We start from the raw sequence: 57,671 nt of genomic DNA, 5'->3' as shown, positions 1-57,671 counted from the left end.
GCTTAGCTGGGGTTGCCCCTTAATCTCTGGAGTATAACGATGATAAAACCGACGTTTTTACGCCGGGTGGCTATTGCTGCTCTGCTCACAGGAAGTTGTTTTAGTGCTGTCGCCGCGCCACCTGCGCCACCGCCAGTCTCGTATGGCGTGGAGGAGGATGTCTTCCATCCGGTACGCGCGAAGCAGGGGATGGTAGCATCTGTGGACGCCACTGCCACTCAGGTGGGGGTAGATATCCTTAAGCAGGGCGGGAATGCCGTTGATGCTGCCGTGGCAGTGGGCTACGCGCTGGCGGTAACGCATCCGCAGGCAGGGAATCTGGGCGGCGGCGGTTTTATGCTGATCCGCACTAAAGATGGCAATACCACCGCCATCGATTTCCGCGAAATGGCACCCGCCAAAGCGACCCGCGATATGTTCCTTGATGATCAGGGCAACCCGGACAGCAAAAAATCTCTCACTTCGCATCTTGCTTCTGGCACACCCGGTACGGTAGCGGGCTTCTCGTTGGCGCTGGAGAAATACGGCACCATGCCGCTGAACAAAGTTGTGCAGCCTGCGTTTAAACTGGCACGCGATGGTTTTATCGTTAACGATGCGCTGGCAGACGATCTCAAAACCTACGGCAGTGAAGTGCTACCAAATCACGAAAACAGCAAAGCTATCTTCTGGAAAGAGGGCGAACCGCTGAAAAAGGGCGACAAGCTGGTACAGACGAATCTGGCAAAGAGCCTGGAGATGATTGCCGAAAACGGCCCGGATGAATTCTACAAAGGCACGATAGCGGAACAGATCGCCCTGGAGATGCAGAAAAACGGTGGCTTGATCACTAAAGAAGATTTAGCGGCCTATAAAGCGGTCGAACGTACACCAATAAGTGGCGATTATCGCGGGTATCAGGTTTACTCCATGCCACCGCCATCCTCCGGCGGGATCCATATCGTACAGATCCTCAATATTCTGGAAAACTTCGATATGCAGAAATACGGCTTTGGCAGCGCCGACGCGATGCAAATCATGGCAGAAGCGGAGAAACATGCCTACGCCGATCGCTCGGAATATCTTGGCGACCCGGATTTTGTCAAAGTACCGTGGCAGGCGCTGACCAATAAAGCCTATGCCAAATCTATTGCCGATCAAATCGATATCAATAAAGCGAAGCCATCCAGCGAAATTCGTCCTGGCAAGCTTGCGCCTTATGAGAGTAATCAAACTACCCATTACTCAGTGGTGGATAAAGACGGTAACGCCGTGGCGGTGACCTATACGCTGAACACCACCTTCGGTACGGGTATTGTCGCGGGTGAGAGCGGTATTCTGCTTAATAATCAGATGGATGATTTCTCCGCCAAACCGGGCGTACCGAACGTTTACGGGCTGGTGGGCGGCGATGCTAACGCTGTCGGGCCGAATAAACGTCCGCTGTCATCAATGTCACCAACCATTGTGGTGAAAGACGGAAAAACCTGGCTGGTGACCGGTAGTCCTGGCGGAAGCCGAATTATCACCACTGTGCTGCAAATGGTGGTGAACAGCATCGATTATGGCATGAATGTCGCCGAAGCGACCAATGCGCCGCGTTTCCACCATCAGTGGTTGCCGGACGAGCTGCGTGTTGAGAAAGGATTTAGTCCGGATACGCTCAAGCTGCTGGAAGCAAAAGGTCAGAAAGTGGCGCTAAAAGAGGCGATGGGCAGTACACAAAGCATTATGGTTGGGCCGGACGGCGAATTGTATGGCGCTTCCGACCCACGTTCGGTAGATGATTTAACGGCGGGGTATTAATATCTTAAGCCCTCTCCAGGTAGGTGAGGGCTTTTAGATTACAAATTCTCTATTTCACCCGCGCCATATAATACGCATCGACATATTCGCCATTACGAAAAGCGTAATTTTTGCCGGTACCTTCTATGAGAAATCCGAATTTTTTATAGACTGCGATTGCTGGGGCGTTATCCGCAAACACCGTCAACTCAATACGATCTATCCGTAACCAGTTGTCGCACATTTCAATCAATTCGCGGATCAGGGCGCTGGCGATGCCACGGTTGTGCCAGCGGGAGTCAACACAGATACCAAAAGTTGCAACATGACTGCGACGTGGGCCTTGATAAGCTTCCACGAAAAGATGACCCACCACGATACTATCAATGCAGGCAACCAGTTGTTTAAATCCCTGGCGATCTTTCAATCTTTCTGGCCACCAGCCTTCCGAAGGATGAGGTAGTTGTAGCGTGTTGTAATACACCTCCGGCTGGGCGTGAATCTGCCTGATGGCCTCGTAATCCCGTGTTTCTGCGTGGCGTATTACTATCTCACTCATTCCTTTGTCCTCTTTGGGGTAAATGTCCCTTTCAACATCATTGACTTTCAAATGCGAGTCAAATGCATTTTTTTGCAAAAAGTGTTGGACAAGTGCGAATGAGAATGATTATTATTGTCTCGCGATCAGGAAGACCCTCGCGGAGAACCTGAAAGCACGACATTGCTCACATTGCTTCCAGTATTACTTAGCCAGCCGGGTGCTGGCTTTTTTTTTTGACCTTTCGTTCTCAATTTATCCACGGGAAGTGCTTGTGTTTGTTATGCGCACTCCTGTAGGAACCGCGTCCGCTTTGCGCTAAGGTGTAAATAACCACCTTAAAAAGGACGAAATCATGGTCATCAACTGCGCCTTTATTGGCTTCGGCAAAAGCACCACCCGTTACCATCTGCCGTATGTACTTAACCGCAAGGATAGCTGGCATGTCGCGCATATTTTTCGCCGCCATGCGAAGCCGGAAGAACAGGCTCCCATTTATTCCCATATTCATTTCACCAGCGATCTCGACGAAGTGCTAAACGATCCCGACGTTAAGTTGATTGTCGTCTGCACTCATGCGGACAGCCACTTCGAGTACGCGAAACGCGCGCTGGAAGCCGGGAAAAATGTGCTGGTCGAAAAACCGTTCACCCCGACACTTGCGCAGGCGAAAGAGCTGTTTGCGCTGGCGAAAAGCAAAGGGCTGACCGTTACGCCGTATCAGAATCGTCGCTTTGACTCCTGTTTTCTGATGGCGAAAAAAGCGATTGAAAGCGGCAAGCTGGGAGAGATTGTCGAAGTGGAAAGCCATTTTGACTATTACCGCCCGGTGGCAGAAACCAAACCCGGGCTGCCGCAGGATGGCGCGTTCTATGGCCTTGGTGTGCATACGATGGACCAGATTATCTCGCTGTTCGGTCGCCCGGATCACGTCGCTTATGACATCCGCAGCCTGCGTAATAAAGCCAATCCTGACGACACCTTCGAAGTGCAGCTGTTTTATGGCGATCTAAAAGCCATCGTCAAAACCAGCCATCTGGTGAAAATCGATTATCCGAAATTTATCGTTCACGGTAAGAAAGGTTCGTTTATTAAATACGGTATCGACCAGCAGGAAACCAGCCTGAAGGCTAATATTATGCCGGGCGAGCCGGGATTCGCAGCGGATGATTCGGTCGGTGTGCTGGAGTATGTCAATGACGAGGGCGTTACGGTCAGAGAAGAGATGAAGCCAGAGATGGGCGATTATGGGCGCGTTTATGATGCGTTGTATCAAACCATCACCAACGGTGCACCAAATTACGTCAAGGAATCTGAAGTTCTTACCAATCTGGAAATCCTTGAACGCGGTTTTGAGCAAGCCTCTCCCTCCACAGTGACTCTTGCGAAGTAAGTTTGATGGACCTCTCGAATAGTTCAATTTTTTTGAACAGAGGGGTCAATTTTCACCCTCTATCATCCCAGGCGGATCGGGTCCACACTAAGCCCATCGAAATCATTCAGGGGGCGAATACAAATGATCTACTTACGCAAAGCAAATGAACGTGGTTATGCAAATCATGGCTGGCTGGACTCCTGGCATACTTTCTCTTTTGCCAACTATTACGACCCGAACTTTATGGGCTTCTCCGCGCTGCGCGTGATTAACGACGACGTGATTGAAGCAGGGCAGGGCTTCGGCACTCACCCGCATAAAGATATGGAAATTTTGACCTACGTGCTGGAAGGTACTGTTGAGCACCAGGACAGCATGGGCAATAAAGAGCAGGTTCCGGCGGGCGAGTTCCAGATTATGAGTGCGGGTACGGGTATTCGTCACTCAGAGTACAACCCAAGCAGCACCGAGCGTCTGCACCTGTATCAGATCTGGATCATGCCAGAAGAAAACGGTATTACGCCGCGTTATGAACAGCGTCGCTTTGATGCCGTACAGGGCAAACAACTGGTGCTCTCGCCGGATGCGCGTGATGGTTCATTGAAAGTGTATCAGGATATGGAACTGTACCGCTGGGCGCTGGTAAAAGATGAGCAGTCGATTCATCAGATTGCCGCTGAACGCCGCGTCTGGATTCAGGTAGTGAAAGGCAATGTTACCATTAACGGCGTGAAAGCCTCGACCAGCGATGGTCTGGCAATCTGGGATGAGCAGGCAATCTCCATCCACGCTGACAGCGACAGCGAAGCGTTACTGTTCGATCTGCCGCCGGTTTAAAACTTAACGGCATTTTTGAAGCCTGCCTTTTTGTGGGCTTCATCGCTCGCCCCGGTCGCGTGCTAATGTACGCGACCGGGGTTTCGTCGCGTCTTTAGCACAATGCGATGCAATTGATTTAGTGTATATCTAATTATTGTAAACAAGCACTGTTTTCTCCGGGAAGGTTCTGATGCGTCCGTGTTAAACTAAGAGAATCTATCTCTTTTGTACCTTCAGGACGATGAAAAAGAAAAGACCCGTACTTCAGGATGTGGCTGACCGTGTTGGCGTGACCAAAATGACGGTCAGCCGTTTTTTACGCAACCCGGAGCAGGTTTCCGTCGCTCTACGTGGCAAGATTGCCGCCGCTCTTGATGAACTGGGTTATATTCCCAATCGCGCGCCCGATATCCTCTCTAATGCCACCAGCCGGGCGATTGGCGTCCTGTTACCTTCACTCACCAACCAGGTTTTCGCTGAAGTATTACGCGGTATCGAAAGCGTCACGGACGCACACGGTTATCAGACGATGCTGGCGCACTACGGTTATAAACCGGAAATGGAGCAAGAACGCCTCGAATCAATGCTTTCCTGGAATATCGACGGACTTATTCTCACCGAACGTACCCACACGCCCCGCACCTTAAAGATGATTGAAGTAGCGGGTATTCCGGTGGTGGAGCTGATGGACAGTAAGTCGCCGTGCCTCGATATCGCCGTCGGTTTTGATAACTTTGAAGCGGCACGCCAGATGACCACCGCCATTATTGCTCGCGGGCATCGTCACATTGCCTATCTCGGCGCACGCCTCGACGAACGTACTATCATCAAACAGAAGGGATATGAGCAGGCGATGCTGGATGCAGGCCTGGTGCCGTATAGCGTGATGGTCGAGCAATCTTCTTCTTACTCTTCCGGTATTGAACTGATTCGCCAGGCGCGGCGGGAATATCCGCAGTTGGATGGCGTATTTTGTACTAATGATGACCTGGCGGTCGGCGCGGCGTTTGAATGTCAGCGTCTGGGGCTGAAAGTTCCTGACGATATGGCGATTGCCGGTTTCCACGGTCATGACATTGGTCAGGTGATGGAGCCACGGCTGGCGAGCGTGCTGACGCCGCGTGAGCGGATGGGCAGCATTGGCGCTGAGCGCCTGCTGGCGCGTATTCGTGGCGAATCTGTGACACCGAAAATGTTAGATTTAGGTTTCACCTTGTCACCAGGCGGATCTATTTAAGCTCACAAATTTGAAGTAGCTCACACTTATACACTTAAGGCACGGATGGATATTGCTTCTGTTTTTGTCCGGCTGGACAATGTTACCGATAACAGTTACCCGTAACATTTTCTGATTCTTGTATTGTGGGGGCACCACTTTGAGCACGACTAACCATGATCACCACATTTACGTCTTGATGGGCGTATCGGGCAGCGGCAAATCTGCAGTCGCCAGTGAAGTGGCGCATCAACTTCATGCCGCGTTTCTTGATGGCGATTTCCTCCATCCGCGCTGCAATATCGAAAAAATGGCGTCTGGCGAACCGCTGAATGACGACGATCGCAAACCGTGGTTACAGGCGCTTAACGACGCCGCGTTTGCCATGCAGCGCACCAATAAAGTGTCGCTGATCGTCTGTTCTGCACTGAAAAAGCACTATCGCGACCTGCTGCGTGAAGGTAATCCGAATCTCTCTTTCATCTACCTGAAAGGCGATTTTGATGTAATTGAAAGCCGTCTGAAAGCGCGCAAAGGCCATTTCTTTAAAACCCAAATGCTGGTGACGCAGTTTGAAACGCTGCAGGAGCCGGGTGCGGACGAAACCGATGTACTGGTGGTGGATATCGATCAACCGCTGGAAGGTGTTGTGGCAAGCACCATTGAGGTTATTAAAAAAGGCAAATAAGTAGTGACTACATTAACGCTTGTTTTAACAGCAGTAGGGTCTGTTTTACTGCTGCTGTTTTTAGTCATGAAGGCGCGTATGCACGCTTTCCTGGCTTTGATGGTGGTGTCTATGGGGGCTGGCCTTTTTTCCGGTATGCCGCTCGATAAAATCGCAGCGACGATGGAAAAAGGGATGGGAGGCACCCTCGGCTTCCTGGCGGTAGTTGTCGCTCTGGGAGCCATGTTTGGCAAGATCTTACATGAAACCGGCGCAGTCGATCAGATTGCCGTCAAAATGCTCAAATCCTTCGGTCACAGTCGTGCGCATTATGCCATTGGCCTTGCGGGTCTGGTCTGTGCGCTACCGCTGTTCTTTGAAGTGGCGATTGTTCTGCTGATTAGCGTTGCTTTCTCAATGGCGCGCCATACTGGCACGAACCTGGTGAAGCTGGTTATCCCGTTATTCGCGGGCGTGGCGGCAGCAGCGGCGTTCTTACTACCGGGGCCAGCGCCAATGCTGCTGGCATCGCAGATGAATGCTGACTTTGGCTGGATGATCCTGATTGGTCTGTGTGCGGCAATCCCGGGAATGATTATTGCCGGGCCGCTGTGGGGTAATTTCATCAGCCGCTACGTGGAGCTGCATATTCCTGACGATATCAGCGAACCGCATCTCGGCGAAGGCAAAATGCCGTCCTTCGGATTCAGCCTGTCGCTGATCCTGCTGCCGCTGGTGCTGGTGGGGCTGAAAACCATTGCCGCGCGTTTTGTGCCGGAAGGCTCTACCGCTTACGAATGGTTCGAGTTTATCGGTCATCCGTTTACCGCAATTCTGGTTGCTTGTCTGGTAGCAATTTATGGCCTGGCAATGCGTCAGGGTATGCCAAAAGACAAAGTGATGGAGATTTGTGGTCACGCGCTGCAACCGGCGGGGATCATTCTGCTGGTGATTGGTGCAGGCGGCGTGTTCAAACAGGTGCTGGTTGACTCTGGCGTAGGTCCGGCACTGGGCGAAGCGTTAACCGGCATGGGCCTGCCGATTGCCATCACCTGCTTTGTGCTGGCTGCGGCGGTGCGTATCATTCAGGGTTCTGCCACCGTTGCCTGTTTAACGGCGGTGGGACTGGTGATGCCGGTTATTGAACAACTGAACTACTCCGGTGCGCAAATGGCGGCGCTGTCGATTTGTATCGCCGGTGGTTCGATTGTTGTCAGCCACGTTAACGACGCCGGTTTCTGGTTGTTCGGTAAATTTACCGGCGCGACCGAAGCCGAAACGCTGAAAACCTGGACCATGATGGAAACCATCCTCGGCACCGTTGGTGCCATCGTCGGGATGATTGCGTTCCAGCTGTTGAGTTAAGTTTGTTCGCCCGGTAGTTGTGACGCTACCGGGCTCTTTTAGAAAAACTCTCCTCGTTACCCCTTCATCCACATTCGAATGCCGTCAAGGAACATCTGAGTTGCCATCATCACCAGAATCAATCCCATCAGGCGTTCAAGTGCATTCACCCCTTTCTCGCCCAGCAGACGTAAAAATAGCGAAGACTGTAGCAGGATAACAAAGGTGCCGCCCCAGGCCAGTAGCAGAGCAATTACCAGATGTCCCATCTGATTCGGGTACTGATGAGACAACAACATCAGCGTGGCGAGAATAGTCGGCCCGGCGACTAACGGAATTGCCAACGGCACGATAAACGGCTCTTCACCTGCCGGAAGCCCGCTGCTATTTCCTGAAGCACTGGGGAAAATCATCTTAATGGCGATCAGAAACAGAATGATGCCGCCAGAAATGGAGACGGTTTCTGCCCGCAGGCTAAGAAATGCCAGAATTTTCTCACCCGCAAACAGGAACACCAGCATCACCAGGAGAGCAATAAGCAACTCTCGCACCATGATTGCCCGCCGTCTTTTCGGTTCAGTATGTTTCAGTACGGACATGAAAATAGGTAGGTTTCCGAGCGGATCCATAATCAGGATCAATAAAACTGCTGCAGAAATGATTTCATTCATAACTCAAATTCCCTGATAATTGCCGCGGACTTTCTGCGTGCTAACAAAGCAGGATAAGTCGCATTACTGATGGCTTCGCTATCATTGATTAATTTCACTTGCGACTTTGGCTGCTTTTTGTATGGTGAAAGATGTGCCAAGAGGAGACCGGCACATTTATACAGCACACATCTTTGCAGGAAAAAACGCTTATGAAAAATGTTGGTTTTATCGGCTGGCGCGGTATGGTCGGCTCCGTTCTCATGCAACGCATGGTTGAAGAGCGCGACTTCGACGCCATTCGCCCTGTCTTCTTTTCTACTTCTCAGCTTGGTCAGGCTGCGCCGTCTTTTGGCGGAACCACTGACACACTTCAGGATGCCTTTGATCTGGAGGCGCTAAAGGCCCTCGATATCATTGTGACCTGTCAGGGCGGCGATTATACCAACGAAATCTATCCAAAGCTTCGTGAAAGCGGATGGCAAGGTTACTGGATTGACGCAGCATCATCTCTGCGCATGAAAGATGACGCCATCATCATTCTTGACCCCGTCAATCAGGACGTCATTACCGACGGATTAAATAATGGCATCAGGACTTTTGTTGGCGGTAACTGTACCGTAAGCCTGATGTTGATGTCGTTGGGTGGTTTATTCGCCAATGATCTTGTTGATTGGGTGTCCGTTGCAACCTACCAGGCCGCTTCCGGCGGTGGTGCGCGACATATGCGTGAGTTATTAACCCAGATGGGCCATCTGTATGGCCATGTGGCAGATGAACTCGCGACCCCGTCCTCTGCTATTCTCGATATCGAACGCAAAGTCACAACCTTAACCCGTAGCGGTGAGCTGCCGGTGGATAACTTTGGCGTGCCGCTGGCGGGTAGCCTGATTCCGTGGATCGACAAACAGCTCGATAACGGTCAGAGCCGCGAAGAGTGGAAAGGGCAGGCGGAAACCAACAAGATCCTCAACACATCTTCCGTAATTCCGGTAGATGGTTTATGTGTGCGTGTCGGGGCATTGCGCTGCCACAGCCAGGCATTCACTATTAAATTGAAAAAAGATGTGTCTATTCCGACCGTGGAAGAACTGCTGGCTGCGCACAATCCGTGGGCGAAAGTCGTTCCGAACGATCGGGAAAGCACTATGCGTGAGCTAACCCCAGCTGCCGTTACCGGCACGCTGACCACGCCGGTAGGCCGTTTGCGTAAGCTGAATATGGGACCGGAGTTCCTGTCAGCCTTTACCGTGGGCGACCAGCTGCTGTGGGGGGCCGCGGAGCCGCTGCGTCGGATGCTTCGTCAACTGGCGTAATCTTTATTCATTAAATCTGGGGCGCGATGCCGCCCCTGTTAGTGCGTAATACAGGAGTAAGCGCAGATGTTTCATGATTTACCGGGAGTTAAATAGAGCATTGGCTATTCTTTAAGGGTGGCTGAATACATGAGTATTCACAGCCTTACCTGAAGTGAGGACGACGCAGAGAGGATGCACAGAGTGCTGCGCCGTTCAGGTCAAAAAAATGTCACAACCAGAAGTCAAAAATTCAGTTGGATGGGGTGACACAATAAAACAGGAAGACAAGCATGTCCGATCGTATCGATAGAGACGTGATTAACGCGCTAATTGCAGGCCATTTTGCGGATCCTTTTTCCGTACTGGGGATGCATAAAACCACCGCGGGACTGGAAGTCCGTGCCCTTTTACCCGACGCTACCGATGTGTGGGTGATTGAACCGAAAACCGGGCGCAAACTCGCAAAACTGGAGTGTCTCGACTCACGTGGATTCTTTAGCGGCGTCATTCCGCGGCGTAAGAATTTTTTCCGCTATCAGTTGGCTGTTGTCTGGCATGGTCAGCAAAACCTGATTGATGATCCTTACCGTTTTGGTCCGCTAATCCAGGAAATGGATGCCTGGCTATTATCTGAAGGTACTCACCTGCGCCCGTATGAAACTTTAGGCGCGCATGCAGATACTATGGATGGCGTCACGGGTACGCGTTTTTCTGTCTGGGCTCCAAACGCCCGTCGGGTCTCGGTAGTCGGTCAATTCAACTACTGGGACGGTCGCCGTCACCCGATGCGCCTGCGTAAAGAGAGCGGCATCTGGGAACTGTTTATCCCTGGGGCGCATAACGGTCAGCTCTATAAATACGAGATGATTGATGCCAATGGCAACTTGCGTCTGAAGTCCGACCCTTATGCCTTCGAAGCGCAAATGCGCCCGGAAACCGCGTCTCTTATTTGCGGGCTGCCGGAAAAGGTTGTGCAGACTGAAGAGCGCAAAAAGGCGAATCAGTTTGATGCGCCAATCTCTATTTATGAAGTTCACCTGGGCTCCTGGCGTCGCCACACCGACAACAATTTCTGGTTGAGCTACCGCGAGCTGGCCGATCAACTGGTGCCTTATGCTAAATGGATGGGCTTTACCCACCTCGAACTGCTGCCCATTAACGAGCATCCGTTCGATGGCAGTTGGGGTTATCAGCCAACCGGCCTGTATGCACCGACCCGCCGTTTTGGTACCCGCGACGACTTCCGTTATTTCATTGATGCCGCACACGCAGCTGGTCTGAACGTGATTCTCGACTGGGTACCAGGCCACTTCCCGACCGATGACTTTGCGCTTGCCGAATTTGATGGCACGAACTTGTATGAACACAGCGATCCGCGCGAAGGCTACCATCAGGACTGGAATACGCTGATCTACAACTATGGTCGCCGTGAAGTCAGTAACTTCCTTGTCGGTAATGCGCTTTACTGGATCGAACGTTTTGGTATTGATGCGCTGCGCGTCGATGCTGTGGCATCAATGATTTATCGCGACTACAGCCGCAAAGAGGGGGAGTGGATCCCGAACGAATTTGGCGGGCGCGAGAATCTTGAAGCGATTGAATTCTTGCGTAATACCAACCGTATTCTTGGTGAGCAGGTTTCCGGTGCGGTGACAATGGCGGAGGAGTCTACCGATTTCCCTGGCGTTTCTCGTCCGCAGGACATGGGCGGTCTGGGCTTCTGGTACAAGTGGAATCTCGGCTGGATGCATGACACCCTGGACTATATGAAGCTCGACCCGATTTATCGTCAGTATCATCACGGTAAGCTCACCTTCGGGATGCTCTACAACTACACTGAAAATTTCGTCCTGCCGTTGTCGCATGATGAAGTGGTCCACGGTAAAAAATCGATTCTCGACCGGATGCCAGGCGACGCATGGCAGAAATTCGCTAACCTGCGCGCGTACTATGGCTGGATGTGGGCATTCCCGGGCAAGAAACTGCTGTTCATGGGGAACGAATTTGCCCAGGGCCGCGAGTGGAACCATGACGCCAGCCTCGACTGGCATCTGCTGGAAGGCGGCGATAACTGGCACCACGGTGTCCAGCGTCTGGTGCGCGATCTGAACCTCACCTACCGCCACCATAAAGCGATGCATGAACTGGATTTTGACCCGTACGGTTTTGAATGGCTGGTGGTGGATGACAAAGAACGCTCGGTGCTGATCTTTGTGCGTCGCGATAAAGAGGGTAACGAAATCATCGTTGCCAGTAACTTTACTCCGGTGCCGCGTCATAATTATCGCTTCGGCATTAACCAGCCGGGTAAATGGCGTGAGATCCTCAATACCGATTCCATGCACTATCACGGCAGTAATGCAGGTAATGGCGGCACGGTACACAGCGATGAGATTGCCAGCCACGGTCGTCAGCATTCACTGAGCCTGACGCTACCACCGCTGGCCACTATCTGGCTGGTTCGGGAGGCAGAATGACACAACTCGCCATTGGCAAACCCGCACCCCTCGGCGCGCATTACGACGGTCAGGGCGTCAACTTCACACTTTTCTCCGCTCATGCCGAGCGGGTAGAACTGTGTATCTTTGACGCCAATGGCCAGGAACATCGCTATGACTTGCCAGGGCACAGTGGCGACATTTGGCACGGTTATCTGCCGGATGCGCGTCCGGGTTTGCGTTATGGTTATCGCGTTCATGGCCCCTGGCGACCCGCTGAGGGACATCGCTTTAACCCGGCGAAGTTGTTGATTGATCCTTGCGCGCGGCAAATTGACGGGGAGTTTAAAGATAACCCGCTGCTGCACGCAGGTCATAATGAACCTGACTATCGCGACAACGCCGCCATTGCGCCGAAATGTGTAGTGGTGGTTGATCACTATGACTGGGAGGATGATGCCCCGCCGCGCACGCCGTGGGGCAGCACTATCATTTATGAAGCCCATGTCAAAGGATTAACGTATCTGCACCCGGAGATCCCCGTCGATATCCGCGGCACTTATAAAGCCCTGGGGCATCCGGTGATGATCAACTATTTGAAACAGTTGGGCATTACCGCGCTGGAGTTGCTGCCGGTGGCACAATTTGCCAGCGAACCACGCCTGCAACGCATGGGGTTAAGTAACTACTGGGGCTATAACCCGGTAGCGATGTTTGCGCTGCATCCGGCGTATGCCTGCTCGCCAGAAACGGCGCTGAATGAGTTTCGCGATGCAATCAAAGCACTGCATAAAGCTGGTATCGAAGTCATTCTTGATATTGTGCTTAACCATAGTGCGGAACTGGACCTCGACGGTCCGTTATTCTCTCTGCGTGGGATCGACAACCGTAGCTATTATTGGATAAGAGAAGACGGTGATTATCACAATTGGACAGGCTGTGGCAACACGCTCAATTTGAGTCATCCGGCGGTGGTGGATTATGCCAGCGCCTGCCTGCGTTATTGGGTAGAAACCTGCCACGTCGATGGTTTCCGTTTTGATCTGGCGGCAGTCATGGGCCGTACGCCTGAGTTCCGTCAGGATGCTCCGTTGTTTACCGCAATTCAGAACTGCCCGGTGCTCTCGCAGGTGAAGTTAATTGCCGAACCGTGGGATATTGCGCCTGGTGGTTATCAGGTGGGAAATTTCCCGCCACTGTTTGCTGAGTGGAACGATCATTTCCGTGATGCTGCCCGTCGTTTCTGGCTGCATTATGATTTGCCTCTGGGGGCGTTTGCCGGGCGTTTTGCTGCCTCCAGCGATGTTTTTAAACGTAATGGTCGTCTGCCGAGTGCCGCGATTAATCTCGTCACCGCGCATGACGGTTTTACGCTTCGCGACTGCGTTTGCTTCAACCATAAACACAATGAAGCAAACGGAGAAGAAAATCGCGACGGGACCAACAACAATTACAGTAACAATCATGGTAAAGAAGGATTAGGCGGTACTCTTGACCTGGTTGAACGGCGGCGCGACAGCATTCACGCCCTGTTAACAACGTTGTTGCTCTCCCAGGGTACGCCGATGTTACTGGCCGGTGACGAACATGGTCATAGCCAGCATGGCAATAACAATGCCTACTGTCAGGATAATCAATTAACCTGGTTGGACTGGTCGCAGGCAAGCAGTGGTTTAACCGCATTTACCGCCGCGTTAATCCATCTGCGCAAGCGCATTCCCGCTTTGGTGGAGAATCGCTGGTGGGAAGAAGGCGACGGCAATGTCCGTTGGCTAAATCGATATGCTCAACCTTTAAGCACGGATGAGTGGCAAAACGGGCCGAAACAGCTGCAAATTCTGCTCTCGGATCGCTTTTTGATCGCAATTAACGCCACGCTTGAGGTAACAGAGATTGTTTTACCTGCTGGGGAGTGGCACGCCATTCCCCCATTCGCTGGAGAGGATAACCCAGTGATTACGGCTGTCTGGCAGGGACCTGCACACGGATTGTGTGTGTTCCAGAGATGATAAAAAAGGAGTTAGTCATGGTTAGTTTAGAGAAGAACGATCACTTAATGTTGGCGCGCCAGCTGCCATTGAAATCTGTTGCCCTGATACTGGCGGGAGGACGTGGTACCCGCCTGAAGGATTTAACCAATAAGCGAGCAAAACCGGCCGTACACTTCGGCGGTAAGTTTCGCATTATCGACTTTGCACTGTCTAACTGCATCAACTCCGGGATCCGTCGTATGGGCGTGATCACCCAGTACCAGTCCCATACTCTGGTGCAGCACATTCAGCGCGGCTGGTCATTCTTCAATGAAGAAATGAACGAGTTTGTCGATCTGTTGCCAGCGCAGCAGAGAATGAAAGGGGAAAACTGGTATCGCGGCACCGCAGATGCGGTCACGCAAAACCTCGACATTATTCGCCGTTACAAAGCGGAATATGTGGTGATCCTGGCGGGCGACCATATCTACAAGCAAGACTACTCGCGTATGCTTATCGACCACGTTGAAAAAGGCGCACGTTGCACCGTCGCTTGTATGCCTGTACCGATTGAAGAAGCCTCCGCATTTGGCGTTATGGCGGTTGATGAGAACGATAAAATTATCGAATTCGTTGAAAAACCCGCTAACCCGCCGTCAATGCCGAACGACCCGAGCAAATCTCTGGCGAGCATGGGTATCTACGTCTTTGACGCCGACTATCTGTATGAACTGCTGGAAGAAGACGATCGCGATGAGAACTCCAGCCACGACTTTGGTAAAGATTTGATTCCCAAAATCACCGAAGCCGGTCTGGCCTATGCGCACCCGTTCCCGCTCTCTTGCGTACAATCCGACCCGGATGCCGAGCCGTACTGGCGCGATGTGGGTACGCTTGAAGCTTACTGGAAAGCGAACCTCGATCTGGCATCAGTGGTGCCGGAACTGGATATGTACGATCGCAATTGGCCAATTCGCACCTACAATGAATCATTACCGCCAGCGAAATTCGTGCAAGATCGCTCCGGTAGCCACGGGATGACCCTTAACTCACTGGTTTCCGGCGGTTGTGTGATCTCCGGTTCGGTGGTGGTGCAGTCCGTTCTGTTCTCGCGCGTTCGCGTGAATTCATTCTGCAACATTGATTCCGCCGTATTGTTACCGGAAGTATGGGTAGGTCGCTCGTGCCGTCTGCGCCGCTGCGTCATTGATCGTGCTTGTGTTATTCCGGAAGGCATGGTGATTGGTGAAAACGCAGAGGAAGATGCACGTCGTTTCTATCGTTCAGAAGAAGGCATCGTGCTGGTAACGCGCGAAATGCTACGGAAGTTAGGGCATAAACAGGAGCGATAATGCAGGTTTTACATGTATGTTCAGAGATGTTCCCGCTGCTTAAAACCGGCGGTCTGGCTGATGTTATTGGGGCATTACCCGCAGCACAAATCGCAGACGGCGTTGACGCTCGCGTACTGTTGCCTGCATTTCCCGATATTCGCCGTGGCGTAACCGATGCGCAGGTGGTATCTCGCCGTGATACCTTCGCTGGGCATATCACGCTGTTGTTCGGCCATTACAACGGGGTTGGCATTTACCTGATTGACGCGCCGCATCTCTATGATCGTCCGGGAAGCCCGTATCACGATACCAACTTATTTGCCTACACTGACAACGTATTGCGTTTTGCGCTGTTGGGGTGGGTTGGGGCAGAAATGGCCAGCGGGCTTGACCCATTCTGGCGCCCTGATGTGGTGCATGCGCACGACTGGCATGCGGGCCTTGCGCCTGCGTATCTGGCGGCGCGCGGGCGTCCGGCGAAGTCGGTGTTTACTGTGCACAACCTGGCCTATCAAGGCATGTTTTATGCACATCACATGAATGACATCCAATTGCCATGGTCATTCTTTAATATTCATGGGCTGGAATTCAACGGACAAATCTCTTTCCTGAAGGCTGGTCTGTACTATGCCGATCATATTACGGCGGTCAGCCCGACCTACGCTCGCGAGATCACCGAACCGCAGTTTGCCTACGGTATGGAAGGTCTGTTGCAGCAGCGTCACCGTGAAGGGCGTCTTTCCGGCGTACTAAACGGCGTGGATGAAAAAATCTGGAGTCCAGAGACGGACTTACTGTTGGCCTCGCGTTACACCCGCGATACGTTGGAAGATAAAGCGGAGAATAAGCGCCAGTTACAAATCGCAATGGGGCTTAAGGTTGACGATAAAGTGCCGCTTTTTGCAGTGGTGAGCCGTCTGACCAGCCAGAAAGGTCTCGACCTGGTGCTGGAAGCCTTACCAGGCCTTCTGGAGCAGGGCGGACAGCTGGCGCTACTCGGCGCGGGTGATCCGGTGTTGCAGGAAGGTTTCCTTGCCGCGGCCGCAGAATATCCCGGACAAGTGGGCGTTCAGATTGGCTATCACGAAGCATTTTCGCATCGCATTATGGGCGGCGCGGACGTCATTCTGGTGCCCAGCCGTTTTGAACCGTGCGGCTTAACGCAACTTTATGGATTGAAGTACGGTACGCTGCCGTTAGTGCGGCGCACCGGTGGGCTTGCTGATACGGTTTCTGACTGTTCTCTTGAGAACCTTGCAGATGGCGTCGCCAGTGGGTTTGTCTTTGAAGATAGTAATGCCTGGTCGCTGTTACGGGCTATTCGACGTGCTTTTGTACTGTGGTCCCGTCCTTCACTGTGGCGGTTTGTGCAACGTCAGGCTATGGCAATGGATTTTAGCTGGCAGGTCGCGGCGAAGTCGTACCGTGAGCTTTACTATCGCTTGAAATAGTTTTCAGGAAACGCCTATATGAATGCTCCGTTTACATATTCATCGCCCACGCTTAGCGTAGAAGCTCTTAAGCATTCTATCGCTTACAAGCTGATGTTTACGATTGGCAAGGACCCGGTCGTCGCCAATAAACATGAATGGCTGAACGCAACATTATTTGCTGTGCGCGATCGTCTCGTGGAGCGCTGGTTACGTTCAAACCGTGCCCAGTTGTCGCAAGAAACGCGTCAGGTTTACTACCTGTCGATGGAATTTTTGATTGGCCGTACGCTTTCCAACGCCATGTTGTCGCTAGGAATTTACGAAGATGTACAGGGCGCACTGGAAGCGATGGGATTAAATCTCGAAGAGCTGATTGATGAAGAAAATGACCCGGGCCTCGGTAACGGTGGTCTGGGACGTCTGGCGGCTTGCTTCCTCGATTCTCTGGCGACGTTAGGGTTGCCGGGGCGTGGTTACGGTATCCGTTATGATTACGGTATGTTTAAGCAGAACATCGTTAACGGTAGCCAGAAAGAGTCGCCAGACTACTGGCTGGAATACGGTAACCCGTGGGAATTCAAACGCCACAACACGCGCTATAAAGTCCGTTTTGGTGGTCGCATTCAGCAGGAAGGTAAAAAAACGCGCTGGATCGAAACCGAAGAGATTCTGGGAGTGGCTTACGATCAGATTATCCCAGGTTACGACACCGACGCGACCAACACGCTGCGTTTGTGGAGTGCGCAAGCCAGTAGCGAAATTAACCTCGGTAAATTCAACCAGGGTGACTACTTCGCGGCAGTGGAAGATAAAAACCACTCCGAAAACGTATCCCGCGTACTGTATCCGGACGACTCCACCTACTCCGGGCGTGAACTGCGTCTGCGTCAGGAATATTTCCTGGTTTCTTCGACCATCCAGGACATTTTAAGTCGCCATTATCAGTTGCATAAAACCTACGATAACCTGGCGGATAAAATCGCGATTCACCTCAACGACACCCACCCGGTGTTGTCGATTCCTGAGATGATGCGTCTGCTGATTGATGAGCATCAATTTAGCTGGGACGACGCATTTGAAGTGTGTTGTCAGGTCTTCTCCTACACCAACCACACGCTAATGAGCGAGGCGCTGGAAACCTGGCCGGTTGATATGCTGGGTAAAATTCTGCCGCGTCACCTGCAGATCATCTTTGAAATTAACGACTATTTCCTGAAAACCTTGCAGGAACAGTATCCGAACGATACCGACCTGCTGGGACGGGCGTCGATCATTGATGAATCCAACGGTCGTCGCGTGCGTATGGCCTGGCTGGCGGTTGTGGTGAGCCACAAGGTTAACGGTGTATCAGAATTACACTCTAACCTGATGGTGCAGTCGCTATTTGCTGATTTTGCGAAAATCTTCCCTGGACGTTTTACCAATGTCACCAATGGTGTGACCCCGCGTCGCTGGTTAGCGGTAGCGAACCCATCGCTTTCAGCTGTGCTGGACGAACACCTGGGCCGTAACTGGCGCACCGACCTTAGCCTGCTTAATGAGCTGCAACAACACTGTGATTTCCCAATGGTTAATCACGCGGTGCATCAGGCGAAGCTGGAGAACAAAAAGCGTCTGGCGGAGTATATCGCCCAGCAGCTGAATGTGGTGGTAAATCCGAAAGCGCTGTTCGATGTGCAAATCAAACGTATTCACGAATACAAACGTCAATTGATGAATGTGTTGCACGTGATCACCCGCTATAACCGCATCAAGGCCGACCCGGATGCGAAGTGGGTACCGCGCGTGAATATTTTTGGCGGTAAGGCGGCTTCGGCCTATTACATGGCGAAGCACATTATCCATTTGATCAATGATGTAGCGAAAGTGATCAACAACGATCCGCAGATTGGCGACAAGCTGAAAGTGGTGTTCATCCCGAACTACAGCGTTAGCCTGGCACAGTTGATCATTCCGGCGGCCGATCTATCTGAACAGATTTCTCTGGCAGGGACGGAAGCTTCCGGCACCAGTAATATGAAGTTTGCACTTAACGGTGCGCTGACTATCGGTACGCTGGACGGTGCGAACGTCGAGATGCTGGATCATGTCGGTGCTGACAATATCTTTATCTTTGGTAACACGGCGGAAGAAGTTGAAGAACTGCGTCGTCAGGGCTACAAACCGCGTGAATACTACGAGAAAGATGAGGAACTGCATCAGGTGCTGACGCAAATCGGCAGCGGTGTATTCAGTCCGGAAGATCCGGGTCGCTATCGTGATCTGGTTGATTCGCTGATCAACTTCGGCGATCACTACCAGGTACTGGCGGATTATCGCAGCTATGTCGATTGTCAGGATAAAGTCGACGAACTTTACGAGCTTCAGGAAGAGTGGACCGCAAAAGCGATGCTGAACATTGCCAATATGGGCTACTTCTCTTCTGACCGTACAATCAAAGAGTACGCTGATCATATCTGGCATATTGATCCAGTGAGATTGTAAGTTCACTAAAAAATAGAACGGGGCCAAATCGGTCCCGTTTTTTTTCGCCTTTATTTCGGAGAAGTGTCCAGAGAGGCAAGGGGATTCGGGGGAGTATAATTTCGCCATTCAGAAAGAATGGAAAGAATAATGCAAAACAGAAAATGGATTTTGACCTCGCTGATAATGACTTTTTTCGGCATCCCCATACTGGCGCAATTTTTGGCAGCGGTTATTGCCATGCTGGGGGCCGGGCTTGCCGCTATTCTTGAGGCTTGCAATTTACTCTTTACGCCAACAATTTATCTTCTACTCAACGTCTTTATGCTGACGCTGGGGGCGATAATCCTATTTTTCTCTGGTCGCGTGTGGGCCGGTGATAGCGCACCAGAAAACAGAGAAATAGCCGTCTGGCGGCAATGCTTTTTTCTTTTACCTGCACTGTTAACTCTGGTTGGCTGGATAATCACGCTACATCTGGCAGATTATCAACTTCGCCAGCTGGGAGCGGGTTGGTTGGCAGATCTTATTCTCCCCTGGCTGGGCGTATTGTTAGTCTCATTAGTCGGTGGTGAGTACTGGTGGATAGTCATTATTCCCGTTGGCGCGCATATCAGTTTTTCGCTGGGGTACGGCTGGCCAACCAGACATCCTTTAACCGGCACGTCCGGACTGCGTTGCCGTAATTCCCTCCTGTTTATCCTTCTTATGCTTGGTTTTATCGCTGGCTATCAGGCTTATTTATATAAACAGCTTAATCCTGGTGTTGGTGTACGCGAAAATATTGATATCTGGGCCTGGCGACCCGATAAACTCAATAATCAACTGACGCCACTGCGTGGTAAACCGCAAATTCAGTTTACACAAAACTGGCCGCGACTCGATGGTGCTACAGCGGCGTACCCAATTTATGCTTCTGCCTTTTATGCGTTGAGCGTTATACCGGAAGATTTCCACACCTGGGAATATCTGGAGAACTCTCGTACCCCCGATGCATATAACAGGATTGTTAAAGGTGATGCCGATATTATTTTTGTGGCGCAACCTTCCGGTGGGCAGAAAAAACGCGCAGAGGAATCGGGCGTCACTTTGAACTACACTCCTTTCGCCCGTGAAGCATTCGTTTTCATCGTCAATGCGGATAACCCGGTTAATTCCCTGACTGACCAACAGGTGCGTGACATCTTCAGTGGCGCAATTATCAACTGGCGTACTGTTGGCGGTAACGATCAGGAGATCCAGACCTGGCAACGCCCGGAAGACTCTGGCAGCCAGACAGTGATGCAATCGCAGGTCATGAAAAATGTCCGCATGATCTCGCCGCAGGAAACCGAAGTGGCAAGCATGATGGAGGGAATGATTAAAGTTGTTGCCGAATACCGTAATACAAACAACTCAATAGGCTACACCTTCCGCTATTACGCAACACAAATGAACGCCGATAAAAATATAAAACTGCTAGCTATTAACGGTATTGCACCGACTGCGGAAAATATTCGTAACGGCAAATATCCGTATATCGTCGATGCCTTTATGGTAACGCGGGAAAATACTACGTCAGAAACACAAAAACTGGTCGAATGGTTTTTAACGCCGCAGGGGCAGAGTCTGGTGGAAGATGTGGGCTATGTGCCGCTGTATCCAACAATGAAATAACGCTCGAGAGAAAGGAATCAGCGCAATGAATAAATTCTCCGGTGTTTTACTATTAGGTACGGCGTTACTGGCGGGATGTGTCGACCGGGAAGGGTACTATAACAGCGTCAGGGAAGAAGAGAGTCATGGACTGACGTCTCTGCGGGGGCAACCTGAATTACGTTACAACGATGATTGGTCAAGATGGCCGAGAGTGTACGGCGCTACAGCCTTATACTCGCTGTATGCCTCCGCGTATTATGAATTAGTACCCGAGCCAAAAGATAAGGATCGAACCTCGCTGGCCTGGCAGGCGTATGGTTTGCAACAAACCCGAACAGCTGAAGCCTACGATAGTCTGATCAAGGGTACCGCGACGGTTATTTTTGTTGCACAACCGTCGGAAGGACAGAAAAAACGTGCAGAAGAAGCAGGCGTTAAACTGAAATATACCGCGTTTGCCCGCGAAGCCTTTGTCTTTATCGTTGATATCAAAAACCCGGTTAATTCACTTAGTGAACAGCAGGTCAAAGACATTTTTAGCGGTAAAGTGAGTCGCTGGAATAAAGTGGGCGGCGGTGACGAAAGTATAAAAGTCTGGCAGCGGCCAGAAGATTCTGGAAGCCAAACGGTTATGAAGGGACTGGTTATGCAAGATACTCCAATGCTGCCAGCCAAAAAATCCACTGTTATCGATCTTATGGGCGGTTTAATTACCGAAGTCGCCGACTACCAAAACACAACATCTTCCATTGGATACACCTTCCACTATTACGTCACACGTATGAATGACAATATGCTCAAAATGCGCAAACAGATCAAACTGCTAGCTATAAATGGCATTGCGCCTACAGAGGAAAATATCCGTAACGGCACTTATCCGTACATAATTGATGCTTATATGGTGACGCACGAACCCCCTACGCTGGAAACGCAGAAATTCGTCGACTGGTTTTTAAGCCCGCAGGGACAGCAATTGGTAGAGGATGTGGGGTATGTGCCGATTCATGACGCATCATACGAATCATCAGTGCAATAATGATGAATAAAATCAGACTTTATATTCCTCCGTTAATTCTTGGTTTTTTTATTGTGCCGTTGTTGGTGTGGCCGACGGTGGTTGCGCTGGCTGCTTCTGTTATCACGCTGAGTTTTCTGGGAGAGATACTGTTCTCTATCCCGCTCATGATCAGGCGTATTTCACTTCTGCAATTACAACTATGGTTATCGGCTGAATATGCGCTTTTCTTCTGTGCAATGGTGGGCGTTGGTTGGCAATTTGCGCGCAGAACGCCACCTGAATTGAAAAGCAGACTGCATTGTTGGCTGGTATTTGCACCAGTTTATTTCTGGTTGCTCCTGTGGAATATCATTTTCTATGTCGCGCCAGCGAATATTGCGTTGCTGGAGAATATGCGCAGTTTCTTTCTGACAGTTGTCTGGCTCCCACTGAATTTTTCGCCATTTTGGTCTCAACCGTGGATTGACTTTGTCGGTCCAATAAGCGCACAGCTTGGTTTTGCGTTGGGATATTACTGCCAGTGGTGTAGCAAAAATAGAAGCCAGAGGCAGAAATGGGGCGAGTGGGGAACGTGCTTAAGTTTGGCGATTTTAGCTCAGGGGCCGTTATTCATATTGTTACAGGGAATACTTTAAGGAATCAGTACGTTATGGCGAAGGCAAAAAAGAAAAAATTACCCAAAGATTTTGATGAAATTCTCCAGACTGGGGATTTCGAAGCATTTAAAGCGGTCTTTGAGAGTTGCGACGTTAACGCGTATGGCGGTTACGGTAAAGAACCCGCACTGGCAAAATGCTGGCAATGCCCGGAGAGTTGGGCGCAATGGCTGGTAGAACAGGGGGCAGATCTTACTGCAACAGATGAATACGGTGCAACGCCGCTGCATAATTGGGCGCACTGTTGGACGCAGAATGTCGACGTTTTGCTTAAGTTAGGCGCTGATGTAAACGCCGTTTCCCGTCATCGAGGAACGGCCTTGCATAGCGCGGCGAAATCACATAAACCGGAAAACGTCAGGAAACTTATTCAGTGGGGGGCACAGATCGATGTCTTGAATGCTGAACGGCATACGCCGCTGGAGGCAGCGCTATGTGTCTGTCGGACTATTAATATTGAAGAAATGGTGCAACTGGCAGAAATTTTGCTGGCCGCTGGGGCGGAAAGAACGCCACGTATGCGTGAGTTTGTTACCCGCATTGGTGAGAAATTTGAATTTTTACGTGCAGATTACAATCCGGAAAGTGTAGATAAAGTCAGCGCCGCGCTGGATCGACTGTACCAGATTTTTGATGTTGAACCTGTACCGCGTCGATATGTTCATGACGGTGTTTCACCCATTGTAATTAATGCACAAGAAGAGAATATTTTTGCCGCATTATGGCAGCAACTCGTGCCGGGTATTGGCGCAGCCAATTCATTGCAGGGAGAAGTTATTCGTATTGCTGGAAAAATAATTTATGAACTTGACGGTAATGGCGGTATTAACTGGGATGCCGATTATAAAAAAATGGCAGATGCCTTTCTGGAATATGTCAGCCAGGGAAATGCGCTCCCGGAACAGTTGTTGGAAGAAACTCGCTTGCTTATTGCACTACTCAAGAAAAAGAAAGGCGAGCCGCACCGTCTGGTTGAGTTAAGCGTTATTTGGGTAACCGCGAATTTACAGCCCATCAGGTTGGATAATGTAAAATATAAGCGCTAACAAAATTGCGGATTGAAGGGATTGACAACAATGACGACTTTATCCGCTTTAAACGCATTTCATGAGGAAAACTATGATGTGGTTTGCCCAAAATGCGCAGCAAAAGCGACGGGAAAAACCATAGTAAATGGGACTAAAGGCACCTATCGCTGGCCGTTAATAAGGTTTGCCATCTCGCAAATTACCTGTATGCACTGTGGTTTTAATCGCCAGCTGACGCCAATGCAATCACGTCAACCGGATGCCTGGACGTTCTGGTATGTCTGTGGATTTAAAGGTAAGCGGATATGGGCGATAAATTATCACCATCTTCAGTTTATGATTGCCGTGCTTGCAGAAGAGATTACCGAATCCAATATGTCGTTATATCAACTTGCACTCTATGAAGCATGGCCTGACACACTGAAATTAAAAAAGAACAGGCAAGAGTTGCTTCGGTTATTCAAGCAACTGGCAACCCGATAGCCCGGTTGCACTTTACAACCGGGCATTATCCTTACGACGCCAGAGACAACCTCTGCTGCGTATACTCCCCCAGCCACTGACTCACACGAGATTGTTGATCCGCATTCAGCCACATGCCTTGTTTTGTGCGACGCCACAGGGCATCGTCGGCGCGGCGGACCCATTCGTGGTCGACCAGATATTTCAGCTCTGCTTCGTAAAACTCATGCCCGAAATCCTCCCCAAGATCGCTTACCGCCCCCGCATTGCCGAGCAGCAGCTCGCTATTGCTGCCGTAAGTGCGCGCGTAGTGACGTGCCAGCGATTCAGTCAGGAACGGGTAACGGCGGCGCAGGCGGGCGGCGTAATCGTCGCGGTCGCCTTCAATGGCTCCGCCCGGCAGCACGCTCTCTTTCGTCCACGCTGGGCCAATGCCCTGATAATATGGCGTCAGTTTTTCCAGCGCGTGTTCCGCCAGTTTGCGGTAGGTGGTCAGCTTACCGCCGAATACCGATAACAGCGGAGCTTTGCCGTTTTCATCATGGATATCAAGGGTGTAATCACGGGTAATGGCCTGCGGCGAATCAGATTCATCATCACACAGTGGACGCACGCCGGAGTAGGTCCAGACGATATCGTCCCGGCTTAACTGCTTTTTAAAGTGCGTGTTATACACTTTCAGCAGGTACTTGATTTCACTCTCTTCAATCTTCACTGCTTTTGGATCACCTTTGTATTCCACATCGGTGGTGCCGATGATGGAAAACTCGTCCATCCACGGGATCACGAAGACAATACGTTTATCTTCGTTTTGCAGAATGTAGGCTTGCTTCTGGGTATGCACACGCGGCACGACAATATGGCTGCCTTTGATCAGGCGAATGCCATAAGGTGAGGGTAGATGCATCCCGTCGTCGAAGAACTGCTTCACCCACGGGCCGGTGGCGTTCACGAGGCCGCGCGCTTGCCAGCTGTATTTTTTGCCGGTATCGATATCTTCCGCTTCCACAATCCACAGGCCGTTTTCGCGGCGAGCAGAAGTGGCACGAGTACGGGTAAGCACTTCACCGCCTTTACGCACCACCATCTGGGCGTTGGCGAGTACCAGACGGGCGTCGTCTACCCAACAGTCGGAATATTCGAATCCGCGCTTAATTTCCGGTTTTAACACTGAATTTGCGCCAAAACGCAAACCGGTTGATCCCGGCAGGCTGGTGCGTTTACCCAGATGATCGTACATAAACAGACCAATACGGATCATCCACGCCGGACGCAGATGCGGGCGATGCGGCAGGCGAAAACGCATCGGGAAAGCGATATGGGGAGCCATTTTCAGCAACACTTCACGTTCAGCCAGCGCCTCGCTGACCAGGCGGAATTCATAGTGCTCAAGGTAGCGCAGGCCACCATGAATGAGTTTTGAACTGGCGGAAGAGGTCGCACAAGCGAGATCCTGCGCCTCCAGCATCAGCACGGATAAACCGCGTCCAGCGGCGTCTGCCGCGATACCAGCACCATTGATGCCGCCACCTATCACAATCAGATCTTTGGTTTCCATGCTGCCCTCATTCACTTTCGTTAAAGCTCATAAATGTTCGTTATCGAACATATTAGCAAAGAATCGCGCTTTGGGTAACATTGAAAAAACATTTTAGAGTGATATGTATAACATTATGGCGTTTATCTGCCGCTTCGACGTAAACTGTGCGGTAAATTTGCCCACTTGTTTGTAAAGAAAGAGAGACGCATGGATCAGTTCGAATGTATTAACGTTGCCGACGCGCATCAGAAGTTGCAGGAAAAAGAGGCGGTGCTGGTCGATATTCGCGATCCACAGAGTTTCGCAATGGGGCATGCGGTGCAGGCTTTCCATTTAACCAACGACACATTGGGCGCGTTTATGCGTGATAACGACTTCGATACGCCAGTCATGGTGATGTGTTACCACGGTAATAGCAGCAAAGGCGCGGCGCAGTATCTGCTGCAACAGGGCTACGATGTGGTCTATAGCATTGATGGCGGCTTTGAAGCCTGGCAGCGTCAGTTTCCTGCAGAGGTGGCGTACGGCGCGTAACGCTTTATACTGTCCCCTTTTGTGTGGAATAAGCGACAGCAACGATGTTGATGATTACCTCTTTTGCTAACCCCCGCGTGGCGCAGGCGTTTGTTGATTACATGGCGACGCAGGGTGTTATCCTCACGATTCAACAACATAACCAAAGCGATGTCTGGCTGGCGGATGAGTCCCAGGCCGAACGCGTGCGGGCGGAGCTGGCGCGTTTTCTCGAAAACCCGGCAGATCCGCGTTATCTGGCGGCCAGCTGGCAGGCGGGCCATACCGGCAGCGGCCTGCATTATCGCCGTTATCCCTTCTTTGCTGCCTTGCGTGAACGCGCAGGTCCGGTGACCTGGGTGATGATGATCGCCTGCGTGGTGGTGTTTATCGCCATGCAAATTCTCGGTGATCAGGAAGTGATGTTATGGCTGGCCTGGCCATTCGATCCGACATTGAAATTTGAGTTCTGGCGTTACTTCACTCATGCATTAATGCACTTCTCGCTGATGCATATCCTTTTTAACCTGCTCTGGTGGTGGTATCTCGGCGGCGCGGTGGAAAAACGCCTCGGCAGCGGTAAGCTAATTGTCATTACTCTCATTAGCGCCCTGTTAAGCGGCTATGTGCAGCAAAAATTCAGCGGGCCGTGGTTTGGCGGGCTTTCTGGCGTGGTGTATGCACTGATGGGTTACGTCTGGCTACGCGGCGAACGCGATCCGCAAAGTGGCATTTACCTGCAACGTGGGTTAATCATCTTTGCACTGATCTGGATTGTCGCCGGATGGTTTGATTTGTTTGGGATGTCGATGGCGAACGGAGCACACATCGCCGGGTTAGCCGTGGGTTTAGCGATGGCTTTTGTTGATTCGCTTAATGCGCGAAAACGAAAATAATTCCAGGGACTTATAAATGAAACAAACACAACGTCACAACGGTATTATCGAACTGGTTAAACAGCAGGGTTATGTCAGCACAGAAGAACTGGTGGAGCACTTCTCCGTCAGCCCGCAGACTATTCGTCGCGACCTCAATGAGCTGGCGGAGCAAAACCTGATCCTGCGCCATCATGGCGGCGCGGCACTGCCTTCCAGTTCGGTTAACACGCCGTGGCACGATCGTAAGGCCACCCAGACCGAAGAAAAAGAGCGTATTGCCCGCAAAGTGGCGGAGCAAATTCCTAACGGCTCGACGCTATTTATTGATATCGGCACCACGCCGGAAGCGGTGGCGCACGCGCTGCTTAATCACAGCAATTTGCGCATTGTGACCAACAATCTCAACGTCGCTAACACGCTGATGGTAAAAGAAGATTTTCGCATCATTCTTGCAGGTGGCGAATTACGCAGCCGCGATGGTGGGATCATTGGCGAAGCGACGCTCGATTTTATCTCCCAGTTCCGCCTTGATTTCGGGATTCTGGGGATCAGCGGCATCGATAGCGACGGCTCGCTGCTGGAGTTCGATTACCACGAAGTTCGCACCAAACGCGCTATTATTGAGAACTCGCGCCACGTTATGCTGGTTGTCGATCACTCGAAATTTGGCCGTAATGCGATGGTCAATATGGGCAGCATCAGCATGGTCGATGCCGTCTACACCGACGCCCCGCCACCAGCGAGCGTGATGCAGGTGCTGACAGACCATCATATTCAGCTGGAGCTGTGCTGATCCTGCACGGCTTCCCACGTCAGACCAAAACGCGCCAGGTATTTGCGTAGCCGATCCGCGTCGTTGACGCTGGCTTTGCCCTGGCGCGAAACATCAAAGAGTTCACGCCCGGCAGCGGAAAGCGATTTTGCCTGACGGCAGATAGCGATAACGTGTTCCAGTTGCAGCCGATCAAAGAGGTCGATGTTTTCCGCTTCAGCGCCCAGTAGCTGCTTAAGCGCAGAAGAGCGGCTATCCTGCCAGTTGTAGCGTAGACGGTTTATCTCATCTTCTACGGTTTCAAGGGTGATACGCCCACTATCGGCAAACGTCGCCATGCGTGTGACGCTGGCAGAAAGCTCGCGAAAGTTACCGCGCCATGTTGCCTGGGGAGATGTCGCAAAGGCCAGCCAGGCGCGCCTCGCTTCGGTGTTAAAACGCACGCTGTCGCCGGTGAGTGAGGCGTGGCGCTCCACTTCATAATCCAGGTTCGGTTCAATATCTTCCTGGCGCTGGCGTAGACCCGGCAGGGTGAAGGTCCAGAGATTGATCCGCGCGTACAGGTCTTCGCGAAATTTGCCTTCGGCAACCAGCTGACGCAAATCGCGCACCGTTCCGGCGATCAGCTGAAAATCACTGCTCACCTGGCGATCGCTACCAAACGGGTAAAAGGTTTTCTCTTCAATGGCTTTTAGCAACATTGCCTGTTCGTCTGCGCCCAGTTCGCCAATCTCATCAAGAAACAACATGCCGCCGTTGGCGCTGCGTAATAATCCTTCACGAGATTCCCGCGCCCCGGTAAACGCGCCTTTCACATGACCAAACAGCGCCGACATGGCGGTATCGCCGCGCAGAGTGGCACAGTTCACCTCCACAAACGCGCCGCTAAACTGATGCCGCGCCTGTTTTAACTCGAAGATGCGTCGTGCCAGAAACGACTTACCCGCACCGGTCGGGCCGTTAAGCAGGATCGGTGCGCGAGATTTGATCGCCACTTTTTCGATCTGCTCAATCATGCGGTTGAAGTGGGCGTTACGCGTGGCAATGCCGGATTTGAGGAAATCGAGGGTTTGCTGGCGTTCCTCGGCAAAGCGGCTGGCGATGGCGTTATAACGGCTTAAATCGAGATCGATAATCGTCACTTCACCTGCACCGCGCGGCTGTTCTTTTTTACGCGGTGGCGAAGATTGTATTAACCTGGCGGGCAGGTAACGTGCTTCCGCCAGCAGAAACCAGCAAATCTGCGCGACGTGGGTACCGGTGGTGATGTGAATTAAATAGTCTTCTTTATCAGGTTCGAACGCGTAACCACGGGCGAAATCATGCAGGCAGGCGTAAACCTCCTCGAAATCCCACGGGTTATGCAGTTCAATCTCAACGCTCACCACTTCTGTTTCTGGCGAAACATTGGCGATATCGCGTTTAAGCGTTTCAAACAGCGAGCGTGAGCGGGCGTCGTGCAACAATTCCAGTCGATCGATGACTAACGATTCTTGCTGGCATAGACAGAGTGACGGACGCCATTTCGACCATCGCTGACTGCCGCGCCCGGCATAATCCAGTACGGTGCCGACAAAGCCAAAAGCCACTGTTTTACGCATCTTAGATATCCTTATAAAAGACGATATTTCATTATCGGCGAATTGGCTTTGCGGGAAATCTCCGTTTACGGACGTAAAGATTTAATCTATTAAAAACAATTAGTTAAGAAATTAATCTACTCATTTAATTTTCTGGCACGACGGTTGCAATTATCAGGACAGCAAACAACGAAAAGAGAAAAACAAAATGAATTACGAATTACTGACCACTGAAAATGTCCCGGTAAAAATGTGGACCAAAGGCGTACCGGTAGAAGACGATGCGCGTCAGCAACTGATAAATACGGCGAAGATGCCGTTTATTTTCAAACATATTGCGGTAATGCCTGATGTACATCTGGGTAAAGGTTCCACCATTGGTAGCGTGATCCCGACCAAAGGGGCGATTATTCCGGCGGCGGTGGGGGTAGATATCGGTTGTGGAATGAACGCACTGCGAACTGCGTTAACGGCGGCAGATCTGCCTGAAAACCTGGCGGAGCTGCGTCAGGCGATTGAAACTGCCGTGCCGCACGGACGTTCCAATAATCGTAGCCGTCGTGATAAAGGCGCATGGGAGAATCCGCCTGTTAACGTCGATGCGAAATGGGCTGAGCTTGAAGCCGGTTATCAGTGGTTAACGCAAAAATATCCGCGTTTCCTTAATACCAATAACTATAAACACCTGGGAACGCTGGGAACGGGAAACCACTTTATTGAAATCTGTCTTGATGAGTCGGACCAGGTGTGGATTATGCTGCACTCCGGTTCACGCGGAATTGGTAATGCAATCGGGACTTACTTTATCGATCTGGCGCAAAAAGAGATGCAGGAAACGCTTGAAACGTTGCCATCGCGTGACCTGGCGTACTTTCTGGAAGGTACGGAATACTTTGATGATTACCTGAAAGCGGTGGCCTGGGCGCAGCTTTTTGCCAGCCTTAACCGCGATGCGATGATGGAAAACGTGGTAACGGCGTTGCAGAGCGTTACGCAGAAAACGGTAAGACAGCCACAAACACTGGCGATGGAAGAGATCAACTGTCACCACAACTATGTGCAAAAAGAACAGCACTTTGGCGAAGAGATCTATGTGACGCGTAAAGGCGCGGTGTCTGCGTGTGCTGGTCAATATGGAATTATTCCCGGTTCGATGGGGGCGAAAAGCTTTATTGTCCGTGGGCTGGGAAATGAAGAGTCGTTCTGTTCGTGCAGCCACGGTGCCGGGCGGGTAATGAGCCGTACTAAAGCGAAAAAACTGTTCAGCGTGGAAGATCAAATTCGTGCCACCGCGCATGTGGAATGCCGTAAAGATGCCGAAGTGATCGACGAAATCCCGATGGCGTATAAAGATATCGACGCGGTGATGGCGGCACAAAGCGATCTGGTGGAAGTTATCTACACCCTGCGTCAGGTGGTGTGTGTAAAAGGATAAATGATGAAAAGGATGATTGCGCTGGATGGCGCACAGGGCGAAGGCGGCGGGCAGATCCTGCGCTCGGCGCTGAGTCTGTCGATGATAACCGGCCAGCCATTTACCATCACCGGCATTCGCGCCGGGCGGGCGAAACCGGGGCTGTTGCGCCAGCATCTGACGGCTGTAAAGGCGGCGACGGAAATTTGCGGAGCAACGGTGGAGGGCGCGGAGCTGGGGTCGCAGCGTCTGGTCTTCCGGCCCGGTACCGTGCGCGGTGGCGACTACCGCTTTGCTATTGGTAGCGCCGGAAGTTGCACGCTGGTACTACAAACGGTACTGCCCGCGCTGTAGTTTGCCGATGGTCCTTCTCGTGTTGAAGTGAGCGGAGGTACCGATAACCCGTCGGCCCCGCCTGCAGATTTTATCCGCCGGGTGCTGGAGCCGCTGCTGGCGAAAATGGGAATTCATCAGCAAACCACATTATTACGCCACGGTTTTTATCCTGCCGGAGGCGGCGTGGTGGCGACGGAAGTCTCGCCCGTGGCATCGTTTAACACCTTGCAACTTGGCGAGCGCGGGAACATTGTGCAGATGCGTGGAGAGGTGCTGTTAGCTGGCGTGCCGAGGCATGTCGCTGAGCGTGAAATCGCTACGTTGGCGGGTAGTTTTTCCCTGCATGAGCAGAATATTCATAACCTGCCGCGCGACCAGGGGCCGGGTAATACCGTCTCGCTTGAAGTCGAAAGTGAAAATATCACTGAACGCTTTTTTGTCGTCGGTGAAAAGCGCGTCAGTGCCGAAGTGGTGGCTGCGCAGTTAGTGCAAGAGGTGAAACGTTACCTGGCGAGCCCGGCGGCGGTGGGGGAATATCTCGCCGACCAGTTGGTGCTACCAATGGCGCTGGCGGGGGCGGGAGAATTTACGGTCGCCCATCCCTCATGCCATCTGCTGACCAATATCGCGGTGGTGGAGCGTTTCTTGCCAGTGCGGTTTAGTCTGGTGGAGGCGGATGGCGTAACGCGGGTGAGCATTGAATGATATAAAGATGTAAGCCGGATCCGACGTATTATCCGGCTAAACTCACACCCCATATCCCATCATCTTCAGCAGTTTCTGCGCGTGTTGTACCGCGGCCTGACGGTGGGCGACACCGAGTTTTTGGTACAGATTGCGGATATGCGTTTTGATGGTGGTTGCCGCCACTTCCAGCTCGCCTGCAATTTGTTCATTGCTGTAACCGGAGTAAATCAGCCCCAATACCTGCCATTCGCGTTGGGTCAGCGGGCTGGTACGGATCAATTCTGGTACTTCCGGATGATTTAGCAGACGTTCAACGAAATTCTCATCAAAATGGGCGAATTTATGCCGATGATGTTGATTTATTTCCCGCAGAATACGCTGTGCGCGATGCTGTTCCAGCTCAGGCAACGTATTGAGTTGAATCAGTTGGCGTAACTGTTGCGCCATCGCTTCGCCTTCGATGACAAAGTGACTGATAAATCCGGTACGATTCGCCAGTTTTAATGCCTCCAGCAACACACGCTGGGCATCATTTTTGCGACCGGCCTGCCAGTACAGTTGATTAAGCAGCAACAGGTTACGGTTGAGATCGCTCATTAACCGCAGACTGCGGGCGTTTTCATTGAGTTCTTCAAGAACAATTTCTGCCGGTTCAAACTCGCCCAGCAATATTTGTGCACGGGCGATGTTGCGCCATTGACCTTGCAGGAAGTGGTTATTCGCAAACTCCGGTTTGGCTGTGTGACGCAACCAGTTGGCGGCGGCAGCTTTGTCGCCGGTCATTTGCCAGTAAATGACCCGGACTTTGTTGGCGTTAGAGATCCAGTCGCTGTGATATTTGCCATTTCCCAGCAGATTTTCCAGACGATTCAGTTGGCTACGGGCGTTATCCAAATCACCTCGGGCCAGCGAGCATTGAATCAACATTGCCAGGCACTGGAGCTGTTGCTGTGGTTGATAAGATGACAAAACTTCAATCCCGCTGCGTGCCGATGCTTCGGCTTCGTCCAGCCGTGCCCAGGCCCATAACAGTTGAGCTCGGATACGTACCAGAAATTCATGCATTGGCAGCTGTTCCAGATGCTGCTCGTTGATCAGCTGGAACGCTTTTTCCTGCGTTTCCCACGCGGTTTGCAGAAAACCCTGAGCAAACAGAATTTCGCTTTGCTGGATTAAACTCCACAAAGCGTAGTGCCAGACATCGTGCTGGCGTGCCATCTGTTCGGTTTGCTGCATTAACGCCAGTGAGCGGGTCAGTTCCCCTTTGCAGTGCAATACTTCACCCAACACCGAAGTTGCTACAATGCGGCTGTAGAACCAGCCGGGAGGCAGTTCTTCCAGTGCCAGTTTTGCCAGCCGTTCAGCTTCATCCGGGTTACCATCGTTAATTGCCACCTGGGCGCGCAGAGCATTAAATTCTGCGTGCATGGTGCCTTCTCTGATGTCTTTGATTTCATGTTCAGCACGAGCCAGCAGGGTGTTTACTTCGCCGTAGCGATGCTGGCTTTGCATCAGCCACGCTTGTAATAACACCAACTGCGGATTTTCCAGCAAACTCTCCCACGGCAGGGCTTTAAGTGACTCTTCAAGTAGCGAAAGTTCGCTGTGGTTGAACAAACTCCAGGCGTGATTAAGCAGAATATCGCGCAGCATCAGCGCATCGCCTGCCGCCAGCGCATGATGAATCGCTTCGCTGGGGAATCCCTGGGCCATCCAGCTTTCTGCGGCGGCACTGTGGATTTTCGGCAGCTCCGCCGCCAGTTCCCACTGGCAGCGCTGGCGCAGGAAGTTGCCAAACAGCGGGTGATAGCAGAACCACTCGCCGCTATCATCCATCCGCTGTAAAAACAGCCCCTGACGCTCAATCTCTTCGAGGCGCATTTGCCCGTTTTCTTCGCCGGTCACACGAGTGATGAGTGCATCGTTCATTGAGCGCAAAATGGCGCTTTTCAACAGAAAATGGCGCGTTGCGAGATCGACGTTGTCCAAAACCTCATCGACCAGATAATCCGAAAGATGACTGGCATTGATTCCCGCCAGGCGGCGTGCCGACTTATGGGCTGAGTGGGTATTCTGCCGGGCGGAGAGGGCAATTAACTGTAGCGCAGTCGCCCAACCGGAAACGTCATCGCAAATCCGACTGCTTTCTGCGGCTTCAATCGGCGATGACAGGCGGCAATCAAAAAACTGCTTCGCTTCCTGGTGGGTAAACGCCAGTTGCTGACTGCCAATTTCCAGCAGTTGGTCGCGAACACGCAGATTGGCAATGCCCAGTTGCGGAAGATTGCGTGACAGCACCACCAGGGTGAGATTTTCTGGTTGATGGCGAATAAAGAAGCGCATTGACTCGTGGATCACCGGATTAGTGATCAGATGATAGTCATCGATGACCAGATAAAGTGGGCTATGCCATTCCGCCAGCTCAATGAAAAGCTGGGCGAAGAGTGACGTCAGGCTGGCATATTGCCGTTTTTGCGCCATCGTCTCACAAATCGCACAGTGACCGTTGGTTGCCTGTTGCACGGCGGCAATGAAATAGCTGGCGAAACGCTCTTGCTGGTTATCGCCCTCATCCAGCGAGTACCAGCCCAAATCGTTTTTGCCTGCCGCCCATTGAGAAATGAGTGTGGTTTTTCCGTAGCCCGCAGGACTCGTGATCAGCGCCAGCCGGAAGTTGTTCGCGCCGGAAAGTTTAGCCAGCAGGCGCTCACGAACCACGGTATGGTCGAGTCGAACCGGACGACTTAATTTTGACAGAATCAGCATAGTTAATCACTTCACTGTGGAAAATGAGGAAATATTATTTTTTTTGCGCTTCGTAATTAATGGTTATAAGGTCGGCCAGAAACCCTTCTAATGCAAGCGATGACGTTTTTTTATGTGTCTGAATTTGCACTGTGTCACAATTCCAAATGTTTATTAACAACTCACCTAATAACGACGCTGATGCAGCGTGAATACTGGGTTTTACGGTATTTTCCTCATGTTCATCAGTTTCATTTAAGCAAGGGAGTCTTCTCAATTCCTGATGAAAGAGCCATCTAAAAAGAGGATCTTAATAAACCTATTAAGAATGAGATGGAGCAAACTGGATGTTTTACTTATGAAACTGTTTCACTCCTTTACTTAATTTATAGAGTTACCTTCCGCCTTTTGAAAATACACAACGGCCATTTTTTGCACTTAGATACAGATTTTCTGCGCTGTATGGCATTGATTTGCTGCTAATCCTGTGGATTGCACTAGGTTTAAGTGGTCGAGATCACATTTCCTTGCTCATCCCCGCAACTCCTCCCTGCCTAATCCCCCGCAGGATGAGGAAGGTCAACATCGAGCCTGGCAAACTAGCGATAACGTTGTGTTGAAAATCTAAGAAAAGTGGAACTCCTATGTCACAACCTATTTTTAACGATAAGCAATTTCAGGAAGCGCTTTCACGTCAGTGGCAGCGTTATGGCTTAAATTCTGCGGCTGAAATGACCCCTCGCCAGTGGTGGCTGGCAGTGAGTGAAGCCCTGGCGGAAATGCTACGTGCCCAGCCATTCGCTAAACCGGTGGCCAATCAGCGACATGTTAACTATATCTCAATGGAGTTTTTGATTGGACGCCTGACGGGTAACAACCTGTTGAATCTTGGCTGGTATCAGGATGTACAGGATTCGTTGAAGGCTTATGACATCAACCTGACTGACCTGCTGGAAGAAGAGATCGACCCGGCGCTGGGTAACGGTGGTCTGGGACGTCTGGCTGCGTGCTTCCTCGACTCAATGGCAACTGTCGGTCAGTCTGCGACGGGTTATGGTCTTAACTATCAATATGGCTTGTTCCGCCAGTCTTTTGTCGATGGCAAACAGGTTGAAGCGCCGGATGACTGGCATCGCGGTAACTACCCGTGGTTCCGCCATAACGAAGCACTGGATGTGCAGGTAGGAATTGGCGGTAAAGTGACGAAAGACGGACGCTGGGAGCCGGAATTTACCATTACCGGTCAAGCGTGGGATCTTCCCGTTGTCGGTTATCGTAATGGCGTGGCGCAGCCGCTGCGTCTGTGGCAGGCGACGCATGCGCATCCGTTTGATCTGACAAAATTTAACGACGGTGATTTCCTGCGTGCCGAACAACAGGGCATCAACGCGGAAAAACTGACCAAAGTTCTCTATCCAAACGACAACCATACTGCCGGTAAAAAGCTGCGCCTGATGCAGCAATACTTCCAGTGTGCTTGTTCGGTAGCGGATATTCTGCGTCGCCATCATTTGGCGGGGCGTAAACTGCACGAGCTGGCAGATTACGAAGTTATTCAACTGAACGATACCCACCCGACTATTGCCATTCCAGAGCTGCTGCGCGTGCTGATTGATGAGCATCAGATGAGCTGGGATGACGCCTGGGCCATCACCAGCAAAACTTTTGCTTACACCAACCATACCCTGATGCCAGAAGCGCTGGAACGCTGGGATGTGAAGCTAGTGAAAGGCTTACTGCCGCGCCACATGCAGATTATTAACGAAATCAATACTCGCTTTAAAACGCTGGTGGAGAAAACCTGGCCGGGCGATGACAAAGTGTGGGCCAAACTGGCGGTGGTGCACGACAAACAGGTGCATATGGCGAACCTGTGTGTAGTTGGCGGTTTCGCGGTGAACGGTGTAGCGGCGCTGCATTCAGATCTGGTGGTGAAAGATCTGTTCCCGGAATATCACCAGCTGTGGCCGAACAAATTCCATAACGTCACCAATGGTATTACCCCTCGTCGCTGGATCAAACAATGCAACCCGGCACTGGCGGCTCTGTTGGATAAATCACTGAAAAAAGAGTGGGCTAACGATCTCGATCAACTGATCAATCTGGAAAAATTCGCTGATGATGCGAAATTCCGCCAGCAATATCGCGAGATCAAGCAGGCGAATAAAGTCCGTCTGGCGGAGTTTGTGAAAGTTCGTACCGGTATTGAAATCAATCCTCAGGCGATTTTCGATATTCAGATCAAACGCTTGCATGAGTACAAACGTCAGCACCTGAATCTGCTGCATATTCTGGCGTTGTACAAAGAGATTCGTGAAAACCCGCAGGCTGACCGCGTACCGCGCGTTTTCCTCTTCGGCGCGAAAGCCGCACCGGGCTACTACCTGGCGAAGAATATTATCTTTGCGATCAACAAAGTGGCTGATGTGATCAACAACGATCCACAGGTTGGCGATAAGTTGAAGGTGGTGTTCCTGCCGGATTATTGCGTTTCGGCGGCGGAAAAACTGATCCCGGCGGCGGATATCTCCGAACAAATTTCGACTGCAGGTAAAGAAGCTTCCGGTACCGGCAATATGAAACTGGCGCTCAATGGTGCGCTTACTGTCGGTACGCTGGATGGTGCTAACGTCGAAATCGCCGAAAAAGTTGGTGAAGAAAATATCTTTATTTTTGGTCATACCGTGGAACAAGTGAAGGCAATTCTGGCCAAAGGCTACGACCCGGTGAAATGGCGGAAGAAAGATAAGGTGCTGGATGCAGTATTGAAAGAGCTGGAAAGCGGTAAATACAGCGACGGCGATAAGCATGCCTTCGACCAGATGCTGCACAGTATCGGCAAACAGGGCGGCGATCCGTATCTGGTAATGGCGGATTTCGCAGCCTATGTAGAGGCACAAAAGCAGGTGGATGTGCTGTACTGCGACCAGGAGGCCTGGACTCGCGCGGCGATCCTCAATACCGCCCGCTGCGGTATGTTTAGCTCGGATCGCTCTATTCGCGATTATCAGGCTCGTATCTGGCAGGCAAAACGCTAAGGAAGCTCGATGGAAAGCAAACGTCTGGATAATGCCGCGCTGGCGGCGGGGATCAGCCCCAATTACATCAATGCCCACGGTAAACCGCAGTCGATTAGCGCCGAAACCAAACGGCGTTTGCTTGACGCGATGCATCAACGTATCGCCACGAAAGTGGCGGTAACGCCAGTCCCGAATGTCATGGTCTATACCAGCGGCAAAAAAATGCCGATGGCGGTGGAGGGCAGCGGCGAATATAGCTGGCTGCTGACCACCGAAGAAGGAACGCAGTACAAAGGCCATGTAACGGGGGGCAAAGCGTTCAATTTACCGACGAAGTTGCCGGAAGGTTATCACACGTTGACACTCACCCAGGACGACCAGCGCGCGCATTGTCGGGTGATTGTCGCCCCGAAACGCTGTTACGAACCGCAGGCGTTGCTGAATAAACAAAAGCTGTGGGGCGCCTGCGTCCAGCTTTATACGCTGCGATCGGAAAAAAACTGGGGTATTGGGGATTTTGGCGATCTCAAAGTGATGCTGGTGGATGTGGCAAAACGTGGCGGGGCTTTCATCGGTCTGAACCCGATTCATGCGCTCTATCCGGCAAATCCGGAAAGTGCCAGTCCGTATAGCCCGTCTTCTCGTCGCTGGCTAAATGTGGTTTATATTGACGTTAACGCCGTCGAAGATTTCCATCTTAGCGAAGAGGCTCAGGCCTGGTGGCAGTTACCGACCACGCAACAGACGCTGCAACAGGCACGGGATGCCGACTGGGTCGATTACTCCACCGTTACTGCGCTGAAAATGACAGCATTGCGGATGGCGTGGAAAGGTTTTGCGCAACGTGATGATGAGCAGATGGCCGCGTTTCGCCAGTTTGTTGCAGAGCAGGGCGACAGCCTGTTCTGGCAGGCGGCGTTTGACGCGTTACATGCCCAGCAAGTGAAAGAAGACGAAATGCGCTGGGGCTGGCCTGCATGGCCAGAGATGTATCAGAACGTGGATTCACCAGAAGTGCGTCAGTTCTGCGAAGAACATCGTGATGACGTCGATTTTTATCTCTGGTTGCAGTGGCTGGCTTACTGCCAGTTTGCCGCCTGCTGGGAGATAAGCCAGGGCCATGAAATGCCGATTGGCTTGTACCGTGATCTGGCGGTTGGCGTAGCAGAGGGTGGAGCAGAAACCTGGTGCGACCGGGAGTTGTATTGCCTGAAAGCGTCGGTGGGCGCACCGCCGGATATCCTCGGCCCGTTGGGGCAGAACTGGGGATTGCCGCCGATGGATCCGCATATCATCACCGCGCGTGCCTATGAACCGTTTATCGAGCTGTTGCGTGCCAATATGCAAAACTGCGGCGCGTTGCGAATTGACCATGTGATGTCGATGCTGCGTTTGTGGTGGATACCGTATGGCGAGACGGCAGATCAGGGCGCGTATGTTCACTATCCGGTAGATGATCTGCTCTCGATTCTGGCACTCGAAAGTAAGCGGCATCGCTGCATGGTGATTGGTGAAGACCTCGGCACTGTACCGGTAGAGATTGTCGGTAAACTGCGCAGCAGCGGTGTGTACTCCTACAAAGTGCTCTATTTCGAAAGTGACCACGAGAAGACATTCCGCGCGCCGAAAGCGTATCCGGAGCAGTCGATGGCGGTTGCGGCGACACACGACCTGCCTACACTGCGTGGCTACTGGGAGAGCGGGGATTTAACACTGGGCAAAACGCTGGGGCTGTACCCGGATGAAGTGGTATTGCGCGGTCTGTATCAGGATCGCGAACTGGCGAAGCAAGGGTTACTGGATGCACTGCATAAACATGGTTGCCTGCCAAAACGTGCGGGGCATAAGGCATCGTTAATGTCGATGACGCCGATGCTTAATCGTGGTTTGCAACGTTATATCGCTGATAGTAACAGTGCTCTGTTAGGGCTTCAGCCAGAAGACTGGCTGGATATGGCCAAACCGGTAAATATTCCCGGAACCAGTTACCAGTATAAAAACTGGCGGCGCAAGCTTTCCGCAACGCTTGAGACGATGTTTGCCGATGATGGCGTGAACAAGTTGATTAAGGATCTGGACAAGCGGCGCAGGGCGGTAGGGAAGAAGAAATAGAGTGCGATTGATGCCGGATGCGATGCATCCGGCAGTCAGTGTTATCAAATCACCATATTCAGCAGCAGACAGCCTACCAGACCGCACACCGAGATAATGGTTTCCAGCATCGACCAGGACTTGATGGTCTCGCCGATAGTCAGGTTAAAGTACTCTTTGAACAGCCAGAAGCCCGGATCGTTCACGTGAGAGAAAATCACACTACCGGAACCAACCGCAATAACCATCAGTTCCGGGCTAACGCCTGTCGTTGCAATCAGTGGTGCCGCGATACCCCCCGCAGTGATTGCCGCAACGGTTGCGGAACCCAGCGCGATACGCAGTACGGCAGCAATCGACCAGGCCATCAGCAGCGGAGAAATGTTGGTTTCGTGCATCATGGAAGCAATGTATTTGTCTACGCCGCTGTCTACCAGCACCTGCTTGAACGCACCGCCACCACCGATGATCAACAGCATCATCGCGATGATTTTGATGGAAGAAACCAGCGTGTCGTTAATCTGATCCATTGAACGACCACGGTTCAGACCAAAGGTGAACATCGCAATCAGCACGGCAATCAGCGTTGCCATTACCGGGTCACCGAGGAACTCCGCCACTGGCAGGAAAGCGTGACCTTTCGGCAGGATCATTTCGGCAATTGCACGCATCGCCATCAGCACAACCGGCACCAGAGAAGTCCAGACGCTGACGCCAAAGCTTGGCATCTCTTCTTCGCTGAAGGTTTTCGCGCTGTACAGACCTTCCGGGATTGGCTTATCGATACCTTTCAGCACGCGAGCGTAAACCGGACCCGCGAGAATAACGGTCGGGATTGCCAGAATAGTTCCGTACAGCAGGGTCTTACCCATATCAGCATTGAAAATGGTGGCAATCGCAGTTGGGCCCGGATGTGGCGGCAGGAAGCCGTGGGTCACAGACAGCGCAGCCGCCATTGGTACACCAACATACAGCAGCGGAATATTCGCGGAAGCCGCGATGGTAAACACCAGCGGCAGCATTAGCACGAAGCCCACTTCATAGAACAGGGCAAAACCGACAGTAAAACCGGTTAACACTACCGCCCATTGGATGTGTTTTTTACCAAATTTGGCAATCAGCGTGGTGGCGATACGTTGTGCACCACCGCAGTCTGCCAGCATTTTGCCCAGCATCGCGCCAAAACCCATGATCAGGGCAAGGCTACCGAGCGTCCCGCCGACACCAGCTTTGATGGAGCCAATAACTTTATCCAGCGGCATTCCCTGCATTAATCCAACAGCAAGCGCCACGAGGACGAGAGCGATGAAGCCGTTCATTTTGAAGCGGATCATCAGGAGCAACAACAAGATTACACCGATAGCAACAATGACTAATGGCATGATTTACCTGGCCTTTCATTTGTTATGGGTAACGTCAATTTTCTGACGACAAACTCTAATTATCCCAATCGGGAACAGAGATATTGCGGCACCACGACTGATACCCACTAAAACTAATTATTGTAGTCAGATGTCAGGAGTATGTTTGGTACCCGCGTGAATGATACGGGTAACATCTGGCGTTTGAGAATCACCAGAGCGGGGTAAATTTAAATTATGAGAGGTTGGTCATATTATCGCGGGGAAACGTAGGGATTGGATTTGCCGAGGCAATGTAGCGCCAACGCCTGGCAGACGGCCCGATAAGAAGCTTTAGCGTCGCATCGGGCAATCTATAAAAGAGAGGATAACTTAGTAGTAAGAGTGTTCGCCGCGCTGGTGTTCGGTGAGATCGCGTACACCTTTCAGCTCCGGGAATTCGTTCAGCAGCTGCTTTTCGATCCCTTCTTTCAGCGTCACATCGACCATTGAACAACCGTTACAACCGCCGCCAAATTGCAGAATGGCGTAACCGTCTTCGGTGATTTCCATCAGCGAAACGCGACCACCGTGACCGGCAAGCTGTGGGTTGATCTGCGACTGCAGCATATACTCCACGCGCTCCATCAGCGGCGCATCGTCAGCTACTTTGCGCATTTTGGCGTTTGGGGCTTTCAGCGTCAGCTGAGAACCCAACTGGTCGGTAACAAAGTCGATCTCTGCATCTTCCAGGTAAGGCGCGCTTAACTCATCAACATACGCGGTCAGCAGGTCAAATTTCAGGGCAGTGTCGGTGGCTTCCACAGCGTCCGGCGGACAATAAGAAACGCCACATTCAGCGTTAGGCGTGCCAGGGTTAATCACAAATACGCGGATTTGTGTCCCTTCTTCCTGATTTGCCAGCAGTTTGGCAAAGTGCGCTTGTGCAGCATCGGAAATACGGATCATAGTAATGGCCTAATAGTTGACTATTTTAGTTGGTTATAATACGCCCATCATCGAGGCTCTACAAGGTTCGACAAAGGCACCAGACCTGGACAGTCGCCGCACCATTGCGTAAAAGCAACTGCGCAATCTCTGCGACGGTACTTCCGGTGGTAACGACATCATCCACTATCACCATATGGCGACCTTGCACCGGCAATTCAAGGCGAAAGGCATTTTTCAGGTTGCGTTTGCGCAGCCGGGCGCTAAGAAAATGCTGGGTCGCAGTGGCCCGTGTACGTGTGACGGCTTCGCTATCCCATTGGCAGTGCAACCAGCGTGATAACGGCTGACACAGCAAATCGCTCTGATTAAATCCCCGACGCCAGTGACGCCGCTGCCATAACGGCACGCTGATGATGCGGTCCGGCAATTGCAAACCGGTGGCGCGACGAGCGTGTAAGACTTCCAATAGTAACAGACGTGACAGGGCGCTGGCGATTTCGCAACGCCGGGAAAACTTAAGCTGGTGGATGAGCGGACTTAACGGCGGTGCATAGTCGGCAACCGTGACCAGTCTTTGCCACGGCGGTGGTTTTTGCAGGCAGCGACCACAGGGAAGATGGGAGTGTGTTGCGGGTAATCCACATTGTGGGCATAACGTTTTATCTGTACGGGTGGCGCGAGAGCATACCGAACAAATCCCCCAATGGCCTAACGCCAGGGGCATTCGGCATAGCCAGCATAATCCCGGTACTGTTAGCATATGTTCATCCTTGTAAGTAAAAAGAGAACAATAGCGGATGAATAACATCTGGTGGCAGACCAAAGGTCAGGGGAATGTTCATCTTGTGCTGCTGCACGGATGGGGACTGAATGCCGAAGTGTGGCGTTGCATTGATGAGGAACTTAGCTCGCATTTTACGCTGCATCTCGTTGATCTGCCCGGCTTCGGGCGCAGCCAGGGATTTGGTGCGATGTCACTTGCTGATATGGCTGAAGTCGTGCTGCGACAAGCTCCGGACAAAGCTATCTGGTTAGGCTGGAGTTTGGGCGGACTGGTGGCAAGCCAGATTGCGTTAACCCATCCCGAGCGGGTTCAGGCGCTGGTCACCGTGGCGTCGTCGCCATGTTTTAGTGCTCGTGACGATTGGCCGGGGATCAAACCGGACGTGCTGGCAGGTTTCCAGCAGCAACTCAGTGACGATTTTCAGCGCACGGTAGAACGGTTCCTTGCGTTACAAACCATGGGTACAGAAACGGCACGCCAGGATGCGCGAGCGCTGAAGAAAACCGTTCTGGCGTTACCGATGCCGGAGGTCGACGTGCTTAATGGCGGGCTGGAAATTCTGAAAACGGTCGATCTCCGTCAGCCGCTGCAACACGTACCAATGCCATTTTTGCGATTGTATGGTTATCTCGACGGCCTGGTGCCGCGCAAAGTGGTGCCGATGCTGGATAAACTCTGGCCACACAGCGAGTCGTACATCTTCGCCAAAGCGGCCCATGCTCCGTTTATTTCGCATCCGGACGAGTTTTGTCACCTGCTGGTGGCGTTCAAGCAGAGGGTGTAGGTAGCTGTTGAAATGGCGAGACAGAATTTTACTGACTCGCCGCAGCCAACTCTTCTTCTGACACCCCGGTAAAGCGCATGATGTCCGCAAGGGGGACTCCGGATTCAAGCATTATTTTTGCTATATGCAAGGCTTTGGATTGTTCCCCCTCTTGCCGCAATCTTTCCGCAATAGTCATTAAACTCTCCTTGTGTTTCGGTGAACGTTCGGCAACGCCGTCGATAAAATCGTTAAAACGTACCGCATCGCCGGTTTGTAGTATGTAATTAAACAGCCCTTTGATTTGTCTGTCATTAGCGTATCCACTACTTAATAAGCAGGCCATTTGCTCTACCAGCCCCATCAGGTCGCGTTGACGTATATGTTTTTGAATTAGCTCCAGCAGCGCCATGCGCCGGTGCTGCATGATTTCATCATCAGGCATGACAGTGACATCAATCAGCGGAAATGCAGAGGCATAAAGCTGCCTTGCCAGTTTGGGATCGGCGAAACAATCCAGCCAACACAGTGAATAGGGATAGGGGCTTTCAATGCCGTGGTAAAACAACAATGGCACCACCATCGGCAACGTTTTGTATCCGGCATCCAGGTGATTTTGCATTGCGGCAATGGCGTAACGCATCATGCGAAATGCGATCAGTTTGTTTGAGGTGCTTTGATGTTCAATCAGACAATAGATATATCCCGGTCCTTGTTCCGTTTTCACCGACCACAGCACGTCGGAATAGCTTTCACGCAGATCGTCATCAATAAAGCTGCTCGACTCCAGCTTGAGGGTTTTCATATCACAGAGCGCGTGAATAGGTGCCGGTAAATGGAACGCAAGAAAATCGCGTGCCGTGTCCGGTTGGCGTAAAAAGAGTTTAAACAGTGCATCATGTGGGGTGGAACTCTGCTTTTTGCTCATGGCGTTCCTTCACCTGTTGTTTGAATGCCGCGACTCTACGCGCCACTCCACACCTGTGCATTAGCGAGTTTTCATCCCTGCGAGACGCTTTCAGAGGAACTTACGTTGTACTGCAAGAGTTGCATTTTTATGGAAAGCCGCACGCAAAAAAGCCCGGTTGCAAACGCATACCGGGCTTTCAAAACAGGTAGTAAAACAAGGTTAACGTAACGCCCACCACTCACGCAGACAGGCTTTGCCTTCCGGGCAGCTTTTACAACTGCCAGAGAGGCAGCCGTCAGGTTCTTCCTGAATCCGCACGGCTTTGCCCATACTTTCCAGCTGTTGCAGCATGGCGTTAATCATTGGCTGCGGGGTGTTCAGTGTCTGGCTTATCTGGGCCGCTTCCATACGGCCCCGTAATGCCAGCAAATCACGCACCTGAATGAGCGAAGCCATTGCTGTATCCTTAGTGGCAATCGCCAGTGGTGCTGGCTGCACAGCAACTGCTTACCGATTTGCGTGTTGCCAGCAGTTCGATATCGACCCGGCTACGTGCGCGACGCAGCAAACCGATGACCACGATGTTAAACAGGATAACCGCCAGAATGCATACCAGACTGTAGGTTGGATGCTGGCTGTAGCTGGCGACCTGGTAGAACAATGTTGCCAACGAGTAAGCGATATTTAGCCCCCACAGGATGGAGAAGCCCATCCAGCCACGGCTGGATTCACGCGCGATAGCGCCCATCACCGAGATACACGGTACATACAGCAGAACGAAAATCAGGTAGCTGTAAGCAGCTGCTGCGCTTCCAAATTTCTGATCCATCACGCCCATCGCCCCGGTACCCATTTCGCCGTCGCCTTTGCTGGCTTCAATGGGGTTCATCAGTACGCTAAGGCTGAAGGTGTCTTTCAGGCTCTGCCAGGTTTCATCTACCGCACTGAACAGCTCTTCACCGAGGTTAAATTCTGCCGGATTGAACTCTTCGTCCTGAATATTTTCTGCGGTGTAGAGGGTGTTGAGCGTACCCACTACCACTTCTTTCGCCATGGCACCTGTAAACAGGCCAACCGTTGCCTGCCAGTTATCTTCATGCACGCCAATTGGCTTGAAGACCGGGGTGATCACCCGGCTGACGGACGCCAGCGCCGAGTCGTTGATGTTATCGACGATTTTCCCGCTCAGCGAGAAGCTGTTGAAAGCGCTCAGGAAAATGCTGACGATGATGATCACTTTACCAGCACGCAGAACGAAGCCTTTCAGACGCTGCCAGGTCTGGATAATCAGGCTTTTAACGTGTGGTACATGGTAGACCGGTAGCTCCATGACAAACGGCGTCGCTTCACCGCGCATGATGGTGTACTTGAGCATCAGGCCAGTCAGCACCGCCATCACAATACCGAGCATATACAGCGAGAAGACCGCCAGCGCACCGTTCTGCCCGAAGAAGGCAGCCGCGAATACGGCGAAGATAGCCAGACGCGCGCCGCAGGACATAAACGGTGCCATCATGATGGTCATCAGACGTTCACGCGGTGCATCAAGCGTACGTGCGCCCATTACCGACGGTACGTTACAACCGAAACCAACGATCAGCGGTACAAAGGATTTCCCGGGCAAGCCCAGCGCCTGCATCAGACGGTCCATCACAAACGCCGCACGCGCCATATAGCCGGAGTCCTCGAGGAAGGAGAGGAACAGGTACATCATGCCGATCTGTGGCACCAGTGGCAGAACGGTGTTAATACCGCCCCCCAGGCCCTGGGCGAGGAAGATAGTCAGCCAGTCCGGGAAGTGGAGCGTGTAGCCAATCCACTGAATACCATGCACAAATAGCGCCACGGAGCCGACGTCAAACAGCGGCTGTAACGCCCCGCCGATGTTGATAGCCAGCAGGAACATCAGGTACATCACAAAGAGGAAAATCGGCAGACCGAGGAAACGGTTGAGCACGATTTTATCTACCGCAGTGGTGAAACGGCTGGGTTCTGCCGTCAGGGTGTTGCTTACCACATCACAGATGGCAGCAATGCACTGGTAACGCGCATCGGCAATATGCAGCGCCGGATCGTCCATCTCATTACGCAGACGGGCGAGGGCGGCATCAAGATGCTGCGACGCTTCACCGGCGTAGGCGCGGCTGTAGATATCGCCTTCCAGCATTTGTAGGCCCAGCCAGCGACGTTGTTTCAGCGGGATGTCGGAAGGCATCACTTTTGCCAGTGAATCTGCTTCGTTGAGCAGCGGCTGTGCGTAATGCACCAGTTCCACATTCTCGTTAGCTTTATAGCGATCAATCGCCAGCTTGAGCGCTTCAATACCGCGACCACGAGTTGAAACCAGCGGGATCACCGGGCAGCCAAGACGCGCCGACAGAGCATCAATTTCAATGCGAATATTTTGCTTCTCGGCAATGTCGAGCATGTTCAGCGCCACGATGCAGGGAATGCCGAGTTCCAGCAGTTGTAGCGTCAGGTACAGGTTACGCTCAAGGTTAGACGCATCCACCACGTTAATCAGCAGGTCAGCGTCGCCACTCAAAATGTAGTGACAGGCGATTTGCTCATCGAGCGAGGTCTGCGATGAGATGGTGGTCAGAGAATAGGTGCCGGGCAGGTCCACCAGCGTGACCTGATGATCGGTGGTGGAGAATTGCCCTTCTTTACGTTCGACGGTAACGCCAGCCCAGTTACCTACACGCTGACGTGCGCCAGTGAGCTGGTTAAATAAGGTTGTCTTGCCAGAATTTGGATTACCAATTAAGCCAATGGTTAATTTTTTCATTGTTGTTATCACCGTATTAACAGGAAACCGCTTCCACTTCTAATAAGGCCAGATCTTTTTTGCGTAATACCAGGCTCACTCGACGGGTTTCGATATGAATGGGGTCGCCAAGTGGAGCGACGCGCACCACATTAAAAGAGGAGCCAGGTAACATGCCAAGAGAAAGCAGTTTTTGGCGATATGCCGGGCTGATTTCACGGGAAAAGCCAGTGATTTTCCACGCAGTATCTGGAGTGTATTGCATAGGTGCCTACTTGTTTCTCATTAACTGGATAACTACCTCATGGGGCGTTTGACAGCGACATGAGACCAGATGATTTGCCAACGAAGGAGAGATTAAATAATCAACAACACAATGATAATGAGAATGGTTTCTATCAGCAATACTTAAAATGTGTGCGAATGTTGGTTTAGATAATAATCTGCGTGAATGTTGATGTGGCTCAAGGTTATATCGCAGCGAAAATATAATTCGAATGGCGAATTATCAGGGCGGGTTAATGTTTAATTAAGGTTTCAGTTGTTAATGAAGTGATAAATATTGACGAAATATAGTGTGAGTTTCGTTGTGGAATAAAAATGCCGGAGATATTCTCCGGCATTTTTATGTCAGGCATGGCGTTTATTGCCAGATGCGGCGTGAACGCCTTATCTGGCCTACGATCTTGTGCAAATTCGAACCGTAGGCCAATCAGGAGGTTTAACGTTTTTTGCCCATTGCCGCCGCCAGCGCATCCATCATCGCGCTGTTACCGGCAGGCTGCGCTTCACGACCGCGTGGTTTGGCTGCCGGGCGGTTGTTTTGCGGACGTTCATTACCGCCGCCGCGACGGGCGTTGGTTTCGCCAGGCTGCTCGTCCAGACGCATAGTCAGGGCGATACGTTTACGCTGAAGATCCACTTCCAGCACTTTCACCTTCACAATGTCGCCCGCTTTCACCACGGTATGCGGATCTTCCACAAACTTGTTCGACAATGAAGAGATGTGAACCAGGCCGTCCTGATGCACGCCAATATCGACAAACGCGCCAAAGTTGGTGACGTTGGTCACCGCACCTTCGAGGATCATACCCGGTTGCAGGTCGTTCATTGTCTCGACGCCATCGGCAAACTGGGCGGTTTTAAATTCCGGACGCGGATCGCGACCTGGTTTTTCCAGCTCTTTGATGATGTCGGTTACCGTCGGCACACCGAATTTCTCATCAGTAAAGTCAGACGCTTTCAGGTTACGCAGTTCGCTGCTGTTACCCATCAGATCTTTCAGTGCCTGCTGTGTTGCTGCCAGAATGCGTTCCACCACCGGATAGGCTTCCGGGTGAACAGTAGAGGCATCCAGCGGGTTGTCACCGTGGTTAATGCGCAAGAAGCCTGCGCACTGCTCGAAGGCTTTCGGCCCCAGACGGCTGACTTTCAGCAGTTGCTGGCGGTTCTGGAACTGGCCGTTCTCATCGCGCCAGGCCACAATGTTTTGCGCCATCATGCGCGTCAGGCCAGCCACGCGAGTTAACAGCGGAACAGAAGCGGTATTGAGATCGACGCCAACGGCGTTTACGCAGTCTTCTACTACTGCATCCAGTTTGCGGGCCAGTTGCGTCTGGCTGACGTCATGCTGATATTGACCTACGCCGATAGATTTCGGATCGATTTTCACCAACTCCGCCAGCGGATCCTGCAAACGACGGGCGATAGACACCGCGCCACGCAGCGAAACGTCGAGATCCGGGAACTCCTGCGCCGCCAGTTCGGAAGCCGAGTAAACCGACGCGCCTGCTTCGCTGACGATCACTTTCTGCGCGGTCACTTTCGGGAACTGCTTCTGCACGTCGAGATAGAAACGCTCAGTTTCGCGGGAAGCCGTACCGTTACCGATTGCCACCAGTTCAACGTTATGTTTTTCACACAAGGCAGCAACGGTCATCGCTGCTTTTGCGGCTTGTCCGGTGTGCGGGTAAATGGTGTCGGTCGCCACCAGTTTACCCGTCGCATCGACTACCGCCACTTTTACCCCAGTACGCAGACCCGGATCGAGGCCCATCGTTGCACGCAGTCCGGCAGGGGCCGCCATCAGAAGATCGTGCAGGTTACGGGCAAAGACGTTGATTGCTTCATCTTCCGCGCGTTCACGCACTGTGCCCATTAGTTCGGTTTCCAGGTGCATCAGCACCTTGATGCGCCAGGTCCAGCTCACCACGCCTTTGCGCCAGCTATCCGCCGGGGCATTGTTCAGGCGCAGACCGAGGTGATCCATGATGATTTGCTCGCAATAGCTCTCTTTTGGCGGTTCGTCGAACTGCGGATCGGCATTTAGCGAAAGCTGGAGTACGCCTTCGTTACGCCCACGGAACATCGCCAGCGCGCGGTGAGAAGGCACCGTTGACAGCGGTTCGTGATGATCGAAATAGTCGCGGAATTTCGCCCCTTCCTCTTCTTTACCGTTCACCACCGTAGAAACCAAATGCGCGTTCTTCCACAGATAATCACGCACTTTCGCCAGCAGCGCGGCATCTTCGGCAAACCGTTCCATCAGGATATAGCGCGCGCCGTCCAGCGCGGCTTTGGTATCTGCTACGCCTTTATCGGCATCAACATATTGTGCAGCGGCGACTTCTGGCGTGTGCGACGGCTCGTTCCACAGTAGGTCGGCCAACGGCTCAAGCCCTGCTTCAATGGCGATTTGCCCGCGGGTGCGGCGTTTAGGTTTGTAGGGCAGGTAGAGGTCTTCGAGTTCGGTTTTACTTAAGGTGGCGTTGATAGCATTCGCCAGCTCGTCGGTCAGTTTGCCTTGCTCGGAAATGGACTTGAGGATCGCCTGACGTCTCTCTTCCAGCTCGCGCAAATAGCTCAGACGCGTTTCCAGATTACGCAACTGCGTGTCATCCAGACCGCCGGTGATTTCCTTACGATAACGTGCGATAAACGGCACGGTATTCCCTTCGTCAAGCAGGCGTACGGCAGCGTCAACCTGTTCCGGGCGCGCCTGAATTTCACCCGCAATAATGCGGCAGAACGAATCATTCATCATGGTTTGAGTTCATCTTTTCGGATCAAAAATCAGGGGATAGTTATACGGACTGGCTGGCAAAAATGCCAGCCATCGGCAGGAGGTTAAGACTCTTCCTTACGGTTTCACGTACTCGATAGCATTAACATACCAGCTCGCTTCCCCGGCAGGGGTATTGACCACTGCCAGATCGCCCACCTCTTTTTTCAGCAATGCGCGGGCCATCGGGGAATCGATAGAGATGTAATCTTTACGGCCAAAAATTTCATCGTAGCCGACAATACGGAAACGGTGAGTCACGCCATCGTCGTTTTCAATCTCCACCCACGCGCCAAAAAAGACTTTGCCTTCCTGCTGCGGGGAGTAATCGACGATTTTGAGATTTTCCATGCATTTAGTGAGATAGCGCACGCGACGGTCGATTTCACGCAGGCGCTTTTTATTATACTGATAGTCAGCATTTTCGCTGCGGTCGCCCAGACTTGCGGCCCAGGTCACTTTCTTTGTGACCTCCGGGCGTTCTTCACGCCAGAGATAATTTAGCTCTTGTTTGAGTTTTTCATACCCTTCCCGGGTAACCAGGGGCGTTTTCATCTCGTTGATTCCCTTTGTCTGTTTGATAATGCGCACATTGGGTATAACGTGATCATATCAACAGAATCAATAATGTTTCGCCGAATAAATTGTATACTTAAGCTGCTGTTTAATATGCTTTGTAACAATTTAGGCTGAAATTCATACCAGATTTAGCTGGTGACGAACGTAAGCTTTTTTAAGAATACACGCTTACAAATTGTTGCGAACCTTTGGGAGTACAAAGAATGCAAGAGAACTACAAGATTCTGGTGGTCGATGACGACATGCGCCTGCGTGCGCTGCTGGAACGTTATCTCACCGAACAAGGCTTCCAGGTTCGAAGCGTCGCTAATGCAGAACAGATGGATCGCCTGCTGACTCGTGAATCTTTCCATCTTATGGTACTGGATTTGATGTTACCTGGTGAAGATGGCTTGTCGATTTGCCGACGTCTTCGTAGCCAGAGCAACCCGATGCCGATCATTATGGTGACGGCGAAAGGGGAAGAAGTGGACCGTATCGTTGGTCTGGAGATTGGCGCTGACGACTACATTCCAAAACCGTTTAACCCGCGTGAACTGCTGGCCCGCATTCGTGCGGTGCTGCGTCGTCAGGCGAACGAACTGCCGGGTGCGCCGTCACAGGAAGAGGCGGTAATTGCTTTCGGTAAGTTCAAACTCAACCTCGGGACGCGTGAAATGTTCCGTGAAGATGAGCCAATGCCGCTCACCAGCGGTGAGTTTGCGGTACTGAAGGCGCTGGTTAGCCATCCGCGTGAGCCGCTCTCCCGCGATAAGCTGATGAACCTTGCCCGTGGTCGTGAATACTCCGCAATGGAACGTTCCATCGACGTGCAGATCTCGCGTCTGCGCCGCATGGTGGAAGAAGATCCAGCGCATCCGCGTTACATTCAGACCGTTTGGGGTCTGGGCTACGTTTTCGTGCCGGACGGTTCTAAAGCATGAGGCGATTGCGCTTCTCGCCACGAAGTTCATTTGCCCGTACGTTATTGCTCATCGTCACCTTGCTGTTCGTCAGCCTGGTGACGACTTATCTGGTGGTGCTGAACTTCGCGATTTTGCCGAGCCTCCAGCAGTTTAATAAAGTCCTGGCATACGAAGTGCGTATGTTGATGACCGACAAACTGCAACTGGAGGACGGCACGCAGTTGGTTGTGCCTCCCGCTTTCCGTCGGGAGATCTACCGTGAGCTGGGGATCTCTCTCTATTCCAACGAAGCTGCCGAAGAGGCAGGGCTGCGTTGGGCGCAACACTATGAATTCTTAAGCCATCAGATGGCGCAACAACTGGGCGGCCCGACGGAAGTACGCGTTGAGGTCAACAAAAGCTCGCCTGTCGTCTGGCTGAAAACCTGGCTGTCGCCCAATATCTGGGTACGCGTGCCGCTGACCGAAATTCATCAGGGCGATTTCTCCCCGCTGTTCCGCTATACGTTGGCGATTATGCTATTGGCGATAGGTGGGGCGTGGCTATTTATTCGTATCCAGAACCGACCGTTGGTCGATCTCGAACACGCTGCCTTGCAGGTGGGTAAGGGGATTATTCCGCCGCCGCTGCGTGAGTATGGCGCTTCGGAGGTGCGTTCCGTTACCCGCGCCTTTAACCATATGGCGGCTGGTGTTAAGCAACTGGCGGATGACCGCACGTTGCTGATGGCAGGGGTAAGCCACGACTTGCGCACGCCGCTGACACGTATTCGTCTGGCGACCGAGATGATGAGCGAGCAGGATGGCTACCTGGCAGAATCGATCAATAAAGATATCGAAGAGTGCAATGCCATCATTGAACAGTTTATCGACTACCTGCGCACCGGGCAGGAGATGCCGATGGAAATGGCGGATCTCAACGCAGTGCTCGGTGAGGTGATTGCTGCCGAAAGTGGCTATGAGCGGGAAATTGAAACCGCGCTTTACCCCGGCAGCATTGAAGTGAAAATGCACCCGCTGTCGATCAAACGCGCGGTGGCGAATATGGTGGTGAACGCTGCTCGTTACGGCAATGGCTGGATCAAAGTCAGCAGCGGCACGGAGCCGAATCGCGCCTGGTTCCAGGTGGAAGACGACGGTCCGGGAATTGCGCCGGAACAGCGTAAGCACTTGTTCCAGCCGTTTGTCCGCGGCGACAGTGCGCGCACCATTAGCGGCACGGGATTAGGCCTGGCAATTGTGCAGCGTATCGTGGATAACCATAACGGCATGCTGGAGCTTGGCACCAGCGAACGGGGTGGGCTTTCCATTCGCGCCTGGCTGCCAATGCCGGTAACGCGGGCGCAGGGCACGACAAAAGAAGGGTAAATAAAACGGGAGGAGAAGGAGCCTCCTGTTTTATTTTGTGCACTCAGTATCTACTGAATGAATACGGTTTCAGACACCGGCACCATACGAAGTAAAGTGTACTGTAAGCTGATTGCAGGCGAGCGTATCCTGATTAGTAAAAGCACACTAAAGGAATAGCTTGATGCAACTTACCAACGAAGAACAAGCACAGATTGCTCGTATAAAAGAAAAAATCCCACGCATTGCCGCACTGGATCCTGAATGTAAGTTATTCGGTTCTGAAGGTTGGAAATATCAATGGCCGAAGCCTGCCAGCGAGGCGGAAATAGCTTCCTGGGAGAAAAAACATAGCGTCACTTTGCCTCGGGAATATCGAATTTTTCTTCGCTATATCGCTAATGGCGGTCCGGCACATGCCTACGGTCTTGAATCTTTAGGCGGTACAGATATTTATGGCGATATAACAAAAGAAAGCCCTGTACCGCTTTATATGACGCAGCAGGATGTTGATGTGTTGAATGCTGGCCGTACAGAAGATGATGAAGAATATAGTTTTTTTGACGGCGCATTGACCATTCTCACCCTGGGATGTACTTATGATATTTGCCTGGTGGTGACGGGGCAGTATCGCGGAAGGTTAATGCTGACTGATGGTGATGAAGATTATCCGTTTGATTTTATATATGATAAAAATTTCCTCAACTGGTATGAACGCTGGCTGGACGATTTTATTGCTGGCATGAGTATGAAGGGTTTCGATAGAAGTTTGCCAGGAACGCAAATTCAACTGCGTGAGTGGTTTTTAACTGAGAAAATCCCGGACTTACGTAGATCCATTTTATTCTCGCTATGCCGTTTTCCACAGATAGAACCCGAAACTTTTGCCCTTTGGGAACATGTTTGCCGCACAGAGAATGATAAAGAATTGTGTGAAGAGGCATTCATAAGATTACGCCAAAAAAAAGTTTCTTGTGCTGCAGATATTTTTCGACTCTATTTTACAATGCCAGATGAATTACGTGATATTGCTATTAAAGATCTCCGTTTTGCCTGTAGAGATAGTGTGGTGAATATTGAGGATTATATTCATTCACTGTTAATAATAATGCCTGAACTTGACGATGACACTCTATCCTCAGCTGTCTTTGCTATACGAGAAATAGAGTATAATAAATATGATACTTTTCTGCCGCTTCTCGAACGTATCACTGATGACCGTCAGCAAACATTATTGTGGGCGATGAGTAAGGCGCCTGATTTCAATGAAAGCCGAGGATTCGTTGAGTTGGTATTACCGCTTTTTGCATCATCAAAGATGGAGAATGTAAGGAAGGCTATTTTGTTGCTCATTGAAGTTAAAGATAATCGTATTCCACCATTGGTTGATGAAGCTGCAACTCGTTTCCCTGAACTGACCATTTTACGAGAAAACTACTATCTCAGGACGTGGGGACATAAGCCATAAATTAATGGTTCAGAAATGATCTAACGCGGAGAAAAATATGATCAGGGAACATATTCAGCAAGCGATAAATAATAGGTTAGCATTTGATGGCCCATTCAATGTTGTTCCTGAACCTGCAAGCACTGCGTTTGATAGCCGGATCCCGACATTGAAAAACGGTGTCTGGCAGAAGGCCAGCCCTATGTTGCAGGCGCGTTTTGCACATTGTGGACGTTGGTTAAGCGCTACACATGGAAGCTGGCTAAGTATAAGTGACATGGAAACGCTTTGGCAGGAACACATAGAAGATACGTTTCTTGATGAAATCAAAATGAATGCTGTAGCTTCAAGTGATAATTGGGATAACCATGCCTTGGGACTATTTCGTTCTCATCGCCTGTCACTTTTTGCCGGTAGTGATTACAGTTATGAAATGGTTTTTCTCCTTTGGCTAGATAGTACCGTTGAGCCAGAGGTCTGGGTTTATGACTGCAATGGGGAATCACGTTATAAAGATCTTAATGATTACCTGAATGCATATATTAATGATGACGTAAGCGCCTGTGAGCGCTCCTGGCGAGTAGAATGAATAGCCCCCCTTGCCCCTTTGATCCACAAACCGCACATTACCTCGGCACAGTGCAAATCCACTACACCCAAACCGCCTTCAACGCTGCCGTTAAGCATTATACCTGTTACATTAAAAAGCGTTTTAAAGGGTTTAAATGGGGAATTCGAACCGCTGGCTTATTGGCTATACTGCCCATGATCCCACAATGGTTGAAACCTTCTCATGACTTTAAACTCAACGCAATCAGTACGTTAATTCTTCTATTAATGTTGCCACTCCTCTTATCAATGTTCCTGTTAATCAGCAGAAGAATTAACGATTTTAAGTCAAAAACAAAGCAAGTTACTTTTACGAAACCCGTGCGTTATGCGTTTTATTTCGAGGGGATTGTTTTTTATGAATCTCATCAGCAGGGCATACTTCGCTGGGAAGATTTTTATAGCATTGAGTATGAAGAAGATTATTTGTGGCTTTTTCTGCATTTACCGAAGAGTTGGCCCAGAGAAGCGACGAAAGCGTTTTGCGATATTTTCATTCCCACCAGCGCGATAAAAGCGCAGCCTGAACTGGATACGTTTTTTCGTGAAACACGCCACTCGCTGGATTATCTGTTTGTCCCGTTTAATTCTGACAGAAAATAAAAAATCCCCCGTATCTGGTGAAACGGGGGATTTCGTCGCTTAACTTATCGGATTACAGTTTTGGACCAGCCGCTACCAGCGCGGCACCCGCAGGGGTGTCGGTGTATTTATCGAAGTTGTCGATAAACAGTTTCGCCAGCGTTTCAGCTTTTTCCTGCCACTGTTCCGGAGAAGCGTAGGTGTTACGCGGATCGAGGATCTTAGTGTCTACGCCCGGCAGTTCAGTCGGGATCGCCAGGTTAAACATCGGCAGAGTGAAGGTTTCTGCGTTATCCAGCGAACCGTTGAGGATAGCGTCGATAATGGCGCGGGTATCTTTAATGGAGATACGTTTGCCAGTACCGTTCCAGCCAGTGTTAACCAGATATGCCTGCGCACCCGCCGCTTGCATACGTTTCACCAGCACTTCTGCGTACTGAGTTGGGTGCAGCGACAGGAACGCCGCGCCGAAGCAAGCGGAGAAGGTTGGCGTCGGTTCGGTGATGCCACGTTCAGTACCGGCCAGTTTGGCGGTGAAGCCAGAGAGGAAGTGGTACTGAGTTTGATCGGCAGTCAGGCGAGAAACCGGCGGCAGCACACCAAAGGCGTCTGCGGTCAGGAAGATAACTTTAGTTGCGTGGCCCGCTTTGGAAACCGGTTTAACGATGTTATCGATGTGATAGATCGGATAAGAAACGCGGGTGTTCTCGGTTTTTGAACCATCGTCAAAATCGATAGTGCCATCTTCACGTACGGTGACGTTTTCCAGCAGCGCATCGCGACGGATAGCGTTGTAGATTTCAGGTTCCGCTTCTTTCGACAGCTTGATGGTTTTCGCGTAGCAGCCGCCTTCGAAGTTAAACACGCCATCGTCATCCCAGCCGTGCTCGTCATCGCCAATCAGGCGACGTTTCGGGTCGGTGGAAAGGGTGGTTTTACCGGTGCCGGAAAGACCAAAGAACACCGCAACATCGCCTTTCTCGCCAACGTTGGCGGAGCAGTGCATAGAAGCGATGCCTTTCAGCGGCAGCAGGTAGTTCATCATTGAGAACATCCCTTTCTTCATTTCGCCGCCGTACCAGGTGCCACCAATCAGCTGCATGCGCTCGGTCAGGTTAAACGCCACGAAGTTTTCGGAGTTCAGACCCTGTTCTTTCCACTGCGGGTTAGTGCATTTTGCGCCGTTCATAACGATAAAGTCAGGTTTAAAACCAGCCAGCTCTTCATCGCTCGGGCGAATAAACATGTTTTTGACAAAATGCGCCTGCCAGGCCACTTCGGTGATGAAACGGACGGAAAGACGCGTGTCTGGGTTCGCACCACAGAAAGCGTCGACAACGAACAGACGTTTACCGGAAAGCTGTTTGGTCACCAGGCCCTTCAGATGCTGCCAGGTTTCCGGAGAGAGAGGTTTGTTGTCGTTCTTACCTTTGCCTTTATCAGCCCACCAGAAGGTATCGCGAGTGGTATCGTCACGGACGATATATTTATCTTTTGGTGAGCGACCGGTGAATATACCGGTATCGACGGCAACGGCACCCAGATTAGTTAACACCCCGCGCTCATAACCTGTCAGGCTCGGATCGAGCTCTTCCTGATACAGCAGGTCGTAGCTTGGGTTGTAAACGATATCATGTACGTCACTGATACCATAAGCCTCGAGTTCTTGCGGGGTCAAACCATTGTTAACGCGCATTTCACTGCTCCTTAGCCAATATGTATTGCCTGAATAGTAAAGTCTTTTTGGGGGTGTTAACCGCGACAAGGCTCATAGATTTACGTATCTGGAGAAATTCATATTTGACAAAAAACTCCGTGATTCCTGTCACGAAACGGTTGCTATTATCGCAGAAATAGCATTTTAGGTGTGGAAAATGTTCTTAAAAGGTTAAATCTTGGTTTATATGGCGGGAATATTGTGAGTGGAACCGCATTCCTGA

44 protein-coding genes and 1 pseudogene are annotated in these 57,671 nt (G+C 51.5%); 30 read left to right on the top strand and 15 right to left on the bottom strand.

Annotated elements, in window-relative coordinates; all coding sequences use genetic code 11:
• Positions 1 to 39: 39 nt before the first annotated feature.
• Positions 40 to 1,785 carry a gamma-glutamyltransferase gene (ggt, locus tag ATB02_RS10425; protein ID WP_000595123.1) on the top strand — a complete coding sequence of 582 codons (1,746 nt, stop codon included), beginning with the start codon at positions 40 to 42 and terminating at the stop codon, positions 1,783 to 1,785.
• A gap of 49 nt (positions 1,786 to 1,834) precedes the next feature.
• Here ggt and yhhY read toward each other — a convergent pair whose 3' ends face one another.
• Entirely contained in the window at positions 1,835 to 2,323 is a 489-nt protein-coding gene (gene yhhY, locus ATB02_RS10420; protein WP_001355005.1) for an N-acetyltransferase, read from the bottom strand.
• Positions 2,324 to 2,657: 334 nt separating this feature from the next.
• Between yhhY and ATB02_RS10410 the strand changes: the two genes are divergently transcribed.
• The 5 genes from ATB02_RS10410 to gntU all read left to right on the top strand — a co-directional run bounded on the left by ATB02_RS10410 (position 2,658) and on the right by gntU (position 7,744).
• On the top strand, positions 2,658 to 3,695 hold the full coding sequence (locus ATB02_RS10410; RefSeq protein ID WP_105271529.1) for an oxidoreductase: 1,038 nt from the start codon (positions 2,658 to 2,660) through the stop codon (positions 3,693 to 3,695).
• 123 nt (positions 3,696 to 3,818) lie between these two features.
• The gene (gene yhhW / locus ATB02_RS10405; RefSeq protein WP_105271528.1) at positions 3,819 to 4,514 is read left to right on the top strand and encodes a quercetin 2,3-dioxygenase; all 696 of its coding nucleotides are present in this window, start codon (positions 3,819 to 3,821) and stop codon (positions 4,512 to 4,514) included.
• A gap of 223 nt (positions 4,515 to 4,737) precedes the next feature.
• The gene (gene gntR / locus ATB02_RS10400) at positions 4,738 to 5,733 is read left to right on the top strand and encodes a gluconate operon transcriptional repressor GntR (protein ID WP_000730252.1); all 996 of its coding nucleotides are present in this window, start codon (positions 4,738 to 4,740) and stop codon (positions 5,731 to 5,733) included.
• Between the two features lie 139 nt (positions 5,734 to 5,872).
• Positions 5,873 to 6,400 carry a gluconokinase gene (gntK, locus tag ATB02_RS10395; protein WP_000108320.1) on the top strand — a complete coding sequence of 176 codons (528 nt, stop codon included), beginning with the start codon at positions 5,873 to 5,875 and terminating at the stop codon, positions 6,398 to 6,400.
• Positions 6,401 to 6,403: 3 nt separating this feature from the next.
• Positions 6,404 to 7,744: a gluconate transporter gene (gntU, locus tag ATB02_RS10390; RefSeq protein WP_000210102.1), complete on the top strand. Its 1,341-nt coding sequence runs from the start codon at positions 6,404 to 6,406 to the stop codon at positions 7,742 to 7,744.
• Between the two features lie 56 nt (positions 7,745 to 7,800).
• Here the strand turns inward: gntU and yhgN are convergent, their stop codons facing one another.
• On the bottom strand, positions 7,801 to 8,394 hold the full coding sequence (gene yhgN / locus ATB02_RS10385; RefSeq protein WP_001002544.1) for an NAAT family transporter YhgN: 594 nt from the start codon (positions 8,392 to 8,394) through the stop codon (positions 7,801 to 7,803).
• 191 nt (positions 8,395 to 8,585) lie between these two features.
• Between yhgN and asd the strand changes: the two genes are divergently transcribed.
• The 11 genes from asd (at position 8,586) to ATB02_RS10330 (ending at position 24,132) form a co-directional block, all read left to right on the top strand.
• Positions 8,586 to 9,689: an aspartate-semialdehyde dehydrogenase gene (gene asd, locus ATB02_RS10380; protein WP_105271527.1), complete on the top strand. Its 1,104-nt coding sequence runs from the start codon at positions 8,586 to 8,588 to the stop codon at positions 9,687 to 9,689.
• A 272-nt stretch (positions 9,690 to 9,961) separates the two neighbouring features.
• On the top strand, positions 9,962 to 12,148 hold the full coding sequence (gene glgB, locus ATB02_RS10375) for a 1,4-alpha-glucan branching enzyme (RefSeq protein WP_105271526.1): 2,187 nt from the start codon (positions 9,962 to 9,964) through the stop codon (positions 12,146 to 12,148).
• Positions 12,145 to 14,118 carry a glycogen debranching protein GlgX gene (gene glgX, locus ATB02_RS10370; protein ID WP_000192514.1) on the top strand — a complete coding sequence of 658 codons (1,974 nt, stop codon included), beginning with the start codon at positions 12,145 to 12,147 and terminating at the stop codon, positions 14,116 to 14,118. Before glgB ends, glgX begins: the two co-directional genes overlap by 4 nt.
• A 17-nt stretch (positions 14,119 to 14,135) precedes the next feature.
• On the top strand, positions 14,136 to 15,431 hold the full coding sequence (glgC, locus tag ATB02_RS10365) for a glucose-1-phosphate adenylyltransferase (RefSeq protein ID WP_000253975.1): 1,296 nt from the start codon (positions 14,136 to 14,138) through the stop codon (positions 15,429 to 15,431).
• Positions 15,431 to 16,864 carry a glycogen synthase GlgA gene (glgA, locus tag ATB02_RS10360; RefSeq protein WP_001197646.1) on the top strand — a complete coding sequence of 478 codons (1,434 nt, stop codon included), beginning with the start codon at positions 15,431 to 15,433 and terminating at the stop codon, positions 16,862 to 16,864. Before glgC ends, glgA begins: the two co-directional genes overlap by 1 nt.
• A gap of 18 nt (positions 16,865 to 16,882) precedes the next feature.
• Positions 16,883 to 19,330 carry a glycogen phosphorylase gene (gene glgP, locus ATB02_RS10355; RefSeq protein WP_000993449.1) on the top strand — a complete coding sequence of 816 codons (2,448 nt, stop codon included), beginning with the start codon at positions 16,883 to 16,885 and terminating at the stop codon, positions 19,328 to 19,330.
• A 126-nt stretch (positions 19,331 to 19,456) separates the two neighbouring features.
• Positions 19,457 to 20,965 (top strand): PstS family phosphate ABC transporter substrate-binding protein, encoded by a 1,509-nt coding sequence (locus ATB02_RS10350; protein WP_123059840.1) that lies wholly within the window; start codon positions 19,457 to 19,459, stop codon positions 20,963 to 20,965.
• 25 nt (positions 20,966 to 20,990) lie between these two features.
• Positions 20,991 to 21,983 carry a PstS family phosphate ABC transporter substrate-binding protein gene (locus tag ATB02_RS10345; RefSeq protein WP_105271524.1) on the top strand — a complete coding sequence of 331 codons (993 nt, stop codon included), beginning with the start codon at positions 20,991 to 20,993 and terminating at the stop codon, positions 21,981 to 21,983.
• A complete protein-coding gene (locus tag ATB02_RS10340; protein ID WP_123059837.1) occupies positions 21,983 to 22,600 on the top strand; it encodes a hypothetical protein in 618 nt (205 codons plus the stop codon). The genes ATB02_RS10345 and ATB02_RS10340 overlap by 1 nt, the downstream gene beginning before the upstream one ends.
• 14 nt (positions 22,601 to 22,614) lie before the next feature.
• Positions 22,615 to 23,667, top strand: coding sequence for an ankyrin repeat domain-containing protein (locus ATB02_RS10335; protein ID WP_105271522.1), 1,053 nt, complete (start codon positions 22,615 to 22,617; stop codon positions 23,665 to 23,667).
• Between the two features lie 30 nt (positions 23,668 to 23,697).
• A complete protein-coding gene (locus tag ATB02_RS10330; protein ID WP_105271521.1) occupies positions 23,698 to 24,132 on the top strand; it encodes a hypothetical protein in 435 nt (144 codons plus the stop codon).
• A gap of 31 nt (positions 24,133 to 24,163) precedes the next feature.
• Here the strand turns inward: ATB02_RS10330 and glpD are convergent, their stop codons facing one another.
• A complete protein-coding gene (glpD, locus tag ATB02_RS10325; RefSeq protein WP_105271520.1) occupies positions 24,164 to 25,669 on the bottom strand; it encodes a glycerol-3-phosphate dehydrogenase in 1,506 nt (501 codons plus the stop codon).
• Positions 25,670 to 25,858: 189 nt separating this feature from the next.
• Between glpD and glpE the strand changes: the two genes are divergently transcribed.
• Genes glpE through ATB02_RS10310 form a run of 3 tightly spaced genes read left to right on the top strand, consistent with a single transcriptional unit; the run spans position 25,859 to position 27,835 of the window.
• The gene (gene glpE, locus ATB02_RS10320) at positions 25,859 to 26,185 is read left to right on the top strand and encodes a thiosulfate sulfurtransferase GlpE (protein ID WP_000371928.1); all 327 of its coding nucleotides are present in this window, start codon (positions 25,859 to 25,861) and stop codon (positions 26,183 to 26,185) included.
• A gap of 44 nt (positions 26,186 to 26,229) precedes the next feature.
• Complete coding sequence (gene glpG, locus ATB02_RS10315) at positions 26,230 to 27,060, top strand: rhomboid family intramembrane serine protease GlpG (RefSeq protein ID WP_000928723.1); 831 nt, start codon at positions 26,230 to 26,232, stop codon at positions 27,058 to 27,060.
• Positions 27,061 to 27,076: 16 nt separating this feature from the next.
• Positions 27,077 to 27,835, top strand: coding sequence for a DeoR/GlpR family transcriptional regulator (locus tag ATB02_RS10310; RefSeq protein WP_000815098.1), 759 nt, complete (start codon positions 27,077 to 27,079; stop codon positions 27,833 to 27,835).
• Here ATB02_RS10310 and rtcR read toward each other — a convergent pair.
• Positions 27,817 to 29,415, bottom strand: a complete 1,599-nt coding sequence (rtcR, locus tag ATB02_RS10305) for a DNA-binding transcriptional regulator RtcR (RefSeq protein ID WP_105271519.1) — start codon at positions 29,413 to 29,415, stop codon at positions 27,817 to 27,819. The two genes, ATB02_RS10310 and rtcR, sit on opposite strands and share 19 nt — an antisense overlap.
• A gap of 187 nt (positions 29,416 to 29,602) precedes the next feature.
• Between rtcR and rtcB the strand changes: the two genes are divergently transcribed.
• Both rtcB and rtcA read left to right on the top strand, forming a co-directional pair.
• Positions 29,603 to 30,829, top strand: a complete 1,227-nt coding sequence (gene rtcB, locus ATB02_RS10300; protein ID WP_105271518.1) for an RNA-splicing ligase RtcB — start codon at positions 29,603 to 29,605, stop codon at positions 30,827 to 30,829.
• Between the two features lie 3 nt (positions 30,830 to 30,832).
• Positions 30,833 to 31,849, top strand: a pseudogene (rtcA, locus tag ATB02_RS10295) (RNA 3'-terminal phosphate cyclase).
• Positions 31,850 to 31,891: 42 nt separating this feature from the next.
• On the opposite strand, the gene malT reads toward rtcA, so the two are convergent.
• A complete protein-coding gene (gene malT / locus ATB02_RS10290) occupies positions 31,892 to 34,597 on the bottom strand; it encodes an HTH-type transcriptional regulator MalT (RefSeq protein ID WP_105271517.1) in 2,706 nt (901 codons plus the stop codon).
• Positions 34,598 to 35,220: 623 nt separating this feature from the next.
• Between malT and malP the strand changes: the two genes are divergently transcribed.
• Both malP and malQ read left to right on the top strand, forming a co-directional pair.
• Positions 35,221 to 37,614: a maltodextrin phosphorylase gene (gene malP, locus ATB02_RS10285; RefSeq protein ID WP_105271516.1), complete on the top strand. Its 2,394-nt coding sequence runs from the start codon at positions 35,221 to 35,223 to the stop codon at positions 37,612 to 37,614.
• 9 nt (positions 37,615 to 37,623) lie between these two features.
• The gene (malQ, locus tag ATB02_RS10280) at positions 37,624 to 39,708 is read left to right on the top strand and encodes a 4-alpha-glucanotransferase (protein ID WP_105271515.1); all 2,085 of its coding nucleotides are present in this window, start codon (positions 37,624 to 37,626) and stop codon (positions 39,706 to 39,708) included.
• A 44-nt stretch (positions 39,709 to 39,752) separates the two neighbouring features.
• On the opposite strand, the gene gntT is transcribed toward malQ, so the two are convergent.
• The 3 genes from gntT to gntX all read right to left on the bottom strand — a co-directional run bounded on the left by gntT (position 39,753) and on the right by gntX (position 42,738).
• On the bottom strand, positions 39,753 to 41,069 hold the full coding sequence (gene gntT, locus ATB02_RS10275; RefSeq protein ID WP_001131758.1) for a gluconate transporter: 1,317 nt from the start codon (positions 41,067 to 41,069) through the stop codon (positions 39,753 to 39,755).
• Between the two features lie 351 nt (positions 41,070 to 41,420).
• A complete protein-coding gene (nfuA, locus tag ATB02_RS10270) occupies positions 41,421 to 41,996 on the bottom strand; it encodes a Fe-S biogenesis protein NfuA (RefSeq protein ID WP_000619389.1) in 576 nt (191 codons plus the stop codon).
• Between the two features lie 58 nt (positions 41,997 to 42,054).
• A complete protein-coding gene (gene gntX, locus ATB02_RS10265; RefSeq protein WP_001355000.1) occupies positions 42,055 to 42,738 on the bottom strand; it encodes a DNA utilization protein GntX in 684 nt (227 codons plus the stop codon).
• 37 nt (positions 42,739 to 42,775) lie between these two features.
• Here gntX and bioH point away from each other — a divergent pair, with 37 nt between their 5' ends.
• The gene (bioH, locus tag ATB02_RS10260) at positions 42,776 to 43,546 is read left to right on the top strand and encodes a pimeloyl-ACP methyl ester esterase BioH (protein ID WP_046083347.1); all 771 of its coding nucleotides are present in this window, start codon (positions 42,776 to 42,778) and stop codon (positions 43,544 to 43,546) included.
• Positions 43,547 to 43,574: 28 nt separating this feature from the next.
• Here bioH and rpnA read toward each other — a convergent pair whose 3' ends face one another.
• From rpnA to greB, 6 genes are all read right to left on the bottom strand, one after another.
• Positions 43,575 to 44,453: a recombination-promoting nuclease RpnA gene (gene rpnA / locus ATB02_RS10255; protein ID WP_069913701.1), complete on the bottom strand. Its 879-nt coding sequence runs from the start codon at positions 44,451 to 44,453 to the stop codon at positions 43,575 to 43,577.
• 201 nt (positions 44,454 to 44,654) lie between these two features.
• Positions 44,655 to 44,891 (bottom strand): [Fe-S]-dependent transcriptional repressor FeoC, encoded by a 237-nt coding sequence (gene feoC, locus ATB02_RS10245; RefSeq protein WP_000157586.1) that lies wholly within the window; start codon positions 44,889 to 44,891, stop codon positions 44,655 to 44,657.
• A gap of 10 nt (positions 44,892 to 44,901) precedes the next feature.
• Positions 44,902 to 47,223, bottom strand: coding sequence for a Fe(2+) transporter permease subunit FeoB (gene feoB, locus ATB02_RS10240; RefSeq protein WP_000737014.1), 2,322 nt, complete (start codon positions 47,221 to 47,223; stop codon positions 44,902 to 44,904).
• 16 nt (positions 47,224 to 47,239) lie between these two features.
• Positions 47,240 to 47,467, bottom strand: coding sequence for a ferrous iron transporter A (feoA, locus tag ATB02_RS10235; protein ID WP_001200455.1), 228 nt, complete (start codon positions 47,465 to 47,467; stop codon positions 47,240 to 47,242).
• Positions 47,468 to 47,923: 456 nt separating this feature from the next.
• Entirely contained in the window at positions 47,924 to 50,245 is a 2,322-nt protein-coding gene (locus ATB02_RS10225; RefSeq protein WP_105271514.1) for a Tex family protein, read from the bottom strand.
• A 96-nt stretch (positions 50,246 to 50,341) separates the two neighbouring features.
• On the bottom strand, positions 50,342 to 50,818 hold the full coding sequence (gene greB / locus ATB02_RS10220; protein WP_000856744.1) for a transcription elongation factor GreB: 477 nt from the start codon (positions 50,816 to 50,818) through the stop codon (positions 50,342 to 50,344).
• 227 nt (positions 50,819 to 51,045) lie between these two features.
• On the opposite strand from greB, the gene ompR reads away from it, so the two are divergent.
• The 5 genes from ompR (at position 51,046) to ATB02_RS10190 (ending at position 55,752) form a co-directional block, all read left to right on the top strand.
• The gene (ompR, locus tag ATB02_RS10210; RefSeq protein ID WP_001157751.1) at positions 51,046 to 51,765 is read left to right on the top strand and encodes an osmolarity response regulator transcription factor OmpR; all 720 of its coding nucleotides are present in this window, start codon (positions 51,046 to 51,048) and stop codon (positions 51,763 to 51,765) included.
• Complete coding sequence (gene envZ / locus ATB02_RS10205) at positions 51,762 to 53,114, top strand: two-component system sensor histidine kinase EnvZ (RefSeq protein WP_001253705.1); 1,353 nt, start codon at positions 51,762 to 51,764, stop codon at positions 53,112 to 53,114. The genes ompR and envZ overlap by 4 nt, the downstream gene beginning before the upstream one ends.
• Before the next feature lie 163 nt (positions 53,115 to 53,277).
• Positions 53,278 to 54,561: an SMI1/KNR4 family protein gene (locus ATB02_RS10200; RefSeq protein ID WP_105271513.1), complete on the top strand. Its 1,284-nt coding sequence runs from the start codon at positions 53,278 to 53,280 to the stop codon at positions 54,559 to 54,561.
• A 37-nt stretch (positions 54,562 to 54,598) separates the two neighbouring features.
• Positions 54,599 to 55,129: a hypothetical protein gene (locus tag ATB02_RS10195; RefSeq protein WP_000617565.1), complete on the top strand. Its 531-nt coding sequence runs from the start codon at positions 54,599 to 54,601 to the stop codon at positions 55,127 to 55,129.
• Positions 55,126 to 55,752, top strand: coding sequence for a hypothetical protein (locus tag ATB02_RS10190; protein WP_105271512.1), 627 nt, complete (start codon positions 55,126 to 55,128; stop codon positions 55,750 to 55,752). Before ATB02_RS10195 ends, ATB02_RS10190 begins: the two co-directional genes overlap by 4 nt.
• A 52-nt stretch (positions 55,753 to 55,804) precedes the next feature.
• On the opposite strand, the gene pckA is transcribed toward ATB02_RS10190, so the two are convergent.
• Positions 55,805 to 57,427: a phosphoenolpyruvate carboxykinase (ATP) gene (gene pckA, locus ATB02_RS10185; RefSeq protein WP_001298201.1), complete on the bottom strand. Its 1,623-nt coding sequence runs from the start codon at positions 57,425 to 57,427 to the stop codon at positions 55,805 to 55,807.
• Between the last annotated feature and the right edge of the window lie 244 nt (positions 57,428 to 57,671).

This window comes from Escherichia sp. MOD1-EC5189, assembly GCF_002966045.1.
GTDB classification, from domain to species: Bacteria; Pseudomonadota; Gammaproteobacteria; order Enterobacterales; family Enterobacteriaceae; genus Escherichia; species Escherichia coli_F.
The sequence above is the reverse complement of the archived record's forward strand: the minus strand, read 5'-3'. Positions and strand labels throughout refer to the sequence as shown.

Excerpts from the sequence above, each read along its gene's own strand:
- ggt (WP_000595123.1), top strand. The coding sequence starts at position 40 with ATGATAAAACCGACGTTTTTACGCCGGGTGGCTATTGCTGCTCTGCTC.
- yhhY (WP_001355005.1), bottom strand. The coding sequence starts at position 2,323 with ATGAGTGAGATAGTAATACGCCACGCAGAAACACGGGATTACGAGGCC.
- ATB02_RS10410 (WP_105271529.1), top strand. The coding sequence starts at position 2,658 with ATGGTCATCAACTGCGCCTTTATTGGCTTCGGCAAAAGCACCACCCGT.
- yhhW (WP_105271528.1), top strand. The coding sequence starts at position 3,819 with ATGATCTACTTACGCAAAGCAAATGAACGTGGTTATGCAAATCATGGC.
- gntR (WP_000730252.1), top strand. The coding sequence starts at position 4,738 with ATGAAAAAGAAAAGACCCGTACTTCAGGATGTGGCTGACCGTGTTGGC.
- yhgN (WP_001002544.1), bottom strand. The coding sequence starts at position 8,394 with ATGAATGAAATCATTTCTGCAGCAGTTTTATTGATCCTGATTATGGAT.
- asd (WP_105271527.1), top strand. The coding sequence starts at position 8,586 with ATGAAAAATGTTGGTTTTATCGGCTGGCGCGGTATGGTCGGCTCCGTT.
- glgB (WP_105271526.1), top strand. The coding sequence starts at position 9,962 with ATGTCCGATCGTATCGATAGAGACGTGATTAACGCGCTAATTGCAGGC.
- glgX (WP_000192514.1), top strand. The coding sequence starts at position 12,145 with ATGACACAACTCGCCATTGGCAAACCCGCACCCCTCGGCGCGCATTAC.
- glgC (WP_000253975.1), top strand. The coding sequence starts at position 14,136 with ATGGTTAGTTTAGAGAAGAACGATCACTTAATGTTGGCGCGCCAGCTG.
- glgA (WP_001197646.1), top strand. The coding sequence starts at position 15,431 with ATGCAGGTTTTACATGTATGTTCAGAGATGTTCCCGCTGCTTAAAACC.
- glgP (WP_000993449.1), top strand. The coding sequence starts at position 16,883 with ATGAATGCTCCGTTTACATATTCATCGCCCACGCTTAGCGTAGAAGCT.
- ATB02_RS10345 (WP_105271524.1), top strand. The coding sequence starts at position 20,991 with ATGAATAAATTCTCCGGTGTTTTACTATTAGGTACGGCGTTACTGGCG.
- ATB02_RS10340 (WP_123059837.1), top strand. The coding sequence starts at position 21,983 with ATGATGAATAAAATCAGACTTTATATTCCTCCGTTAATTCTTGGTTTT.
- ATB02_RS10335 (WP_105271522.1), top strand. The coding sequence starts at position 22,615 with ATGGCGAAGGCAAAAAAGAAAAAATTACCCAAAGATTTTGATGAAATT.
- ATB02_RS10330 (WP_105271521.1), top strand. The coding sequence starts at position 23,698 with ATGACGACTTTATCCGCTTTAAACGCATTTCATGAGGAAAACTATGAT.
- glpD (WP_105271520.1), bottom strand. The coding sequence starts at position 25,669 with ATGGAAACCAAAGATCTGATTGTGATAGGTGGCGGCATCAATGGTGCT.
- glpE (WP_000371928.1), top strand. The coding sequence starts at position 25,859 with ATGGATCAGTTCGAATGTATTAACGTTGCCGACGCGCATCAGAAGTTG.
- glpG (WP_000928723.1), top strand. The coding sequence starts at position 26,230 with ATGTTGATGATTACCTCTTTTGCTAACCCCCGCGTGGCGCAGGCGTTT.
- ATB02_RS10310 (WP_000815098.1), top strand. The coding sequence starts at position 27,077 with ATGAAACAAACACAACGTCACAACGGTATTATCGAACTGGTTAAACAG.
- rtcR (WP_105271519.1), bottom strand. The coding sequence starts at position 29,415 with ATGCGTAAAACAGTGGCTTTTGGCTTTGTCGGCACCGTACTGGATTAT.
- rtcB (WP_105271518.1), top strand. The coding sequence starts at position 29,603 with ATGAATTACGAATTACTGACCACTGAAAATGTCCCGGTAAAAATGTGG.
- malT (WP_105271517.1), bottom strand. The coding sequence starts at position 34,597 with ATGCTGATTCTGTCAAAATTAAGTCGTCCGGTTCGACTCGACCATACC.
- malP (WP_105271516.1), top strand. The coding sequence starts at position 35,221 with ATGTCACAACCTATTTTTAACGATAAGCAATTTCAGGAAGCGCTTTCA.
- malQ (WP_105271515.1), top strand. The coding sequence starts at position 37,624 with ATGGAAAGCAAACGTCTGGATAATGCCGCGCTGGCGGCGGGGATCAGC.
- gntT (WP_001131758.1), bottom strand. The coding sequence starts at position 41,069 with ATGCCATTAGTCATTGTTGCTATCGGTGTAATCTTGTTGTTGCTCCTG.
- nfuA (WP_000619389.1), bottom strand. The coding sequence starts at position 41,996 with ATGATCCGTATTTCCGATGCTGCACAAGCGCACTTTGCCAAACTGCTG.
- gntX (WP_001355000.1), bottom strand. The coding sequence starts at position 42,738 with ATGCTAACAGTACCGGGATTATGCTGGCTATGCCGAATGCCCCTGGCG.
- bioH (WP_046083347.1), top strand. The coding sequence starts at position 42,776 with ATGAATAACATCTGGTGGCAGACCAAAGGTCAGGGGAATGTTCATCTT.
- rpnA (WP_069913701.1), bottom strand. The coding sequence starts at position 44,453 with ATGAGCAAAAAGCAGAGTTCCACCCCACATGATGCACTGTTTAAACTC.
- feoC (WP_000157586.1), bottom strand. The coding sequence starts at position 44,891 with ATGGCTTCGCTCATTCAGGTGCGTGATTTGCTGGCATTACGGGGCCGT.
- feoB (WP_000737014.1), bottom strand. The coding sequence starts at position 47,223 with ATGAAAAAATTAACCATTGGCTTAATTGGTAATCCAAATTCTGGCAAG.
- feoA (WP_001200455.1), bottom strand. The coding sequence starts at position 47,467 with ATGCAATACACTCCAGATACTGCGTGGAAAATCACTGGCTTTTCCCGT.
- ATB02_RS10225 (WP_105271514.1), bottom strand. The coding sequence starts at position 50,245 with ATGATGAATGATTCGTTCTGCCGCATTATTGCGGGTGAAATTCAGGCG.
- greB (WP_000856744.1), bottom strand. The coding sequence starts at position 50,818 with ATGAAAACGCCCCTGGTTACCCGGGAAGGGTATGAAAAACTCAAACAA.
- ompR (WP_001157751.1), top strand. The coding sequence starts at position 51,046 with ATGCAAGAGAACTACAAGATTCTGGTGGTCGATGACGACATGCGCCTG.
- envZ (WP_001253705.1), top strand. The coding sequence starts at position 51,762 with ATGAGGCGATTGCGCTTCTCGCCACGAAGTTCATTTGCCCGTACGTTA.
- ATB02_RS10200 (WP_105271513.1), top strand. The coding sequence starts at position 53,278 with ATGCAACTTACCAACGAAGAACAAGCACAGATTGCTCGTATAAAAGAA.
- ATB02_RS10195 (WP_000617565.1), top strand. The coding sequence starts at position 54,599 with ATGATCAGGGAACATATTCAGCAAGCGATAAATAATAGGTTAGCATTT.
- ATB02_RS10190 (WP_105271512.1), top strand. The coding sequence starts at position 55,126 with ATGAATAGCCCCCCTTGCCCCTTTGATCCACAAACCGCACATTACCTC.
- pckA (WP_001298201.1), bottom strand. The coding sequence starts at position 57,427 with ATGCGCGTTAACAATGGTTTGACCCCGCAAGAACTCGAGGCTTATGGT.